A 56,239-nucleotide genomic window follows, 5' to 3' on the forward strand; every position below is an offset into this window, starting at 1 on the left:
TGTTCGCAATTTTTGTTAATGGCGAATATGAGCCGTTTTTATAAAATCCTAGGTTTCACATTGGCGGGATTTGGAGAAAATCAATAGTAGTGAATTATTGCATCTACGACAAAATTTCAGTATAATCAAAGTCAAATATAGTCAAAGTCAGAGGATGGGGGTGGAAAGATGAGAAACATCTCCGATATTATTGAAAAATATTTAAAACAAGTATTGGAAATGAGTGAAAAGGATCTCGTTGAAATTAAACGAAGTGAAATGGCCGACAAATTCCAATGTGTTCCATCACAAATCAATTATGTAATTAATACGCGTTTTACAATTGAAAGAGGGTATATTGTAGAAAGTAAACGAGGCGGCGGTGGATATATCCGAATTATTAAGGTCCAATCGCATAATATGGCCCACTTAATTGACCAATTGTTGTCACTCATCCAAAACCAAATTAGTCAAACAAGTGCAGAGGATGTCATCGTCAGACTTGTACAAGAGGAGATTATTACAAAGCGGGAAGCAAAAATTATGTTAAGTGTTATTGATCGCTCCGTTCTTTATATTGATCTCCCATACCGTGATGAATTAAGAGCAAGAATGCTTAAAGCCATGATAACATCTTTAAAATACAAATAAATTTTTCTGCTTGAGAGGTGAAAGTATGATTTGCCAGGAATGTAATCAAAAGCCTGCAGCACTTCATTTTACAAAAATCATTAATGGTGAAAAAACAGAAGTGCATCTTTGTGAGAAATGTGCTCAGGAAAAGGGTGAAATGTTTATTTTTAACGGAGAATCGGGTTTTGCCTTTAATAATCTGTTAGCAGGCTTATTAAACATTGATCCTACTTTTCAAAAGCCGAGCCAAAGCCCATTTCACCAGGAGGAAATCCTCCAATGCGAGAACTGTTCAATGACATTTCCACAGTTTTTAAAGATAGGACGCTTTGGGTGTGCCCATTGTTATGAAACCTTTAAAGAACAGCTAAAACCAGTGTTAAGACGGCTTCATAGTGGAAATTGGACACATAATGGGAAAATACCGAAGAGAATTGGTGGCGGTATCCATCTTCGTAAACAAATTGAGGAATTGAAAAGCGAGCTAAGTGAGTCCATCACCCGTGAAGAGTTTGAAAAAGCGGCAGAGATTCGCGATGAAATACGTGCATTAGAGAATAAATTAGCGAATAGTCAAGAGGGAGGGGAATAATGTGTCGCTCGAGCGGTTTCTAAATCAAGCTGTAAGCTCCTGGATGAGCGAGGAAGGACCTGATTCAGATATTGTCCTCAGTTCCCGCATCCGATTGGCTCGAAACTTTGAATCCTATAAGTTTCCAACGCTTTTTTCACATGATGAAGCAAAAATGATTATTGCGAATATGGAAGAAGTAATAGCTAAATCTGATCTTCAAAGATTCGGGCAGATGGAATTGTTGAAAATCGAAGAAATGCAGCCGCTTCAGAAAAGAGTATTAGTGGAAAAGCATTTAATTAGCCCGCATTTAGCTGAAGATTCACCATATGGTGCGGTTCTATTAACAGAAAACGAAGAAGTTAGTATTATGATTAATGAAGAGGATCATATCCGGATTCAATGCTTGTTCCCGGGTTTACAATTATCTGAGGCATTGGATGCAGCGAATGAAATAGATGATTGGCTTGAAGATAAAATTCATTTCGCTTTTGATGAAAAACACGGCTATCTAACAAGCTGTCCAACCAACGTTGGAACAGGTCTCCGTGCTTCTGTCATGATGCACCTGCCAGGATTAATCTTAACACAGCAAATTAATCGAATTATTCCCGCCATTAACCAGTTAGGTCTTGTTGTAAGAGGGATTTATGGCGAAGGCAGTGAAGCGTTAGGGAATATTTTCCAAATTTCCAATCAAATCACACTTGGGAAATCAGAAGAAGATATTGGCCGTGATCTAAAGGGGGTTGTGAGCCAGCTAATTTCGCAAGAAAGGTCTGCGCGAGAAGCATTACGGAAAACTTCGAACATACAATTAGAAGACAGAGTGTTCCGCTCATTGGGCGTGTTATCTAATAGCCGAATTATTGAATCAAAAGAAGCAGCAAGGTGCTTATCTGATGTTCGGCTTGGAATAGATATGGGATATATCGAAAAAATCTCGAAAACGATTTTAAATGAATTAATGATCTTGACCCAGCCAGGTTTCTTGCAACAGTATGCTGGCGGTTCCTTAAGACCACACGAAAGGGATATAAGAAGGGCAGCGTTAATTAGAGAACGACTACAAATGGAGCAGCAAAAATAGGCGAGGAGGAAGAGAATATGATGTTTGGCCGTTTTACTGAAAGGGCGCAAAAGGTCCTAGCTTTAGCACAAGAGGAAGCGATCCGCCTTGGACATAATAACATTGGAACAGAGCATATTTTATTAGGGTTGGTTCGTGAGGGTGAAGGAATTGCCGCAAAGGCGCTGAATGGTCTTGGCTTAGGTTCTGATAAGATTCAGAAAGAAGTAGAAAATTTAATTGGCAAAGGGCAGGAAGCCTCTCAAACCATTCACTATACTCCAAGAGCCAAAAAAGTTATTGAACTGTCGATGGATGAGGCCCGTAAATTGGGACATTCCTATGTTGGCACAGAGCATATTCTCCTTGGTTTAATTCGTGAAGGAGAAGGGGTTGCTGCCCGAGTACTTAATAACCTTGGTGTAAGCCTTAATAAGGCACGTCAGCAGGTGCTGCAATTATTAGGCAGTAATGAATCAAGTGGACATCAAGGAGGGGCGTCAGCGAGTGCCAACACCCCGACACTCGATAGTCTTGCGAGAGATTTAACTTCCATTGCTCGGGAAGGCAGCCTTGACCCTGTCATTGGCCGCGGTAAAGAAATTCAGCGTGTCATCGAAGTGTTAAGCCGCCGGACCAAAAATAATCCGGTCTTAATCGGCGAGCCTGGTGTTGGAAAAACGGCAATAGCTGAAGGGCTTGCCCAGCAAATTGTCAACAATGAAGTACCTGAAATCCTCCGCGATAAAAGGGTGATGACCCTTGATATGGGTACTGTGGTAGCTGGGACCAAATATCGAGGCGAATTTGAAGATCGTTTGAAAAAAGTGATGGATGAAATTCGGCAGGCTGGAAATATTATTTTATTCATTGATGAGCTGCACACCTTAATTGGAGCTGGCGGTGCAGAAGGGGCTATTGATGCCTCCAATATCTTAAAACCATCACTGGCAAGAGGAGAACTCCAATGTATTGGGGCAACCACTCTTGATGAATATCGGAAATATATTGAAAAAGATGCTGCACTTGAAAGGCGCTTCCAACCGATTCGAGTCGAGGAACCAACGGCTGAGGAATCGGTACAAATTTTAGAAGGTTTGCGTGACCGCTATGAGGCCCATCACCGTGTTTCAATTACCGATGAAGCGATTAAGGCAGCTGTAAAACTATCTGACCGCTATATCTCTGACCGCTTCCTGCCTGATAAGGCGATTGACCTAATTGATGAAGCAGGCTCAAAGGTTCGACTGCGCTCCTTTACCACGCCGCCTAATTTAAAAGAATTAGAAGTTAAGCTTGAGGATGTTAGGAAAGAGAAGGATTCTGCCGTCCAAAGCCAGGAATTTGAAAAAGCAGCCTCATTAAGGGATACCGAACAGCGTCTTCGTGAACAGCTGGAAGAAACCAAGAAGACCTGGAAGGAAAAACAAGGAAAAGAAAACAATGAAGTAACGGTTGAGGACATCGCAAGTGTCGTTTCAAGCTGGACTGGAATCCCTGTATCCAGGCTTGCCCAAACAGAGATGGCGAAGTTACTTAATTTAGAGGATACCATCCATTCTCGAGTGATTGGTCAGGAAGAAGCAGTTAAAGCAGTTTCAAAGGCCGTCCGCCGGGCGAGAGCTGGATTAAAAGACCCAAAACGCCCAATAGGTTCCTTTGTTTTCCTCGGACCTACCGGTGTCGGAAAGACAGAATTAGCGCGTGCCTTAGCAGAAGCGATGTTTGGTGATGAGGATTCAATGATTCGGATTGATATGTCCGAGTATATGGAGAAGCACTCTACCTCCCGACTTGTTGGTTCACCTCCAGGATATGTCGGCTATGAGGAAGGCGGACAATTAACAGAAAAGGTTCGCAGAAAGCCATACTCTGTTATTTTGCTGGATGAAATTGAAAAAGCACACCCAGATGTATTTAATATCCTTTTGCAGGTGCTTGAAGATGGCCGCCTTACTGATTCAAAAGGAAGAACGGTCGATTTCCGCAATACTGTTTTAATTATGACGTCCAATGTAGGTGCTGAGGCATTAAAACGGAACAAGTATGTTGGATTTAATATTCAGGATGGCGAGCAGGACTATAAAGACATGAAGGGTAAAGTGATGGAAGAGCTGAAGAAGGCATTTCGCCCTGAATTCTTGAATCGAATTGATGAAATCATTGTTTTCCATTCGTTAGAGAGAAAGCATCTTAATGAAATTGTGACCCTATTGTCTGATCAGTTAGTCAAACGGTTAAAAGAGCAAAATATTTCCTTAGAGTTAACGGATGCAGCGAAGGGGAAAATTTCCCAGGAAGGTTATGATCCAGAATATGGTGCCAGACCATTACGACGCGCCATTCAAAAACATATAGAAGACCGACTATCAGAGGAACTGCTCAAAGGAACCTTGTTAAAAGGGCAGCATGTAATCATTGATGTTGATAACGGTGAATTTTTCGTAAAAATGGCAGAGAAAGTGGGCTTAGCAAAGTAGAATCATCAACAAATAATTTAGTTGCAAGACAAAACAAGCAGGGGTACACGTGAATAGAGTCGAATCGTGTACCTCTTTTTTTATTTTTAGGTTTGTAAGAGAGGTAGAAGTCAGATGGCAAAACGAAAAACAAAGTTTATTTGTCAGGAATGCGGGTATGAATCTGCAAAGTGGATGGGTAAATGCCCAGGCTGCGGGCAGTGGAATAAGATGGTTGAGGAAGTGGAGGTAACAGGTGTAACTAGAAGGGGAGCATTTGCCCATTCTCAAAATGATTCAGGGCTTTTATCAAAACCGATGCCAATCACTTCGATTGAAATGGAAAATGAACCAAGAATTCTAACTGAATTTAATGAATTGAACCGGGTGCTTGGCGGCGGTGTGGTAAAGGGTTCATTAGTGCTGATTGGCGGGGACCCTGGAATTGGTAAATCAACCCTTCTCCTGCAGGTATCTTCACAGCTTGCGAATAAAGGCAGTAAGGTGTTATACATATCCGGTGAGGAGTCGTTACGGCAAACAAAGCTCCGTGCCGAGCGATTAGGAGTATCATCCGGAAATCTTCTCGTTTACTCAGAGACGAACCTTGAGGAAATCAACCGAACCATTGATAGTACAAATCCTGATTTTGTTATCATTGATTCCATCCAAACGGTTTTCCACCCGGATGTTACTTCCGCACCAGGGAGCGTTTCACAGGTGCGTGAATGTACCTCAGAATTGATGAGAATAGGTAAAACAAAAGGAATTGCCATTTTTATTGTTGGGCATGTAACAAAGGAAGGTTCAATTGCGGGCCCAAGGCTGTTAGAGCATATGGTGGATACCGTTCTATATTTTGAAGGGGAAAGGCACCATACGTACCGGATTGTAAGGGCCGTAAAAAACCGCTTTGGGTCAACAAATGAAATGGGTATATTTGAAATGAAAGAGCTGGGTCTTGAAGAGGTAGAAAATCCATCGGAAATTTTCCTCGAAGAGCGCTCACGGGGGGCAGCTGGCTCAACAGTGGTAGCCTCAATGGAAGGGACCCGGCCGGTCCTTGTTGAAATTCAGGCGTTAATCTCACCGACAAGCTTTGGGAACCCAAGAAGAATGGCAACGGGCATCGATCATAACCGTGTACCGCTGTTAATGGCTGTATTGGAAAAGCGGGTCGGGATGTTACTGCAAAATCAGGATGCGTATTTAAAAGTCGCCGGCGGTGTAAAATTGGATGAACCAGCGATTGACTTAGCTGTTGCGGTGAGTATTGCTTCCAGTTTTAGAGATAAGCCGACAAGACCGACCGATTGCATTATCGGCGAAGTCGGGTTAACAGGTGAAGTAAGAAGGGTTTCAAGAATTGAACAGCGTGTCCAAGAAGCGGCAAAACTAGGTTTCGAGCGAGTAATTTTGCCTAAAAATAATTTAAGCGGCTGGAAAGGACCAACGGGAGTTCAACTAATTGGTGTTTCGTCTGTCAGTGAAGCACTAAAAGCAGCGCTGGGGGAGTAGCGGATGGAAAATAAAAAGCTTGGTGGGTATACTGTCAGTGAAATCTTGCAGTTTCTTGCCCCTGGTACACCTATTCGCGAGGGAATCGACAATGTCCTTCGTGCCAATACAGGAGGCCTGATTGTTGTTGGGTTTAATGATAAGGTAAAAAGTATTGTTGACGGCGGCTTTGAGATTAACTGCCCTTTTTCGCCAAGCTTTTTATATGAATTGGCAAAAATGGACGGTGCAATAATTTTAAATGAATTAGGAAACAAAATCCTGTTTGCAAATGCCCAGCTGGCGCCAAACGCCGATATTCCATCGACAGAAACAGGGATGCGCCACCGGACAGCTGAAAGGGCAGCTAAACAAACAAAAGCCCTTGTGATTGCCATTTCCCAAAGAAGAAATGTTATTACCTTGTATCAAGGAAATTTCCGCTATGCGTTAAAAGACATTGCGGTTATTTTGACGAAAGCCAATCAAGCGATTCAGACGCTTGAAAAGTATAAAGCTGTGTTAGAACAAAGTATTGTTAATTTAAGTATTTTAGAGTTTGAGGAGTCGGTTACATATAACGACTTTTTGTTAGTGCTCCATCGTTTTGAGATGGTTTTAAAGATAAAAAACGAATTGTTAACCTTTCTGCATGAACTAGGGACAGAGGGCCGGCTGATCCGCTTACAAATGAATGAAATCTTAACCGATCTAGAAGATGAGACGATGATGATTATTAAAGATTACGCCTTTGAACGTGACATTTTGGCTAAGGACGTCCTTGGAAGGATGCAGGCCATGGCTAATAACGGAACGATTGAGGATATGGTTTTATTAAAATTAATGGGCTACCATGGTTATGTTCATCTTGATGAAAGTAAAAGTCCACGCGGCTATCGTATTCTCAATAAAATTCCACGACTTCCATCGATAATCATTGAAAATCTAATCAGCAGTTTTGGTGAACTTTCTAAAATTATTTATGCCTCGGTTGAAGATCTGGACGATGTCGAGGGAATCGGGGAAGTCCGGGCAAAGAAGATCAAAGAAGGTTTTAAATTAATTAAAGAACGCCTTTACACCGATCGTCATCTATAAAAAGTATCGAAAAAGCAATTATTCCATGCTAGAATGATAAATTTCTATTTGTTTGACACTGATTTTTTCCAATGCTACCATATGGGAATAAGTTGGAAGATAACAAATACATTTCAAATTGTTTACAATTTAGAAAAATAATCAGCAAATCAAGGTTTCATTTTTGCGAATATGTTTATAATGAGTAGAGGAGGTGAAGGAATGTTAAAACGTATTGTTCAAGCTTGCTTCCTTATCATGGGTGGTACGCTTGGGATATTGTTATTACCGGAATTGTTCAAACTACTTCATATTAATGACATTCCAATCATTAATAACTCGTATGTCACTGCTATTTTAGGTGCTATTATTTTTTATCTTATTACCTTTTGGGCAGTAGATTATGTCTTTAATTTTATTAAATGGGCGGAAGATTCCTTAGTGAAAATCCCTGTAACAGATGTGCTCTTTGGCAGTGTCGGCTTAATTTTTGGCTTGATTGTGGCCTTTTTAATTGGCTTTGCCCTTAATGCTGTCCAGGTGCAATTTCTAAATGCTGTTGCCCCAATATTGCTGACCTTATTATTTGGTTATCTCGGTTTTCAGGTAGGCTTTAAGAAACGGGATGAGCTGTTAGGTCTGTTTGGTAACCGTGCAAACAAGAAAAAAACCGGTGACGAGGAGAACGATCAGGAAGTGAATCATCCTTTAAAAATATTAGATACAAGCGTCATTATTGATGGACGTGTGGCTGATATTTGTCAGACAGGATTTTTAGAGGGGACCATTGTTATTCCGCAGTTTGTCCTTGAGGAACTGCAGCATATTGCTGATTCTTCTGATGTTTTGAAACGAAATCGCGGTCGCAGGGGCTTGGATATTTTAAACCGAATTCAAAAGGAACTCGCCATAAAGGTAGAAATTTATGAGGGTGACTTTGAAGAGATTAGCGAAGTAGATTCAAAGCTGGTGAAACTGGCAAAGATTACAAACGGGATTCTTGTAACCAATGACTTTAATCTGAATAAAGTCTGTGAATTGCAGAATGTCTCCGTGTTAAACATTAATGATTTAGCGAATGCCGTCAAGCCAGTTGTCCTTCCGGGTGAGGAATTGACAGTTCAAGTGATCAAGGATGGAAAAGAGTATCACCAGGGTGTGGCTTATTTAGATGATGGAACAATGATTGTCGTTGAAGAAGGAAGAGAATATATCGGCAAAAGGATTCAGGTTCTTGTGACAAGTGTTCTTCAGACTTCTGCCGGTCGAATGATTTTTGCAAAACCGAAATTATTAGAAAAGGCACTTTAGAACAAAATGACTCGAGCCCCTAGGAGCTGGAGCTAGAATAGATAGAGTGGGGTAATACTATGACTTACCAAGTCATTCTCCCGGCAGCTGGCCAGGGAAAAAGAATGGGAGCGGGGAAAAATAAGCTTTTACTAGAGCTTAATGGAGTGCCTGTGCTAATCCATACATTAAGGGTATTTGCCGGTGATAAAGCCTGCAGCGGCATAATCTTGGCGATTCACCCTCAGGATGAAATGGAATTTATAGCACTGCTAAAGAGGTACAACATTACGAAGGTAATCAGCTTAGTACCAGGCGGAAAAGAACGTCAGGATAGCATCTATCAGGCACTTAAAACAGTGAAAACCGATGGAGTTATTCTTGTTCATGATGCAGCACGTCCTTTTATCCGTAAAGAGCATATCCACCGGTTAGCGGAAACAGCGGTGAAAACAGGGGCGGCCATTATTGGCGTGCCGGCAAAGGATACTATGAAAAAGGTACAAGATAGTGTGGTAATGGAAACTGTCGAACGTTCAAGCTTGTGGGCTGTTCAAACCCCACAAGCTTTTCGTATTTCAATCCTTAGGGAAGCTTATGAAAAAGCAGAGCGGGATAAATTTCTTGGAACAGATGATTCCAGCTTAGTGGAGCGCCTCGATCATCCTGTGACAATCGTAGAAGGTGATTATGATAATATTAAATTAACAACACCGGAGGATTTATATTTCGCAGAGGCGATAATGAAAAAGAGAGAAAAGGGGTTTTACTGATGTTTCGAATTGGTCAGGGCTTTGATGTTCATCAATTAGCAGAAGGGCGTCCGCTGATTATAGGCGGAATCACCATTCCTTACGAATTGGGTTTATTAGGTCATTCGGATGCAGATGTGTTATTACATACGGTTTCAGACGCATGTCTTGGTGCAATTGGGGAAGGTGATATTGGCAGGCATTTTCCCGATACCGATCCGAATTTTAAGGATGCGGACTCCGCGAAACTAATGGAGCATGTTTGGCAATTGGTTAAAGATAAGGGGTACGAACTTGTCAATGCCGATTGTACAATTATTGCCCAAAAGCCGAAAATGGCACCTTATATTGAGCAAATGCGTGTTCGGATTGCTGAATTGCTAGAGGCAGCGCCTGAACAAATCAATGTAAAGGCGACAACGACGGAAAAGCTTGGCTTTACCGGAAGAGGAGAGGGCATTGCCTCTCAAGTAGTAGTTTTATTGAAAAAGAAATGATACAATAATCAGTTGAAAACATACTAATTATTCATGGAGGCATTATAATTATGTCAAACAATGTTCGTGTAAGATATGCGCCAAGTCCAACGGGACATTTACATATCGGAAACGCCCGCACAGCGTTATTCAATTATTTGTTTGCACGCAATCACGGTGGCAAATTCATTATTCGGATAGAAGATACCGATAAAAAGCGGAATATTGAAGGCGGAGAAGAAAGCCAGTTAAAATATTTAAAATGGCTCGGCATCGATTGGGACGAGGGTGTCGATGTCGGCGGCGAATACGGCCCCTATCGTCAATCCGAACGAAATGAAATTTATGAAACCTATTATAATCAATTATTAAAGAATGGTCATGCCTATAAATGCTATTGTACAGAGGAAGAGATAGCAGCAGAGCGGGAAGCGCAATCTGAACGGGGTGAGACTCCTCATTATTCCGGCAAATGCCGACATTTAACTGAGGAAGAGCGCGGGCAGCTAGAAAGTGAAGGTCGGGAGCCAAGCATCCGTATCATCGTACCGGAAGGGAAAACCTATACATTTGATGATATGGTAAAAAGCAGCGTTTCCTTCGAATCCGAGGGGATGGGCGATTGGGTAATCATTAAAAAGGACGGCACCCCAACCTATAATTTTGCCGTAGCGATTGATGATCATTTAATGAAGATCTCCCATGTGCTCCGCGGGGATGACCATATTTCTAATACGCCTAAGCAATTGATGGTCTATGAAGCCTTGGACTGGGAACCGCCCATTTTTGGCCATATGACATTGATCGTCAATGAAAGCCGCAAAAAGTTAAGTAAGCGTGATGAGTCGATTATCCAATTCATTGAACAATATGAAGAATTGGGTTATCTCCCAGAAGCGTTGTTTAACTTTATTACCTTGCTTGGCTGGTCGCCGGGCGGTGAAGAGGAAATTCACTCTAAGCAGGAGTTTATTGACCTATTTGATGCGGACCGCCTCTCAAAATCACCGGCGTTATTTGATAAACAAAAGCTTATGTGGATGAACAACCAATACATGAAAATGATTGAGATTGACCGTCTGGTTGGGATTTCTTTACCGCACTTAATAAAGGCAGGACGTATAACGGAAAGTATGACCGATGAACAGCACCAATGGGTAAAGGGCTTAGTATCTCTTTTACAGGAAAAAATGAGCTTTGGGGCGGAAATTGTTGACCTTTCAGATATGTTCTTTAAAGACGAGGCAGATTATGAAGAAGATACAAAGGAAATTTTAGCAGGTGAAACGGTTCCGGAAGTGTTAAAGGCATTTTCACAAGAGCTTGACCAACTCGAAATCTTCCGTGCCGATGGAATAAAGGCAGCGATGAAAGCTGTGCAGAAGTCGACCGGACAAAAAGGGAAAAACCTATTTATGCCGATTCGTGCAGCGGTAACAGGTCAAACACATGGTCCAGATCTTCCTCAGACAATTGAACTTTTAGGAAAAGAAAAGGTTCAAAAGAGAATTAATAAAATTATTAGTTAACATTAATGGTGAAATGTAATATAGTAAGAGAAAGTAAGAAAAGCGGAAGCGACCTTTTAGCGAAGTACACTAGCCGCTGGACGCTGGAGCTGGACAGTATCTAAGTTCAAAGTTTATAAATTCTTATATCGCTAAAGCGTAGAAGAGGAAAAGTAAAAAAGGATGCTTAAAAGAGAAAACCATCATCGGCTGAAAGTGGTTTAGGCCTCTCCTGATTTGAAATGCACCTCTGAGCCCTATTCCGAAAAGAGTCAACTTCAAGTAGGTATGGGCGGAACCTATCCGTTAACAGGTAGAGTGAGACCAGTGTTTAGCTTCAGTTTTTTGGAGTTTTTGGTCTAATCAGAGTGGAACCACGCACAAGCGTCTCTGTCGATTTGACAGAGGCGTTTTTATTTTTTCGGAAAAAGGGGGAAAATGGTAATGTTCAAGAAGTTGAGGGAGGACGTTGAGGTTGTTTTTGAACAAGATCCAGCAGCTAGAAGTCATTTGGAAGTAATTTTGACGTATTCAGGCTTGCATGCCATTTGGTCACATCGACTCGCGCATGCACTCTTTAATCGGAAATACTTTTTCCTTGCCAGGGTTATTTCGCAAGTAAGCCGATTTTTTACCGGAATTGAAATCCATCCTGGGGCAAAAATAGGCAGAAGATTTTTTATTGACCATGGTATGGGCGTTGTTATAGGGGAAACGTGTGAAATTGGGGATAATGTAACTATATATCAAGGGGTAACACTTGGGGGAACGGGTAAAGAAAAAGGAAAGCGGCATCCGACGATAAAGGATAATGTTCTGATTGCCACGGGTGCAAAGGTGCTTGGTTCAATAACTGTTGGAGAAAACTCCAAAGTTGGAGGCGGCTCGGTTGTTTTGAAAGAAGTACCCCCTAACTCAACGGTAGTTGGGATACCAGGGAGAGTCGTCATCCAGGATGGAAGAAGAATTACAAGGGACTTGAACCACTGTGACATGCCAGACCCTGTAGCCGACCGCTTTAAAGAAATGCAAAATGATCTGGATAAGTTAATGCATGAACTTGAAGAATTAAAAGGAGAAAGGATACAAGTCAATGACCATTCAACTTTATAATACACTTACGCGCAAAAAGGAAGCCTTCGTCCCGCTTGAAGAAGGAAAAGTAAAAATGTATGTTTGCGGTCCGACGGTCTATAATTATATTCATATTGGAAATGCCAGACCAGCCATTGTCTTTGATACGGTCAGGCGCTATCTTCAATATCGGGGCTATGAGGTGCAGTACGTCTCCAATTTTACCGATGTTGATGACAAGTTGATACGGGCGGCCAATCAGTTAGGCGAAGAAGTTCCGGCGATTGCCGACCGGTTTATCAATGCCTATTTTGAGGATGTTTCCGCATTAGGCTGCCAAAAAGCTGATGTTCATCCACGTGTCATGGAAAATATGGATATTATTATTGATTTTATTAATCAATTAGTCGAAAAAGGCTACGCCTATGAATCTGCTGGTGATGTTTATTTCCGGACAAGAAAATTTGATGGGTACGGGAAGCTTTCCCACCAATCCATTGATGACCTGCAAATCGGGGCAAGGATTGAAGTCGGTGCTAAGAAACAAGATGACCTAGATTTTGCCCTATGGAAAGCGGCAAAGGAAGGGGAAATCTACTGGGAGAGCCCGTGGGGACTTGGCAGACCAGGCTGGCATATTGAATGCTCAGCGATGGCGAAAAAGTATCTGGGCGACACGATTGATATTCATGCCGGGGGTCAAGATTTAACGTTCCCGCATCATGAAAATGAAATTGCCCAATCGGAGGCACTATCCGGAAAACTATTTTCCCGCTACTGGATGCATAATGGTTACATTAATATTGATAATGAAAAAATGTCAAAATCACTTGGAAACTTTGTCCTTGTCCATGACATTATCAAAAAACATAATCCGCAAGTATTACGATTTTTTATGTTATCGGTTCATTACCGTAATCCTATTAATTACAATGAAGAATTATTGGAAAGCACAAAGGCCGCTTTTGAACGCTTAACAACCTCTTATCAAAATTTAAAACATCGGAAAGAAGCGAGCGTGGGTTTAACCAATAATAATCAGGAGTGGCTCGATAAAATATCTGCCTTACAGAATCAGTTTATCGAGGCGATGGATGATGATTTTAACACGGCTAAAGCAATTTCCGTTTTATTTGACCTTTCCAAGCTGGCTAATTATTATCTTTTAGAAAAAAATACAGCTGTAGAAGTTATTGATGCCTTCACCAAAGAATTTGAAGAATTATTCCATGTCTTAGGGCTGACACTTGGTAAAGAGGAAATGCTTGACGAAGAAATTGATGCGCTGATTGAGAAGCGGATCCAGGCACGGAAAGACCGTAATTTTCAATTATCTGATCAAATTAGGGATCAGCTAAAGGAAATGAATATTATCTTAGAAGACACACCGCAGGGTACCAGGTGGAAAAGAGGCTAATTTATGCTTAATTATCAACAGACAATCGATGCCCGGCAATTGAATAGCCTCGCTCTTGCCTATATGGGGGATGCCGTCTATGAAACCTATGTAAGACGGCACCTTTTGTATAGCGGAAAAGTAAGGCCGAACCAATTACATCGTACGGGAACAAAATACGTATCGGCAAAAGCACAATGCCGGATTCTTTTTCAACTGATGGATGATAACCTACTTGATGACGCAGAAATGGCAGTAGTCATGCGCGGCAGAAATGCAAAGTCTGGCACTGTTCCAAAAAATACAGATGTACAAACTTATCATTACAGTACAGCGTTTGAAGCATTGATGGGTCATTTATATTTAACAGGTAATATTGAACGATTAGAAGAGCTTATTCAAATAGCGTTTTCATATGTGGATGAAAGAAAGGAGGAAAGCTAAATGGACCAGGAATACATTGTTGGTAAAAATCCCGTTATTGAGGCACTTAAATCGGAACGGGATATTAATAAAATTCTGATTGCGGAAGGGTCGCAGCGCGGCCAGATGCAGCAAATTACCCAGTTGGCAAAAGAAGCAAATGTGATTGTTCAGTTTGTCCCAAAGAAAAAAATTGACCAAATTGCTGATGAAAATCATCAAGGGGTCTTGGCCTACATTGCTGCCTATCAATATGCGGAAATCGATGATTTGTTTGCAGCAGCAGCAAAGAAAAACGAACCACCTTTCTTTTTATTATTGGATGAAATTGAGGACCCGCATAACCTTGGCTCGATAATGAGGACAGCAGATTCAGTAGGGGCACATGGGATTATTATTCCCAAGCGCAGGGCTGTGGGTCTAACAGCGACAGTCGCTAAAGCCTCGACGGGCGCGATTGAATATATTCCAGTTGCTCGTGTAACAAACATGGCACGGACTATTGATGAACTAAAAGAACGGGGCGTGTGGATTGCCGGAACGGATGCAAAAGGAAAGCAGGATTACCGTCAAATAGATGGCACACTTCCGCTTGGCTTAGTAATCGGCAGTGAAGGAAAAGGAATGGGGCGGCTAATCGGGGAAAAATGCGACTTCCTTATCCATTTGCCGATGGCAGGAAAGGTGACATCTTTAAATGCTTCCGTTGCTGCGGCCTTGCTTATGTATGAGGTCTATCGAAAGCGGCATCCTCTTCGGGGGTAGCTTATGGATATCCTGCTTGTTGACGGATATAACATCATTGGAGCCTGGCCGGAGCTAAGAACGCTAAGGGACCGTGATTTACCTGCTGCAAGGGACCGACTAGTGGAAAGAATGGCAGAATACCAAGCCTATTCGGGTTACCGAGTGATTGTTGTATTTGATGCCTATTATGTGCAAGGGACAGAAAAAAAATATAAAAATCATAAAGTAGAAGTAATATTCACGAAAGAAAATGAAACAGCTGATGAGCGAATTGAAAAAATGGCGATCAGTCTAAGTAACCGCAAAACGCAAATCCATGTGGCTACCTCTGATTTTACGGAACAATGGGCAATTTTTGGACAAGGGGCATTAAGAAAATCTGCTCGGGAACTGCTTGTCGAAATGTCTTCGATTGAAAAAGGCATCGAAAAGAAAGTGAAGTTAATCCAAGAAAAGAGGCCGGTTTCCAAAATACCAATTAGTGATGAAATGACGGAAATTTTTGAAAAGTGGCGCAGAGGGCAGAAATGAACGTGGACTTCAAAATATTTCTAATGTATACTATTACTATCTATGCTTGTTCGGTGGAGGGGATCTACGTTGAGTACGGATTTCGGGACAAAGATGAATCAACAATTCTTCATTATGGATGATGAGGGAATAGTTGATTTGGTGCACCAAGGTGATAGTGAAGCATTGGATTATTTAATCCACAAGTATCGTAACTTTGTACGTGCTAAAGCAAGATCCTATTTTTTAATTGGGGCAGATAAAGAAGATATTGTCCAAGAGGGTATGATTGGGCTTTATAAGGCAATTCGTGACTTTAGGGAGGATAAACTAACCTCTTTCAAAGCATTTGCAGAGCTCTGCATCACCCGTCAAATCATTACAGCGATTAAAACCGCGACACGCCAGAAGCATATCCCGTTAAATTCCTATGTTTCTTTGGACAAGCCTATCTATGATGAAGAATCGGACAGGACCTTAATGGATGTTTTGTCGGGCGCCAAAGTACTTGATCCCGAAGAACTATTTATTAATCAAGAAGAGTTTGATCATATAGAATTCAAAATGACTGAATTGTTAAGTGATTTAGAAAGGAAGGTATTGGCCCTCTACTTAGATGGACAATCATACCAAGAAATTTCTGAAGAGCTTAATCGTCATGTGAAGTCCATTGATAATGCCCTGCAGCGGGTGAAAAGAAAACTCGAGCGCTACTTGGAAATTCGTGAATTCTCGCTTTAAACTTTTCATAAAGGAATCATATCGTTTGTATGAAACCCTTGTCGGCGGTTATTGACATTAACTAGGACTCATGTTACATTTTTAGGGATAATTAGAAAAGCGGAAGGGCCCGAAAAGGTGTCAAATATGAGTAAAAAGGTCATTCTTACATGTGTAGATTGCGGCTCACGAAATTATTCGACAGTCAGCAAAGAGACACAAACGGAACGATTAGAATTGAAAAAATTCTGTAAAACTTGCTCAACCCATACAATTCATAGAGAAACAAAGTAATGATTATAGATTTTTTATTTATAGATTTTGGGGGTTAAAGAAATGCAGCGCATAAAGAAGTTCTTCAGTGATGTCTTCCGTGAAATGAGAAAAGTTAGCTGGCCAAAACGCGGTGAACTAACACGTTCTACAATTACTGTTTTATCGACCGTTGTTTTTTTTGCAGCATTCTTTGCGGTACTAGATTTAGGAATTTCAAAATTGATTCGTTTAATTCTTGAATAACAAGTAATCATTCATGGTATAATGGTAATTAATAGAGGAAATTTTATCTAAAGCCCGTTCAAACGGGTTTTTTCATTTGTTTAAAAAGATTTAGGGGATTTCCGATAAAAAACACAGGGAGGGACGGACACTAGTCCTCTTAAATGGAAAAAAATTGGTATGTGTTACATACTTATTCTGGGTATGAAAATAAAGTAAAAGCGAATTTAGAAAAACGTGTCGAATCGATGGGCATGACAGATAAAATTTTTCGGGTGATTGTCCCCGAAGAAGAAGAAACGGAAATAAAGAATGGCAAGAAAAAGGTAGTAAAACGCAAAGTTTTTCCAGGTTATGTTTTGGTTGAACTTGTGATGACGGATGACTCTTGGTATGTAGTCCGAAATACCCCTGGTGTAACTGGATTTGTCGGTTCGTCTGGATCAGGTTCAAAACCGACTGCCTTACTTCCTGAAGAAGTGGTCGTCATCCTAAAAAGAATGGGTGTTACTGAGGCACGTGTCGATGCTAATTATGAGATTGGCGAAACCGTTCGAGTGAAAGAAGGCCCATTTGCAAACTTTACTGGATCTATTGAAGAGATGGATAAAGACAGATCAAAACTCAAAGTTCTGGTTAATATGTTCGGTCGTGACACCCCGGTTGAACTGGATTTTACTCAGATTGATAAATTATAATGTAAAAAAACTTGAAATAATTTTTAAAAAGTGGTAATATTTCATAGGTCAGTATGTCTTCACTGTGAGACATGACTATTGTTAAGTTCTTTATGATAATTAGATAAAGACATATGCCTGAGTGGGAGGGAACCCCAAGGTTTCCTATTACCACATCACGGACTTTAAGGAGGTGTGTCTCGTGGCTAAAAAAGTAATTAAAGTCGTTAAATTACAAATTCCTGCTGGTAAAGCAAACCCAGCGCCGCCAGTTGGTCCTGCACTAGGTCAAGCCGGTGTTAATATCATGGGATTCTGTAAAGAATTTAACGCTCGTACAGCAGATCAAGCTGGTTTGATCATTCCTGTTGAAATCACGGTATTTGAAGACCGTTCATTTACATTTATTACGAAAACTCCTCCTGCTGCCGTTCTATTGAAAGTAGCAGCTGGAATTCAGTCTGGTTCAGGTGAACCAAACCGTAATAAAGTAGCAACAGTAAAGCGTGATACAGTACGCGAGATTGCGGAACAAAAAATGCCTGACCTAAACGCAGCAAGCGTTGAAGCAGCAATGCGCATGGTTGAAGGTACTGCACGCAGCATGGGTATTGTTATCGAAGACTAATCCGTGCCGAACTGTTTGGTGTAAGGAGGAGGTTGCGACGCTGATTTATTTCACTCGCAACCTTTATTCGTGGGAGGTTTAACCGTTAAAACCACAATCTAGGAGGAAATTTAAATGGCTAAAAAAGGTAAGAAGTATTTAGAAGCTTCAAAGCTTGTAGATCGTTTGAAAGCATACCCAATTGTTGAAGCAATTGAACTTGCAAAGCAAACAAATTACACAAAGTTCGACGCAACTCTTGAGGTTGCTTTCCGTTTAGGCGTTGACCCTAAGAAAGCAGACCAACAAATTCGTGGTGCAGTAGTACTTCCTAACGGAACTGGTAAAACTCAACGCGTTCTAGTTTTCGCGAAGGGTGAGAAAGTGAAGGAAGCAGAAGCAGCTGGAGCTGATTATGTAGGCGATTCCGAGTACATCAATAAAATCCAACAAGGCTGGTTTGACTTTGATGTCATCGTAGCAACTCCTGACATGATGGGTGAAGTTGGTAAACTAGGACGTGTATTAGGACCTAAAGGCTTAATGCCAAACCCTAAAACAGGCACTGTTACATTTGATGTAACAAAAGCTATCAATGAAATCAAAGCTGGTAAAGTTGAATACCGTGTTGATAAGTCTGGGAATGTCCATGTACCAATCGGTAAAGCATCTTTCGAAAGCCAAAAGCTTGTAGAAAACTTCAACACAATCTTTGAAACAATGGTGAAAGTTAAACCTGCAGCTGCAAAAGGTACTTACATGAAGAACGTAACTGTTGCTTCAACAATGGGACCTGGAGTTAAAGTAGATCCTTCATCTGTTTCAGTTAAGTAATTTTACCAATTGACAATCCAAACAACATTTAATATAATTTATTTTGTTGTTAAAAATAATAAACATTTGTACTGTAGACAGCAGGTGCCTGTATTGGCTTAATTACCTGCCGAGGTAAGCGATATAGAATTGGCTGATCCATTCAGCTGTTGTATGCTGCCTCCATGTCAAGTAATGATATGGAGGTATTTATTTGGCCAATAGGAAAGTAAAACTTTCCCATCAGGCATAAGTGCAACTTCGCCTCTGTCTTCGCCCTAACGGGCTAGCCAGTCGGCGAGTTTTCTATACCTGGTATAAATGTAGATAATCTACAGGAGGTGTAAAGATGAGCAGTGCAATCGAATTAAAGCAACAAATCGTTGATGAAATCGCTGGGAAATTAAAGGCTAGTGTTTCAACTGTTGTTGTTGATTACCGTGGTCTTTCAGTTGCCGAATTAACTGAACTTCGTAAACAGCTTCGTGAAGCAGGTGTTGAATTTAAAGTTTACAAAAACTCAATGACACGCCGTGCTGCTGAAGCAGTTGAGCTTGCTGGTTTAAATGATGCATTAACAGGTCCGAACGCCATCGCGTTCAGTACTGAAGATGTTGTAGCACCAGCTAAAATCTTGAATGACTTTGCGAAAAAACATGAAGCACTTGAATTAAAAGCAGGTGTGATTGAAGGAAATGTTGCAACAGCTGAAGAAATTACAGCACTTGCAGCCCTACCATCACGCGAAGGTTTACTTTCAATGCTACTCAGCGTACTACAAGCACCAATTCGCAATCTTGCTCTTGTTACAAAAGCAGTTGCAGAACAAAAAGAAGAACAAGGCGCGTAAGTTAATAGAAAGGCGGAAGCGCCCTGGGCGCAGAAGCTGGACAATCTTAATCGCAAACTAATAAATTTGAACGAAAACTAAGGAGGAAAATTAATCATGACTAAAGAACAAATCATTGAAGCAGTTAAATCTATGACTGTTTTAGAACTTAACGATCTAGTAAAAGCAATCGAAGAAGAATTCGGCGTAACTGCAGCAGCTCCTGTAGCAGCTGGCGGCGCAGCTGTTGCAGCTGTTGAAGAGCAAACTGAATTTGATGTTATCCTAGCTAGCGCTGGCGACCAAAAAATCAAAGTTATCAAGGTAGTACGTGAAATCACTGGCCTTGGACTTAAAGAAGCAAAAGACCTTGTTGACAATGCACCTAAGACTATTAAAGAAGGCGTTGCTAAAGACGAAGCTGAAGCAGTTAAAGCTAAGCTTGCTGAAGTTGGAGCAAACGTTGAAGTTAAGTAATTATATTATAAAAAGGCTCGCTGCATAAGCGGGCTTTTTTTTCCTTACTATCATTTTGTTGATCAGTGTAAGTCCTCGTATTTCTTCAAATATCTACTCTCCGGAGGTGAGTCTAATGTCCGAACACTACTATTCTCGAACCCAAGAGGTTGAAAGTAGCCCTAAATATTGGGAATACACCCTAAGAAATAATCTTTTTCGCTTTAAAACCGATAACGGTGTTTTTTCGAAAAGAGAAGTAGATTTTGGCTCACGTTTACTAATTGAGTCTTTTGAAATACCAGAGGTGGAAGGACCAGTTCTTGATGTTGGGTGCGGCTATGGCCCAATTGGTTTGTCTATTGCGAAGGACAATAACGATCGACTGGTTCACATGGTGGATGTTAATGAACGGGCGATAGAGCTTGCGAAGGAAAATGCAGCACTAAACAGAACTGAAAATGTTGATATATATGAAAGCGATCGCTTGTTAAATGTAAAAGGAAGTAATTTTGCAGCAATCGTAACGAACCCGCCGATTAGGGCAGGGAAAAAGACGGTCCATGATATTTTTGAACAAAGCTCTATGCATCTTGCAGCTGAAGGTGAGCTCTGGGTGGTAATCCAGAAAAAGCAAGGGGCACCATCTACGATAGAAAAATTAAAAGAATTATTTTTTTCCGTTGAGACTATTGACAAATCAAAAGGTTATTTTGTTATTAAGGCGAAAAAAAGTTGACTTGAAAATGCCGCTATGATAGCATTATAAAATGCCATCATAATAAATTCCCAATTATTCCTTAAAATACTTGTTTTTTTAGTATAAAAAGGGAATTAGAAGGAAACGATGACAAAATAATAGTCAAAATGTGAAAATGTGGTTTTTGAGTAAAAAACCCTTTTTCTTTTTGTTTAATGGAAAGAGCCTAAACTCTTTCTTGAAAACATAAATAGATTTTAATAAATAACGCTTGATTTGAGGGGTGAATCAGTTGTCAGGTCAACTAGTTCAGTATGGACGACACCGAAAGCGGAGAAGTTACGCACGAATCAGTGAAGTTTTAGAATTACCAAATCTCATTGAAATTCAAACCGCTTCCTATCAATGGTTTCTTGATGAGGGTTTGCGTGAAATGTTCCAGGATATTTCACCGATTGAAGATTTTACTGGTAACCTATCACTCGAATTTATTGATTACAGCCTTGGCGATCCAAAGTATTCTGTTGAAGAATCAAAAGAACGGGACGTTACATATTCTGCTCCATTGCGTGTAAAGGTCCGACTTGTTAACAAAGAAACAGGTGAAGTAAAAGATCAAGATGTATTTATGGGTGATTTTCCACTTATGACGGAAACAGGTACGTTTGTCATTAACGGGGCTGAACGTGTTATTGTTTCACAATTAGTGCGTTCTCCGAGCGTTTACTATAGTGGAAAGCTTGATAAGAATGGAAAACGAGGCTTTTCAGCTACTGTCATTCCGAACCGCGGCGCTTGGCTGGAATATGAAACAGATGCCAAAGATGTCGTATATGTGAGAATAGATCGTACTCGGAAACTGCCCGTTACGGTTCTTTTGCGTGCACTTGGCTTTGGCTCTGATCAAGAAATCATTGAATTGATTGGAGATAACGAGTATATTCGTAACACTTTGGAGAAGGACAATACGGAGGGTGTCGATAAGGCACTTCTAGAAATCTATGAGCGGCTTCGTCCCGGTGAACCTCCTACCGTTGAAAACGCAAAGAGTTTATTGGTGTCCCGCTTTTTTGATCCAAAGCGCTATGATCTAGCTAATGTAGGCCGCTATAAAATTAATAAGAAGCTTCATATTAAAAATCGCTTATTCAACCAACGGTTAGCGGAATCCCTAGCGGACCCCGAAACTGGCGAAATTATTGCTGAAAAAGGAACGGTTCTAGATAGGAGAAACCTGGATAGAGTCTTGCCGGCCCTTGAAAAGAACATCAACTTTAAAGGCTTTAGCCCTTATGGCGGCGTAGTTAGTGAAGAAATCATCCTTCAGGACATTAAAATTTATGCTCCTGGTGATGAAAATGAAAAAGTAATTAACGTCTTAGGTAATGCCTATGTGGCTGAACCGATTAAAAATATTACGCCTGCAGATATCATTGCATCGATTAGCTACTTCTTCAATTTGCTGCATGGAGTAGGCGATACAGACGATATTGACCATTTAGGCAACAGACGTCTTCGTTCTGTTGGAGAGCTCTTACAAAACCAGTTCCGCATCGGTTTATCCCGGATGGAGCGGGTTGTTCGTGAAAGAATGTCGATCCAAGATACAGCAACCATTACACCGCAGCAATTAATCAATATTCGTCCGGTTATTGCTTCAATCAAAGAGTTCTTTGGAAGCTCACAGTTATCACAGTTCATGGACCAAACCAACCCGCTTGCTGAATTAACGCACAAGCGTCGTTTATCTGCACTAGGACCAGGTGGTTTAACACGTGAGCGCGCAGGTTTTGAAGTGCGTGACGTTCACTATTCTCACTATGGCCGTATGTGCCCTATTGAAACACCAGAGGGCCCGAACATTGGACTGATTAACTCGTTATCATCTTATGCTAAGGTGAACCGCTTTGGATTTATTGAAACACCATACCGTCGTGTTGACCCTGATACTGGCAAAGTAACAAGCCGGATTGATTATCAAACGGCGGATGAAGAAGATAACTATGTAGTTGCGCAAGCAAACGCCCGTCTAGATGAGGATGGTTCGTTCCTAGATGAAGATGTTGTAGCACGTTTCCGTGGAGAAAACACGGTTGTAAAACGCGACCGCATTGATTATATGGATGTATCTCCTAAGCAGGTTGTTTCTGCAGCAACAGCATGTATCCCGTTCCTTGAAAATGATGACTCCAACCGAGCTCTAATGGGAGCGAACATGCAGCGTCAAGCAGTACCTCTTATGCAGCCAGAAGCCCCAAGGGTTGGTACAGGTATGGAATACGTATCTGGTAAAGACTCTGGTGCGGCAGTTATTTGTAAACATGAAGGTATTGTTGAGCATGTGGAAGCACGTGAAGTATGGGTCCGCCGCATTAACGTAGTCGACGGGCAAGAAGTAAGAGGAAATCTTGATAAATATCGCATGTTGAAATTCATTCGTTCCAACCAAGGAACATGCTATAACCAACGTCCAATTGTCGCCGTTGGCAACCATGTAACAAAAGGTGAAATACTCGCTGACGGTCCTTCGATGGAATTAGGTGAATTAGCACTTGGTCGCAACGTGCTTGTAGCATTCATGACATGGGATGGCTATAACTATGAAGATGCGATTATTATGAGTGAACGTCTGGTTAAAGACGATGTATATACGTCGATTCATATTGAAGAATACGAATCAGAGTCCCGTGATACAAAGCTCGGACCAGAAGAAATCACTCGTGATATTCCAAACGTCGGTGAAGACGCACTACGCAATTTAGATGAGCGTGGGATTATCCGGACTGGCGCTGAAGTAAAAGACGGAGACCTGCTTGTTGGAAAGGTTACACCAAAAGGGGTAACCGAGTTAACAGCGGAAGAACGACTTCTACATGCTATTTTCGGTGAAAAGGCTCGTGAAGTACGTGATACATCGCTTCGTGTTCCACACGGCGGCGGCGGTATCGTCCTTGATGTTAAAGTCTTTAATCGTGAAGATGGCGATGAACTTCCACCGGGTGTAAATCAGCTTGTCCGTGCCTATATCGTTCAGAAACGTAAAATTTCTGAAGGAGATAAAATGGCAGGACGCCACGGTAACAAAGGGGTAATTTCAAGAATATTACCAGAAGAAGATATGCCGTATTTACCAGATGGCACACCAGTAGATATCATGTTAAATCCACTAGGGGTTCCATCGCGGATGAATATCGGACAGGTGCTTGAGCTCCATCTAGGAATGGCGGCACGCTATCTGGGCATTCACGTCGCTTCTCCAGTATTTGACGGAGCCACTGAAGATGATGTTTGGAGTACGATTGAAGAAGCGGGTATGGCTCGCGATGCGAAAACCGTCCTTTATGATGGCCGTTCCGGCGAACCATTTGATAACCGTGTCTCTGTTGGTGTCATGTATATGATTAAACTGGCACACATGGTTGATGATAAACTCCATGCCCGTTCAACTGGACCTTACTCACTTGTTACGCAGCAGCCACTTGGCGGTAAAGCACAATTTGGCGGACAGCGTTTTGGTGAGATGGAAGTTTGGGCACTTGAGGCATACGGGGCAGCATATACGCTTCAAGAAATTCTTACGGTTAAATCAGATGACGTTGTTGGTCGTGTGAAAACCTATGAAGCCATCGTCAAAGGCGAAAACGTTCCGGAACCTGGCGTACCGGAGTCATTCAAAGTTTTAATTAAAGAACTTCAGAGCCTTGGTTTGGATGTTAAGATCCTTTCCGGTGATGAAAAAGAAATAGAAATGCGCGATACGGAAGATGACGATGATTTACAGCAAGTTGATACATTAAACATTGTTCCTGAGGCGCAACATGCTGTATCCGAAAAGGTCGGTTCAAAAGAATAATTTTTGCTGTTAGCGTGCAAAGCGCGCTAACAGCTTTATTGGGCAATAAGGGTAAAACCTGGAGATATCAAAAGGGAGGTAGGCCCCTTGCTGGATGTTAATAATTTTGAGTATATGAAAATTGGTCTTGCTTCACCGGATAAAATCCGTTCATGGTCATTCGGAGAGGTCAAAAAGCCGGAAACGATTAACTATCGTACTTTAAAGCCTGAAAAGGACGGTTTATTCTGTGAAAGAATCTTCGGTCCGACAAAGGACTGGGAATGTCATTGTGGAAAGTACAAGCGTGTCCGCTATAAAGGTGTCGTTTGTGACCGATGTGGTGTTGAAGTAACACGTGCTAAAGTTCGTCGCGAACGAATGGGTCATATCGAGCTTGCAGCACCTGTATCACATATTTGGTACTTTAAAGGTATTCCGAGCCGAATGGGACTTGTCTTAGACATGTCACCAAGAGCCTTGGAGGAAATCATTTACTTTGCCTCCTATGTAGTAACAGAATCAGGGGATACGGCCCTTGATAAGAAGCAGCTTTTATCTGAAAAGGAATATCGTGCATACCGCGAAAAGTACGGAAACAAATTCCAAGCTGCCATGGGTGCAGAAGCAATTAAAAAGCTTCTATTCGATATCGATTTAAATAAAGAAGTAGACGGCTTAAAAGAAGAGTTGAAAACAGCACAAGGCCAGCGTCGTACCCGTGCGATTAAGCGCCTAGAAGTGTTAGAAGCATTCCGTGGTTCTGGAAACGAGCCTTCTTGGATGATTCTTGATGTTCTTCCTGTTATTCCGCCTGAACTTCGTCCGATGGTTCAACTCGATGGAGGAAGATTTGCAACATCTGACTTAAACGATCTTTACCGTCGTGTGATTAACCGTAACAACCGCTTAAAGCGTTTGTTAGACCTTGGTGCTCCGAGCATCATTGTTCAGAACGAAAAACGGATGCTTCAAGAAGCTGTCGATGCCTTGATTGATAACGGCCGCCGCGGCCGCCCGGTCACAGGTCCTGGTAACCGTCCATTGAAGTCACTTTCCCATATGTTAAAAGGGAAGCAAGGCCGTTTCCGTCAAAACTTGCTCGGAAAACGTGTTGACTACTCCGGACGTTCCGTAATCGTAGTAGGTCCAAACTTAAAAATGTATCAGTGCGGCCTTCCGAAAGAAATGGCGCTTGAGCTCTTTAAGCCATTTGTTATGAAGGAACTTGTTGAAAAGGGCTTAGCACACAATATTAAATCAGCAAAACGAAAAATAGAACGAGTATCCCCGGATGTTTGGGACGTTCTTGAAGATGTGATTAGAGAGCATCCAGTCTTGTTAAACCGTGCTCCTACACTGCATAGATTAGGAATTCAGGCCTTTGAACCCACCCTTGTCGAAGGTAGAGCTATCCGCCTTCATCCGCTTGTTTGTACGGCATATAATGCGGATTTCGACGGTGACCAAATGGCTGTTCACGTACCACTTTCATCAGAGGCGCAAGCAGAAGCACGATTATTAATGCTTGCAGCGCAAAATATCTTAAACCCTAAAGATGGTAAACCGGTTGTTACCCCTTCTCAGGATATGGTACTAGGTAACTATTACCTGACATTAGAAAGAGAAGGCGCAGTCGGTGAAGGGATGATTGTTAAAGATACGAACGAAGCAGTCCTAGCCTATCAAAACGGCTATGCCCACTTGCATACACGTGTCGCAGTTCATGCTGGTTCATTAGGAAATGAGACATTCACAGAAGAACAAAACAATAAGTTGCTAATTACAACAGTTGGTAAGCTTATATTCAATGAAATTCTGCCGAAATCATTCCCATACATCAATGAACCGACAAGGAATAATTTAGAGGTCGAAACACCTAAAAAATATTTTGTTGAAAAAGGGGAAGACGTCAGGGCGAAAATTAATGAAATGCCTTTGATTGATCCATTTAAAAAGAAAATCCTTGGAAATATCATTGCTGAAGTATTTAAACGTTTTAAAATTACCGAAACGTCAAAAATGCTCGACCGCATGAAGGACTTAGGCTTTAAACATTCAACAAAAGCAGGTCTTACAGTTGGGGTAGCTGACATTGTCGTACTTCCTGAAAAACAGGAAATACTTCATGAAGCGCAACATAAAGTTGATAACGTAATGAAGCAATTCCGCCGCGGTTTAATTACCGAAGATGAGCGTTATGACCGAGTAATTGCCATCTGGAGTGCTGCAAAAGACACGATTCAAGGGAAGCTAATGAAATCCTTGAATAAAACGAATCCAATCTTTATGATGAGTGATTCCGGTGCCCGTGGTAACGCGTCTAACTTTACCCAGCTTGCTGGTATGCGTGGTCTAATGGCCAACCCGGCTGGACGGATCATTGAATTACCGATCAAATCAAGTTTCCGTGAAGGATTAACCGTATTAGAGTACTTTATCTCCACTCATGGTGCGCGTAAAGGTCTTGCTGATACGGCCCTTAAAACGGCTGACTCCGGTTATTTAACTCGTCGACTTGTCGACGTTGCACAAGATGTCATTGTACGTGAAGACGATTGTGGTACTGATCGCGGCTTTTTAATCAGTGCCTTAAAAGATGGGACAGAAACAATCGAAGGCTTGGACGAACGCCTCATTGGCCGTTATGCCCGCACTCCGATCAGGCATCCTGAAACAAAAGAAGTCCTTGTTCCTGAAAATGGCTTGATTACTGAGGATATGGCAGAAGTCATTGTTGGAGCGGGTATTGAACAGGTTAAAATCCGTTCTGCGTTTACATGTAATACCCGTCATGGTGTATGTAAGAAGTGTTATGGCCGTAACTTGGCAACAGGCCAAGAGGTTGAAGTGGGTGAAGCGGTTGGTATTATTGCTGCCCAATCAATCGGCGAGCCAGGTACACAGTTAACCATGCGTACGTTCCATACGGGCGGGGTTGCCGGAGATGATATTACCCAAGGTTTACCGCGTATCCAGGAAATCTTTGAAGCGCGTAATCCTAAAGGGGTTGCTGTTATTACAGAAATCGAAGGTGTCGTTGTAGGCATTAACGAGGGACGTGACCGTCAGCATGAAATCGTCGTTCAAGGCGAAGTGGAGTCGCGTACCTATAATGCTCCATATACAGCCCGCTTGAAAGTGGCTGTCAATGATCACGTAGAACGCGGTGAAGAATTAACAGAAGGATCGATTGATCCGAAAGAGTTAATTAAAGTTAAAGATGTGACATCTGTTCAAGAATACCTATTGCGTGAAGTACAAAAAGTTTACCGCATGCAAGGGGTAGAAATTGGCGATAAGCACGTTGAGGTAATGGTCCGTCAAATGTTACGTAAAGTTCGTGTTGGTGATGCAGGGGAAACAGATGTACTTCCAGGTACACTTCTTGATATTCACCAGTTCACTGATGCGAATGAGAAGGCATTGTTAGCTGGCAAATTGCCTGCAACAGGACGTCCGGTATTACTCGGTATTACAAAAGCGTCGCTTGAGACTGATTCCTTCTTGTCGGCAGCATCGTTCCAAGAAACCACAAGAGTTCTTACAGACGCAGCGATCAAAGGCAAGCGTGATGAATTACTCGGCTTAAAAGAAAATGTTATCATTGGTAAGCTTGTACCAGCAGGAACAGGAATGCAGCGTTACCGTAAAGCAGAACCTGTACTCCGCGATACAACTTCCGAAGAAACCGTAACAATTGATTAATTTCTGTGCGGTACTTGCTGACAAAAGCAAGTACCGCATTTTAAAGGGAATTCATTTAAGGACGGCTTTCATAAAAATGTAAAAGTATAGTTGACATCCTTTTGGGAAGATGATATTATATCAAAGGTGCTTCTATTCACCTGATACTTTGGAGGATATGATTTATGTCTTATGAAAAAGTATTGCAGGCACAAAGAGTTATCATAGGAACCAAACAAACAGTAAAGGCATTAAGGGAAGGTAAAGTTCAGGAGTTAATCGTCGCAGGCGATGCTGAAGCGAAAGTAACAGCAAAGGTTGTTGATGTGGCAAAAGAATTTAATGTTCCCATCCTAAAAGTCGACTCAATGAAAAAGTTGGGGAAAGCATGCGGGATCGAAGTTGGTGCTTCCACTGTTGCAATTATCCGTTAAAAGCTGTTTTTGTAGATAGATTAGTCTGCAAAAACTTTGTTTTTGCAAAAAAATGAACCACCTGGATGTGTGGGCTTACAAATAATGAAGGGAGGAAAAAATCATGCCTACTATTAACCAACTGGTGCGCAAGCCTCGTCAATCAAAAGAGGAAAAGTCAAAATCACCTGCGCTAAATAAAGGTTATAATAGCTTTAAAAAGTCACAAACAAATGTTTCATCACCACAAAAACGTGGAGTTTGTACTCGTGTTGGTACAATGACTCCAAAGAAACCAAACTCAGCGTTACGTAAATATGCACGTGTACGTTTGACAAATGGTATCGAGGTGACTGCATACATTCCTGGTATTGGACACAATCTTCAAGAGCACAGTGTTGTTCTTATCCGTGGAGGACGTGTAAAAGACTTACCAGGGGTACGTTATCATATCGTTCGTGGAGCACTTGATACTGCGGGTGTAAATAACCGTATGCAAAGCCGTTCTAAATATGGTACAAAGAGACCGAAAGCACCGAAAAAATAATCTCAATAAATAGAAGCTTTATTGAAAGGAGGAAAATACATGCCACGTAAAGGTCCTGTAGCAAAAAGAGACGTATTACCAGATCCGTTATATAATTCAAAACTAGTTACTCGTCTAATCAACAAAATGATGGTTGACGGTAAAAGAGGTAAATCACAAGCTATTCTTTATTCAGCGTTTGAAACAATTCGCGAACGTACTGGTAAAGAGCCGATGGAAGTATTCGATGCAGCGCTTAAAAATATTATGCCTGTACTAGAAGTTAGAGCCCGCCGTGTAGGTGGAGCTAACTACCAAGTTCCAGTTGAGGTGCGTCCAGACCGCCGTTCAACTCTAGGTCTTCGTTGGTTGGTGAATTATTCACGTAACCGCGGTGAAAAAACGATGGAAGAGCGTTTAGCTCATGAAATCATGGATGCAGCAAACAACACTGGTGCAGCTGTTAAGAAACGTGAAGATACACACAAAATGGCAGAAGCAAACAAAGCGTTTGCTCACTATCGTTGGTAATCTAACCTTCAATATAAAAACTTTCATACTAGGAAGGAGAAAGACCCAATGGCAAGAGAGTTCTCCTTAGCAAATACTCGTAATATCGGTATCATGGCACACATCGATGCCGGTAAAACGACGACCACTGAGCGTGTACTTTACTACACTGGTAAAATTCATAAAATCGGTGAAACACATGAAGGCGCTTCTCAGATGGACTGGATGGAGCAGGAACAAGAACGCGGAATCACGATTACTTCCGCAGCAACAACTGCATCATGGCATGGTCATCGCGTAAACATCATTGACACACCAGGACACGTAGACTTCACGGTTGAAGTTGAACGTTCACTCCGTGTCCTTGATGGCGCTGTAGCTGTTCTAGATGCGCAATCAGGTGTTGAACCGCAAACTGAAACAGTTTGGCGTCAAGCAACAACATATGGTGTACCGCGTGTTGTATACGTTAATAAGATGGATAAAATTGGAGCAGACTTCTTATATTCTATAGGAACAATCCATGACCGTCTGCAAGCAAATGCGCATGCAATCCAGTTGCCAATCGGCGCTGAAGATCAGTTTAACGGAATCATTGACCTTGTAGAAATGAATGCAGTATTCTACGGAAATGACTTGGGCACAGATATTGAAGTGCGCGAAATTCCAGAAGAATACATGGCTCAAGCTGAAGAATATCGCGAAAAGCTAGTAGAAGCAGTAGCAGAACTGGATGAAGAGTTAATGGAGAAATACCTTGGTGGTGAAGAAATCACTAAAGAAGAGCTTAAAGCTGGCATTCGTAAAGGTACCGTTAATGTTGAATTCTACCCTGTAATCTGTGGATCAGCATTCAAAAACAAAGGTGTTCAATTAATGCTGGATGCAGTTATTGATTATCTTCCATCTCCATTAGATGTACCTGCAATCAAAGGTCATGCACCTGATGAAGAGGATGTAGTCATAGAACGTCATTCTAGTGATGAAGAGCCATTCTCGGCTCTAGCATTCAAAGTTATGACTGACCCTTATGTTGGTAAATTAACGTTCTTCCGTGTTTATTCTGGAACATTAGAGTCTGGCTCGTATGTGCAGAACTCTACTAAAGGAAAACGCGAACGTGTTGGACGTATTCTGCAAATGCATGCAAACAGCCGTCAAGAAATCTCTAAGGTATACGCTGGCGATATCGCTGCAGCTGTAGGACTGAAGGATACAACTACTGGTGATACACTTTGTGATGACAAAAATCTTGTAATCCTTGAGTCTATGCAATTCCCTGAGCCAGTAATTCAACTTTCAGTTGAGCCAAAATCAAAAGCAGACCAAGACAAGATGACTACGGCACTGCAAAAACTTCAAGAAGAAGATCCGACATTCCGTGCACATACTGATCAGGAAACTGGACAGGTTATCATTGCCGGTATGGGTGAACTTCATCTTGATATCTTAGTTGACCGTATGCGTCGTGAGTTCAAGGTTGAAGCTAACGTAGGTGCACCACAGGTTGCCTATCGTGAAACATTCCGTGGTTCAGCACAAGTTGAAGGTAAATTTGCCCGTCAATCTGGTGGTCGTGGACAATATGGACATGTTTGGATTGAATTTGGACCAAACGAAGAAGGAAAAGGCTTTGAGTTTGTTAACGGTATTGTCGGTGGTGTTGTTCCTCGTGAATACATCCCTGCAGTTCAAGCTGGTCTTGTAGATGCCTTAGATCGTGGTGTTCTTGCTGGATATCCATTGGTTGATATTAAAGCGAGATTGTTTGATGGATCATACCATGATGTTGACTCCTCGGAAATGGCGTTTAAGATTGCTGCATCTATGGCACTTAAGAATGCTGCGTCCAAGTGTAACCCTGTTATCCTTGAACCAACGATGAGGGTTGAAGTTACAATTCCTGAAGAATATTTAGGAGATATCATGGGCCAAATTACTGCTCGTCGTGGACGTGTTGAAGGTATGGAAGCTCGTGGTAACGCACAGGTGGTACGTTCAATGGTTCCACTATCAGAAATGTTTGGATACGCTACATCGCTTCGTTCTAGTACACAAGGTCGCGGAGTATTCTCTATGCACTTTGATCACTACGAGGAAGTTCCGAAATCAATTTCTGAAGAAATCATCAAAAAAAATAAAGGTGAATAATTGATTTTCACCTTTCTATAAAGTATAACTACTATTGTAAGCATTGAAGCTGAGAAAATGGGACAACCATTTCACAGCTTCAATAATAAAAATACTTAACTTTTATAATTTAGAGGAGGATTTCCAAATGGGTAAAGCTAAATTTGACCGTTCAAAGCCACACGTTAACATTGGTACAATTGGACACGTTGACCATGGTAAAACAACTTTAACAGCTGCAATCACTTCTGTACTTGCTAAATCTGGTAAAGCAGAAGCACGCGGATATGATCAAATCGACGGAGCACCTGAAGAAAAAGAGCGTGGTATCACAATTTCTACATCACACGTTGAGTACGAAACTGATGCTCGTCACTATGCACACGTTGACTGCCCAGGACACGCTGACTATGTTAAAAACATGATCACTGGTGCTGCGCAAATGGACGGCGGTATCCTAGTTGTATCTGCAACTGATGGCCCAATGCCACAAACTCGTGAGCACATCCTTCTTTCTCGTCAAGTAGGTGTACCATACCTTGTAGTATTCATGAACAAGTGTGACATGGTTGACGACGAAGAACTTCTTGAGTTAGTAGAAATGGAAATTCGTGATCTATTATCAGAATACGACTTCCCTGGCGATGACACTCCAGTTATCAAAGGTTCTGCTCTTAAAGCATTAGAAGGCGAAGCTGCATGGGAAGAAAAAATTATCGAACTTATGACTGCTGTTGACGAGTTCATTCCAACACCAACTCGTGACACTGACAAACCATTCATGATGCCTGTTGAGGATGTATTCTCAATCACTGGCCGTGGAACTGTTGCTACTGGACGTGTTGAGCGTGGAGTAGTTAAAGTTGGTGACGTAGTTGAAATCGTAGGTTTCACAGAAGAGCCAAAATCTACTACTGTAACTGGTGTAGAAATGTTCCGTAAGCTTCTTGACTTTGCTGAAGCTGGCGACAACATCGGTGCTTTACTTCGTGGTGTAGCACGTGAAGAAATTGAGCGTGGTCAAGTATTGGCTAAGCCAAAATCAATCACTCCACACACAAAGTTCAAAGCACAAGTTTACGTTTTGTCAAAAGAAGAAGGTGGACGTCATACTCCATTCTTTACAAACTATCGCCCACAATTCTATTTCCGTACTTCTGATATTACTGGTATTTGTAATCTTCCAGAAGGCGTAGAAATGGTTATGCCTGGCGACCATATCGAAATGATTGTTGAACTAATTGCACCAATCGCAATCGAAGAAGGAACTAAGTTCTCAATTCGTGAAGGTGGACGTACAGTTGGTTCAGGTTCAATCACAACTATTACTGAGTAATTTTTAAATAGAAAAAGCAGATGGGTGACGATCCATCTGCTTTTTTGTGTTTAACAAGATAAAATCCGAGTTTCTTCTATAAATACTAATCAATTGCTTTACTTTGAAAATTATCTAGCTCTAGCTCCCAGCGGCTAGTGGACTTCGCTCTTTTCCCTACGATAAGTCAACATCGAATCGCTGCGCTCTCTCCGTGTTTCCATTACTCACTCAAAGCGCTCCAGTCCAAACGCCGCATAACGGTCGCCTCCGCTCTTCTAATTAGGAGATTACTGGAGAATTACATTAGCTGTTGAATTTATGAATATCAGCCTTTATAATAGTAAAAGTGCTCGAAAGAGAAACATAAAAAATATTGTAATAGTAGTTGCGTTTACTTTATCTTTTATGTATAATAGACAATGTTGGTCTTTGACTGCGATGATGTGAAAGGTTGCTGACACACCCGGCCGCTTTGCCATGGCGAGTGTGTGGGAAATTTTCACTGAGAATGTCTATTTTTAAAATAGGCGAATAAAGGAGGGAAAATAATGGCAAAACAAAAAATTCGTATCCGTTTAAAAGCGTATGATCACAGAATTCTTGATCAATCTGCAGAAAAAATCGTAGAAACAGCAAAACGTTCAGGTGCGGCAGTTTCAGGTCCAATTCCGCTTCCAACAGAGAAAAATGTATATACGATTCTTCGTGCGGTCCATAAGTACAAAGATTCACGTGAGCAATTCGAACAACGGACACATAAGCGTCTAATCGATATCGTGAACCCTACACCACAAACTGTTGACGCATTAATGCGTTTAGACTTACCATCTGGTGTTGATATTGAAATTAAGCTTTAATCAAAATAAATAAACAAATCCACAGGAGGTGTGACTTAAATGACCAAAGGAATCTTAGGAAGAAAGATTGGTATGACTCAAGTATTCGCAGAAAACGGCAACTTAATCCCTGTAACTGTAGTTGAGGTAGCTCAAAACGTAGTTCTTCAAAAGAAATCAGTTGAAAGCGATGGATATACAGCTGTTCAAGTCGGTTTTGAAGATAAACGTGAAAAGTTAGCTAACAAACCAGAAAAAGGCCATGTTGCAAAGGCAAATACTGCTCCTAAGCGCTTCATTCGCGAATTCCGCGGAGACGACTTAGAAGGCTATGAAGTTGGTCAAGAAGTCAAAGTTGATATGTTCGCTGCAGGCGAAATCGTAGATGTAACAGGAATCTCAAAGGGTAAAGGTTTCCAAGGTGTAATCAAACGCCACGGACAATCACGCGGCCCAATGGCTCACGGTTCACGTTATCATCGTCGTCCTGGTTCAATGGGACCTGTTGCTCCAAACCGTGTATTCAAAGGTAAACTATTACCAGGCCGCATGGGTGGAGATCAAGTTACTGTACAGAACCTTGAAATCGTTAAGGTCGACACGGAACGCAACTTACTTTTAATCAAAGGTAATGTTCCAGGACCTAAAAAAGCACTATTAAAAATCAAAGGTGCAATTAAGAAATAGTCACTTTTTAAGAAAGGAGGAACAAAGGAATGCCTAAAGTAGCGTTATTAAACCAAACAGGATCACAAGTTGGTGATATCGAACTTAATGATTCAATTTTTGGTATTGAGCCTAACCAACACGTATTATTCGAAGCGATTATCATGCAAAGAGCTTCTTTACGTCAAGGAACTCATAAAGTTAAAGTTCGTTCTGAAGTACGCGGCGGTGGTCGTAAACCATGGCGTCAAAAAGGAACTGGCCGTGCTCGTCAAGGGTCAATTCGTTCCCCACAATGGCGCGGAGGTGGGATTGTTTTCGGTCCAACACCACGCAGCTACAGCTATAAATTACCGAAAAAGGTACGTCGTTTAGCAATTAAATCTGCACTATCTTCTAAAGTGTTAGAAGAGAATATTTTAGTGTTAGACATCTTAGCTATTGACACTCCAAAAACAAAAGATTTTAAAACAGTATTAAGCGGTCTTTCTGTTGATAAAAAGGCACTAATTGTTACTGCGGACTTGGATGAAAATGTAGCACTATCAGCTCGCAACATTCCTGGTGTAACAGTAGTAACAGCTAATGGAATTAACGTATTAGATGTTGTTAATCATGAGAAATTAATCATGACAAAAGCAGCGGTTGAAAAAGTAGAGGAGGTGCTTGCATAATGGATGCACGCGATATCATTAAGCGCCCCGTTATCACTGAACGTTCTACCGACCTAATGGCTGAAAAGAAATATACGTTCGAAGTAGATGTTAGAGCTAACAAAACACAAGTTAAAGATGCAGTTGTAGAAATCTTTGGCGTTGAAGTTGATAAGGTTAACATCATGAACTATAAAGGTAAATTCAAGCGTATGGGTAAATTTGGCGGATATACAAATAAACGCCGTAAAGCAATTGTAAAATTAACTGCTGATAGCAAAGAAATTGAATTCTTTGAGGCATAAGAACCTATCAAGAAGAGGAGGGAAAAAATATGGCGATTAAAAAGTACAAACCTACCTCCAACGGTCGTCGCGGAATGACTACTTCTGATTTTGCTGAAATCACAACTAGCACTCCAGAAAAATCTCTTTTAGCACCAATAAAGAGAAAAGGCGGCCGTAACAACCAAGGTAAGTTAACTGTTCGTCATCAAGGTGGCGGCCATAAACGTCAATATCGTTTAATTGATTTTAAACGTACCAAAGATGGCATTCCAGGACGCGTTGCTACTATCGAGTACGATCCAAACCGTTCTGCAAATATTGCATTAATTAATTATGTTGATGGAGAAAAGCGTTATATCTTAGCTCCTAAAAACCTTCAAGTTGGAATGGAAGTAATGTCAGGCCCTGAGGCTGATATTAAAGTTGGTAACGCACTTCCACTAGCTAATATCCCAGTTGGTACTGTTGTACACAATATTGAGTTAAAGCCTGGTAAAGGTGGACAATTGGTTCGTTCTGCTGGAACAAGCGCACAAGTGCTTGGTAAAGAAGGTAAATACGTACTAGTTCGTTTAACTTCAGGTGAAGTTCGTATGATTCTAGCTGAATGCCGTGCTTCAATCGGTCAAGTAGGTAACGAACAACACGAACTAATTAAAATTGGTAAAGCAGGTCGTTCTCGTTGGTTAGGTATTCGCCCAACTGTTCGTGGATCTGTAATGAACCCTAACGATCACCCACACGGTGGTGGTGAAGGACGTTCACCAATTGGACGTAAATCACCAATGTCTCCATGGGGTAAACCAACTCTTGGTTACAAAACTCGTAAGAAAAAGAATAAATCAGATAAGTTTATTGTACGTCGTCGTAAAAAATAACGGGACTTTGCTACGGTTCAAAGAGAGAGCCGTAGAACAGTCACGAAGGGAGGTTCCTTCATGGGTCGCAGCTTAAAAAAAGGACCATTTGTCGATGATCATTTATTGGTTAAGGTTGAAAAGTTAAATGAAACTGATGGCAAACAAGTTATTAAGACATGGTCACGCCGTTCTACAATCTTCCCACAATTTATCGGACACACAATTGCTGTTTATGACGGTCGCAAACATGTGCCTGTATATGTTACTGAAGATATGGTAGGCCACAAGCTTGGAGAATTCGCTCCAACACGTGCTTACAAAGGCCATGGAAATGATGACAAGAAAACAAGACGTTAAGAGAGGAGGGCATCCAAATGCAAGCTAAAGCTGTTGCAAGAACAGTTCGTATTGCTCCTCGTAAGGCACGTCTAGTAGTAGATTTAATTCGAGGAAAGCAAGTTGGTGAAGCGGTGGCAATTTTAAATCTTACGCCTAAGTTTGCTTCTCCAATCGTAGAAAAAGTATTAAAATCGGCTATGGCAAATGCTGAACACAATTACGAGATGGACATAAATAATCTAGTTGTTGCTCAAGCATTCGTTGATGAAGGACCAACACTTAAACGTTTCCGTCCTCGTGCAATGGGCCGTGCAAGCCAAATTAATAAACGCACAAGCCACATCACAATCGTATTATCAGAAAAGAAGGAGGGATAAGCTGTGGGTCAAAAAGTAAATCCTGTCGGTTTGCGTATCGGAATCATTCGTGATTGGGAATCTAAATGGTACGCAGGTAAAGACTTTGCTACTCTTTTACACGAAGACCTTAAAATTCGTGAATATATCACGAAGCGTTTAAAAGATGCTTCTGTTTCTAAAGTAGAAATCGAACGTGCTGCAAACCGCGTGAATGTAACAGTCCATACAGCTAAGCCTGGTATGGTTATCGGTAAAGGCGGTACGGAAGTGGAAGCACTTCGTAAAGCATTAAATCAACTTACTGGCAAACGTGTCCACATCAACATTCTTGAAATTAAGAGAGCTGACATGGATGCTAAACTAGTTGCTGAAAATATTGCTCGTCAATTAGAAAACCGTGTATCTTTCCGTCGTGCCCAAAAGCAAACCATTCAACGTGCAATGCGTTCTGGTGCGAAAGGTATTAAAACACAAGTATCTGGTCGTCTTGGCGGAGCTGATATCGCTCGTGCTGAACATTACAGCGAAGGAACTGTTCCACTTCATACACTTCGCGCTGATATTGACTATGCTACAGCTGAAGCTGATACTACTTATGGTAAGCTAGGCGTTAAAGTATGGATCTATAAGGGAGAAGTCCTTCCTACTAAGAAGAAAAATGCGGAAGGAGGCAAATAATCATGTTATTGCCAAAACGCGTAAAATATCGCCGTCAACACCGCGGAAAAATGCGTGGCCTAGCTAAAGGCGGCACTGAAGTTACATTCGGTGAATTCGGCCTACAAGCTATGGAAGCTTCTTGGATCACTAATCGTCAAATTGAAGCTGCCCGTATTGCGATGACACGTTACATGAAACGTGGCGGTAAAGTTTGGATTAAAATATTCCCACATAAGCCTTACACTGCAAAACCTCTAGAGGTGCGGATGGGTTCTGGTAAAGGGGCACCTGAAGGCTGGGTTGCTGTCGTTAAACCAGGGAAGATTATGTTTGAAATTGCAGGCGTTTCTGAAGAAGTTGCACGTGAAGCACTTCGTCTTGCAATGCACAAACTTCCTCTTAAATGTAAGTTTGTAAAACGAGAAGAAATTGGTGGTGAATCAAGTGAAAGCTAATGAACTACGTGACCTAACCACTGCTGAAATTGAACAAAAAGTAAAATCTCTAAAAGAAGAGCTTTTCAACCTTCGCTTTCAATTGGCGACAGGACAACTTGAAAATACTGCGCGCATCCGTGAGGTACGTAAAGCAATTGCCCGTATGAAAACAGTTGTTCGTGAGAGAGAAATCAGCGTTAACAAGTAATTACCTGAGAGGAGGTTCACATAATGAGTGAACGCAACCAACGCAAAGTTTACACTGGACGCGTTGTTTCTGACAAAATGGAAAAAACCGTTACCGTTCTTGTTGAAACGCACAAAAAGCATCCTTTATATGGTAAACGCGTTAAGTACTCTAAAAAGTTTAAAGCTCATGATGAGCAAAACGAGGCAAAAATTGGCGATGTAGTACGTATCATGGAAACTCGTCCGTTATCAGCTACTAAACGCTTCCGTTTAGTTGAAGTAGTAGAAAAAGCTGTTATTATTTAATTGTTCGGATTAAGCAGCATTTCCGAAGGGAGGTTACACACATGATTCAACAAGAATCACGTTTAAAAGTTGCTGACAACTCTGGTGCTCGTGAAGTACTTACCATTAAAGTTCTAGGTGGTTCAGGCCGCAAATTTGCTGGTATTGGTGACGTTATCGTCTGTACAGTGAAACAGGCAACACCAGGTGGCGTTGTCAAAAAAGGTGACGTTGTTAAAGCTGTTATAGTACGTACAAAGAGCGGCGCTCGTCGTCAAGATGGTACTTACATTCGTTTCGATGAAAACGCATGTGTAATTATCAAAGATGATAAGAGTCCGCGTGGAACACGTATCTTTGGCCCAGTTGCCCGTGAACTTCGCGATAGCAACTTTATGAAAATCGTATCTTTAGCTCCAGAAGTATTATAATTTAAATTCAAATGCCTTTAAGGAGGTGCTTAATGATGCATGTGAAAAAAGGTGACAAAGTAAGAGTCATCTCTGGAAAGGATAAAGGCAAAACAGGTGTAATCCTTGCAGCCTATCCTAAAGAAAGCCGTGTACTAGTAGAAGGCGTAAATATAGTGAAAAAACACTCAAAACCTTCTCAAGTGAATCCACAAGGCGGAATCATCAGCTTTGAGGCTCCAATTCATGTATCGAACGTAATGCCTATCGATCCTAAGTCTGGTAACCCGACTCGTGTAGGTTCCACAACGGTAGATGGCAAAAAAGTACGCGTAGCAAAATCCGGTGAGATTTTAGATAAATAGTTAAAATTTAGAAGGGAGGTACAATAAGTGAGCCGCCTAAAAGAAAAATTTATTAAAGAAGTGACTCCTGCTCTTATGAGCAAGTTCAACTATAAATCAGTAATGGAAGTTCCTAAACTTAACAAAATCGTTGTGAATATGGGTGTTGGTGACGCTGTTGCCAATGCAAAAGCACTTGATAATGCAGTGGAAGAACTTGCAACAATTACAGGTCAAAAACCTGTCGTAACACGCGCGAAAAAGTCAATCGCTGGCTTCCGTCTACGTGAAGGTATGCCAATCGGTGCAAAAGTTACACTTCGCGGTGCACGCATGTACGAATTCTTGGATAAATTAGTTTCCGTTTCTTTACCTCGTGTACGTGACTTCCGTGGTATTTCTAAAAAAGCATTCGACGGTCGCGGTAACTATACTTTGGGTATTAAAGAACAATTAATCTTCCCTGAAATTGATTACGATAAAGTAAGCAAAGTTCGTGGTATGGATATCGTTATCGTAACGACTGCTAACACTGATGAAGAATCTCGTGAACTTTTAACTCAATTTGGAATGCCATTCCAAAAGTAATCGTAATAAGGGAGGCGAAAACGTGGCTAAAAAGTCAATGATTGCGAAACAAAAACGCACGCCTAAATTCAAAGTACAAGAGTACACACGCTGCGAACGTTGTGGTCGTCCACACTCTGTATATCGTAAATTTAAGCTTTGCCGTATTTGTTTCCGTGAATTAGCATACAAAGGACAAATTCCTGGTATCAAAAAAGCTAGCTGGTAAAACTAATAGTCTGGGAAGGAGGTAAAAATAATGGTCATGACAGATCCAATTGCTGATATGCTTACTCGCATTCGTAATGCGAACATGGTGCGTCACGAAAAGTTAGAAGTGCCTGCTTCTAATATCAAAAAAGAAATTGCTGAGATTTTAAAGCGCGAAGGTTTCGTACGTGACGTCGAATTTATCGAAGATAATAAACAAGGTATCATCCGTATCTTCTTAAAATACGGTGCAAGTAACGAACGTGTTATTACTGGTCTTAAGCGCATAAGCAAGCCTGGACTTCGAGTTTACGCAAAATCAACGGAGGTACCACGTGTTCTTAACGGTCTTGGTATCGCATTAGTATCAACATCTACAGGTGTTATTACAGATAAAGAAGCTCGTGCAAAACAAATTGGCGGCGAAGTATTAGCTTACGTTTGGTAAGATGAGTTTCTGAATGAATGGAGGTGCACTGAATGTCTCGCATAGGAAAAAAACCAATTGAAATTCCAGCAGGAGTTACAGTTACTTTAAATAAAAATACTGCAATTGTAAAAGGACCTAAAGGTGAGCTTACACGTTTTTTCAATCCTGAAATTACTATTAATGTTGAAGAGAATGTTGTAACAATCACTCGTCCGTCTGACGTAAAAGAACACCGCGCATTGCACGGAACAACTCGTGCGGTACTTGCAAATATGATCGAAGGTGTTTCTACTGGCTTTACAAGAAACCTAGAATTAATCGGGGTTGGGTACCGTGCGCAAAAGCAAGGTAACAAACTTGTATTAAACGTAGGCTACTCTCATCCAGTTGAGATCGAACCTGAAGAGGGCCTTGAAATCGAGGTTCCTGCCAATACAAAAGTTATTATCAAAGGTACTGATAAAGAACGTGTTGGTGCATTAGCAGCTAATATTCGCGGAGTTCGTCCTCCAGAGCCTTATAAAGGTAAAGGAATTCGTTACGAAGGTGAATTTGTTCGTCGTAAAGAAGGTAAAACAGGTAAGTAATGCTGCAAAAAGGTAAACGAAAGGAGTGACGTAAATGATTACGAAGCTTGATAAAAACGCTACTCGCAAGAAAAGACATGCTCGTGTTCGTGCGAAACTTAGCGGAACTTCAGCTCGTCCACGTCTAAATGTGTTTCGTTCTAACAAACATATTTATGCTCAAGTAATTGATGACATAAACGGAGTAACTTTAGCGAGTGCTTCAACTTTAGATAAAGAATTCACTTTGGAAACTTCAAGTAATTTTGAAGCTGCACAAAAGGTCGGAGAATTAGTGGCGAAACGTGCAGTTGAAAAAGGTATCACTTCTATTGTCTTTGATCGTGGCGGATACCTATACCATGGACGTATTCAAGCATTAGCTGATGCTGCCCGTGAAAACGGCCTACAATTTTAATAGACAAAGGAGGGACACATAAAGATGCGTCGTATTGATCCAAACAAACTTGAACTAGAAGAACGCGTAGTCACGGTTAACCGTGTTGCGAAAGTTGTTAAAGGTGGACGTCGTTTCCGTTTTACTGCTCTTGTAGTAGTTGGCGATAAGAACGGCCATGTCGGTTTCGGTACTGGTAAGGCTCAAGAAGTACCAGATGCGATTCGTAAAGCCATCGAAGATGCAAAGAAAAACTTAGTCGAAGTGCCAATGGTTGGAACAACAATTCCTCACCAAGTAATTGGACGTTTTGGTGCTGGTGAAATCCTTCTAAAACCTGCTTCTGAAGGTACAGGAGTTATCGCTGGTGGTCCAGTCCGTGCTGTTCTTGAGTTAGGCGGGGTAGCTGATATCCTTTCTAAGTCATTAGGAACAAACACTCCAATTAATATGGTTCGTGCTACAGTTGACGGTTTAACACAATTAAAACGTGCCGAAGACGTAGCAAAACTTCGTGGGAAATCAGTAGAAGAACTGTTAGGATACGGGGGGAAATAAAATGGCGAATAAACTATTAGTTACCCTCAACCGCAGTGTGATTGGCCGCCCTGGTGACCAACGTGAAACAGTTAAAGCACTAGGATTACGTAAATTAAACCAAACAGTTGAGCACCAAGATAACGCTGCTATTCGCGGTATGATTACCAAAGTTGCTCACCTTGTAACGGTTAAAGAACAATAATTGATTCTTTTCTTTCCATAAGGAGGTGCCAATATGAAACTTCATGAATTAAAACCTACCGAAGGCTCACGCAAAGAACGCAAACGTTTAGGACGTGGTATCGGTTCTGGTCAAGGGAAAACAGCAGGTAAAGGTCATAAAGGACAAAATGCTCGTTCTGGGGGCGGTGTACGCCTTGGTTTTGAAGGTGGACAAACACCATTATTCCGTCGCTTACCAAAACGTGGATTTACAAACTTCGCCCGTAAAGAATTTGCCATTGTAAACCTTGATACTTTAAATCGCTTTGAAGAAGGTACAGAAGTTACTCCAGAACTTCTTATCGAATCAGGCGTTGTTAGTAACGAAAAGGCAGGAATCAAGATTCTTGCTAAAGGGAACGTTGAGAAAAAGTTGACTGTAAAAGCTCACAAATTCTCCTCTGCTGCTAAGGAAGCGATCGAAGCTGCTGGTGGAAACACTGAGGTGATCTAATGTTCCAGACAATCTCCAATTTTATGCGCGTGGGTGAGATAAGACGTAAGATCATATTCACCCTACTAATGTTAATTGTATTTCGACTCGGTACATTTATTCCTGTACCGAATGTAAATGCTGATGTTCTTGCAAATCAAGATAAGCTTAGTGTTTTCGGTATCTTAAATACTTTTGGCGGTGGAGCATTAAAGCAGTTCTCCATCTTTGCAATGGGTATCATGCCGTACATTACTGCATCGATTATCATTCAGCTTTTACAAATGGACGTTGTTCCAAAGTTTACAGAATGGTCTAAGCAAGGTGAATCAGGTCGTCGTAAGATTGCTCAATTCACACGTTATTTCACCATTGTGCTTGGATTTATCCAAGCATTAGGTATGTCCTATGGCTTTAACAATTTAGCCGGCGGCCAATTAATTCAAAACCCTGGAATTGGTACGTATCTATTGATTGCCGTGGTTTTAACTGCTGGAACAGCATTTTTGATGTGGTTAGGAGAGCAGATAACAGAAAAAGGTGTAGGGAATGGAATTTCCATAATCATCTTTGCTGGTATTGTTGCTGGTATGCCTAGTACCATTAATCAAATCTATGTACAGCAATTTGAAAACGCGGGAGATGCTTTATTCTTACGTATTGTAACAGTTGTGCTCATAGCTCTTGCAGTTATTGCCATTGTTGTTGGTGTAATTTTCATCCAGCAAGCCAATCGTAAGATTCCAATTCAATATGCAAAACGTGTTGTTGCAGGCCGTAATCCAGTAGGAGGACAATCCACTCATATGCCGTTGAAAGTTAACGCAGCGGGTGTTATTCCTGTAATCTTCGCGGTTTCATTTATTGTGACCCCAAGAACCATTGCATCATTCTTTTCACAAAATGATGTAACACTTTGGATTACAAAGATATTTGATTATTCTCATCCAATTGGGATGACTTTATATGCAGCTTTAATTATCGCGTTCACTTATTTCTATGCTTTTATCCAGGTTAATCCTGAACAAGCTGCGGAAAACTTGCAAAAGCAAAGCGGCTATATTCCGGGAATTCGACCGGGTAAGAGTACACAGGAATACTTAACACGTGTTTTATATCGTTTAACTTTTGTTGGTGCCATTTTCCTTTCTGTTATTGCCGTACTGCCAATGCTATTTATTAATTTAGCTAACTTGCCGCAATCGGCTCAAATTGGGGGAACAAGCCTGCTAATCGTTGTCGGTGTTGCACTTGATACGATGAAGCAGCTTGAAGCACAATTAGTTAAACGTCATTATAAAGGTTTTATTAAGTAAAAGTTTTGGGGGCCCTTGCTCCCAAAAACCTATTTATAGCACGAGGGGGGAACACGTGTGAATTTAGTATTAATGGGTCTTCCGGGTGCCGGTAAAGGCACGCAGGCTGAAAGAATCGTCGACCATTACGGCATCCCTCATATCTCGACTGGAGATATGTTCCGTGCAGCGATGAAAGAAGGAACTGACCTAGGAATGAAAGCAAAATCATTCATGGATAAGGGCGAACTTGTTCCTGATGAAGTAACAATCGGTATTGTCCGTGAACGGTTGAGTAAAGAAGACTGCCAAAAGGGATTCTTACTTGATGGCTTTCCTAGAACAGTACCTCAAGCAGAAGCGTTAGAAAAGCTACTAGTTGATTTAAATAAAAAAATTAACTATGTAATTAATATTAACGTTGATAAGGGTATTCTAATGGATCGTTTGACAGGACGTCGTATTTGCAAGGACTGTGGGTCTACGTATCATTTAGTTTTTAATCCCCCTGCAAAAGAGGGAGTGTGCGACCGTTGCGGCGGTGAGCTATACCAACGAGCAGATGATAATGCCGAAACAGTTCAAAACAGGTTAGACGTAAATATCAAACAACAAGAACCATTACTTACCTTTTATGAATCAAAAGGTTATCTGCGCACGATTGACGGGCAGCAGGATATTCATAAAGTATTCGCTGTTATCGAACAATTACTTGAGGGCTTACATTAATGGTCATTAGGGTTACTGTGCGAGCGACTCTCGAACATCTCTTCAAAAGAAATCAAAAGTATGTGGAAGCGAATGACTTTTCTATTGTACTGAGTATGTAGGACCGAGAGTTGGGCAAGACTTACATGGGAATTGCTATTCCTGATTAAGTTGAAATTACTTGCGGACAGAAGACGAGCAATATGTTAGAATTAAAAGGTTGCTATTAATTGTACGAATGAGAAGAGTTGCAGTAATTTTCGAACACTATTTTTGATTAGGAGAAGGGAGACGAGACTGATGGCCAAAGATGATGTTATTGAAATTGAGGGTAAGGTTATTGAAACTTTGCCAAATGCAATGTTTAAGGTAGAATTAGAAAATGGTCATAGTGTGCTAGCTCATGTTTCTGGTAAAATTCGAATGCACTTCATTCGTATCCTTCCGGGTGACAAGGTGACTGTTGAGCTTTCTCCATATGACTTAACACGCGGAAGAATTACTTACCGCTTTAAATAATTGCTTGCACTCCGTACTACTAAGGAGGTTAGGATAATGAAAGTAAGACCATCTGTCAAACCGATCTGCGAAAAGTGCAAAGTTATCCGTAGACGCGGAAAAGTTATGGTTATCTGTGAAAACCCTAAACATAAACAAAAACAAGGTTAATTCTGAAGGAGGTGCGCTCATTTATGGCACGTATTGCTGGTGTAGATATTCCACGTGAAAAGCGTGTAATTATCTCTTTAACATACATTTATGGTATTGGCAAAAATACTGCACAAAAAGTATTAGCAGAAGCTGGTGTTTCTGAAAATACTCGTGTGCGTGATTTAACTGAAGACGAATTAAACAAAATCCGTGAGATCATCGACAAATTAAAAGTTGAAGGTGACCTTCGCCGTGAAATTTCTCTTAACATTAAGCGTTTAATGGAAATCGGCTGCTACCGCGGATTACGTCATCGTCGTGGTTTACCGGTTCGTGGACAAAATACGAAAAACAACGCTCGTACACGCAAAGGTCCTCGTAAGACTGTAGCGAACAAGAAGAAGTAATCGGCAAAGGAGGTTATTTAAATGGCACGTAAAACTAATACACGTAAACGTCGTGTTAAAAAGAATATTGAACAAGGTATCGCGCATATCCGTTCAACTTTTAACAACACAATCGTAACTATTACTGATGTTCACGGTAATGCAATTTCTTGGTCAAGTGCTGGTGCGCTTGGATTTAGAGGTTCTCGTAAATCGACTCCATTTGCAGCGCAAATGGCAGCTGAAACTGCAGCTAAAACATCAATCGAACATGGCATGAAAACTTTAGAAGTAACAGTTAAAGGACCTGGTGCAGGTCGTGAAGCTGCTATTCGTGCTCTTCAGGCTGCTGGTCTTGAAGTAACAGCAATTAAAGACGTTACACCTGTTCCTCATAATGGATGCCGTCCACCAAAACGCCGTCGTGTTTAATTTTCTTGTATAGAACTTGTATCATGCGTCTATAATGGATATGATACTAAATTTTTGAGTTCATACAGGTAATTTATTCATTCCAGTTGTTGTGCACAATCGGGAAAGTATACATGGGGGAATTTCGATTAGCTTGACTGCTAACTCGAGATTTCGACGTTTTGAAGGAGGGTTATTGGATGATTGAAATAGAAAAACCAAAAATCGAAACGATTGAGATCAACGATGATGCCAAGTTCGGTAAGTTCGTCGTAGAGCCACTTGAGCGTGGATATGGTACCACTTTGGGTAACTCCTTACGTCGTATCCTATTATCTTCACTCCCAGGTGCCGCTGTTACATCGATTCAGGTCGATGGGGTACTTCATGAGTTCTCAACAATTGAAGGCGTCGTAGAGGATGTAACATCTATCATTTTAAACATTAAGAAGTTAGCGTTAAAGATCTATTCTGACGAAGAAAAAACACTTGAATTTGATGTGCAAGGCGAAGGACCTGTTAAGGCAAGTAATATTACCCATGACAGTGATGTTGAGATTTTAAATCCAAACCTTCATATTGCTACATTAGCTACAAATGGACATCTTCGCATGCGTTTAACAGCTAAACGTGGACGTGGGTATACACCGGCTGTTCAAAACAAAAGAGAAGATCAACCGATTGGTGTTATTCCGATTGATTCTATTTTTACGCCAGTTTCTCGTGTGTCCTTTCAGGTAGAAAATACACGCGTGGGTCAAATGTCCAATTATGATAAGCTAACGCTTGATGTATGGACAGATGGCAGCACGGGTCCAAAAGAAGCAATCGCGCTTGGTTCAAAAATTTTAACTGAGCATTTGAATATATTCGTTGGGTTAACTGATGAAGCTCAAAATGCTGAAATCATGATTGAAAAAGAAGAAGATCAAAAGGAAAAAGTTCTGGAAATGACAATTGAAGAACTCGATCTTTCTGTTCGTTCTTACAACTGCTTAAAGCGTGCTGGAATCAATACTGTTCAGGAATTAGCTAATAAGACTGAAGAAGATATGATGAAGGTTCGTAACTTAGGCCGCAAATCACTTGAAGAAGTGAAGGCGAAACTAGAAGAGCTTGGATTGGGCCTGCGTAAAGACGACTGATTCGTTCAACGTTAAATACAAAAGCTTATTAATCCTGTTTAATGACTTCAACAAAGGAGGGAACCCTTCATGGCATACAGAAAGTTAGGACGCACAAGTGCACAGCGTAAAGCTATGCTTCGTGATTTAACTACAGATTTAATTATCAATGAGCGCATTGAAACAACAGAAACTCGTGCGAAGGAAATTCGTGTGACTGTTGAGAAAATGATCACTTTAGGTAAACGTGGTGATTTGCATGCTCGCCGTCAAGCTGCTTCATATGTTCGTAATGAAGTTGCTGATGCTGAAAATAATACAAGTGCATTACAAAAACTTTTCGCTGATATCGCTCCACGTTATCAAGAGCGTCAAGGTGGATACACTCGAATTATGAAACTTGGACAACGCCGCGGTGACGGTGCACCAATGGTTATTATCGAGTTAGTTTAATACCTTTTAACAGACAACAAGGGCGCTGGACAGTTTACAATCAAACTTGTTCTTTGCCCTTTTTCTGTAAGTGAAATTCAATAATATTGTTCGCCCCAAGCCAAAAAGAGCGTTATGATCAGCGTGACTTCGATATATTGGAGCGAATGGAAAGAGTTTTTTCTATTCTTTGATCACGTCTCGTCTAGCTCATGCACCTCCTCCCATTTCTTTTATAGAAATCCCTTTTTTCGCAGCGTAAACGCGTGCTGCCCAGGGACGAGGTGCAGGCTTTTTTTTATATGGAAAAGGGGCATAGCTTCGCAAATAGTATAAAAAAACATGAGCTGAGTACAGGTTAGCCGAGGGGAGGAATTAGACAATGAAAGAGTCAATTGTAACGCTCAAGGAAGTTTCCTTTCAGTACGATTTGCAGGAACGGTATGCACTAAATAATGTAAGCTTTAATATTTATGAAGGGGAATGGCTGGCAATTGTCGGGCATAATGGCTCCGGTAAATCTACGATGGCAAAGCTTTTGAATGGCTTGCAATTTCCACAGGAAGGCGAAATAACTGTGTGTGGTACATTGCTGAGCGAAGAGTCTATCTGGGATATCCGCAGAAAAATCGGAATGGTTTTTCAAAATCCTGATAACCAGTTTGTTGGCACAACGGTACAGGATGATGTGGCTTTTGGTTTAGAAAATAATGGCATACCTAGAGAAGAAATGGTTCAAAGGGTCGAGGATTCATTAAGAAAAGTAAAGATGGATAAATTTCTACATCAAGAGCCCCACCATCTTTCAGGTGGACAGAAGCAGCGGGTAGCGATTGCTGGTGTCCTGGCTTTACGACCGTCAATCATTATCCTTGATGAAGCAACATCGATGCTTGATCCAAGAGGCCGTGAGGAAGTAGTTGAAACTGTTAGACTTTTAAAAGAAGAGAAGTCTTTAACGGTCATCTCGATTACACATGACCTTGAAGAGGCGGCAAAAGCAGACCGCATAATTGTTATGAACAAAGGGGAAGTTTTTCGCGAAGGAACTCCAGAAGAGATTTTCTCGATGGATGAACAATTGATTCAGTTAGGATTGGATATTCCCTTCTCGGTAAAAATGAGTAAAGCGTTTCGCCAAAAAGGAATTGAACTTTCTAAGCATTATTTATCGGAAGAAGAGTTGGTGACAGAGCTATGGACATCTCGCTGCAACATGTAGAGTACCGTTATCAAGCAAACACTCCTTTTGAAAGTCTGGCGATTGAGGATGTATCGATTGAAATTCCGACAGGCATATATATGGCCATTATCGGCCATACCGGTTCGGGTAAATCAACAGTCCTGCAGCATTTAAATGCCCTGTTGCAGCCATCAAAAGGAACCGTAAAGATTGGCGAACATGAAATTAAAGGCGGGCAGAAAAATAAGAACTTAAAGAAAGTCCGTCAAAGGGTCGGGATTGTCTTTCAATTTCCTGAACATCAATTATTTGAAGAAACAGTTGAAAAGGATATTATTTTTGGTCCGCTAAATTTTGGCGTTTCTGAAATAGAAGCAAAGAAAAGGGCACGAATTGCTCTGAAACAGGTTGGTCTGGGCGAAGAGATCTTAGAAAAATCACCATTTGACCTCTCAGGGGGACAAATGCGACGTGTCGCGATTGCTGGGGTACTTGCCATGGAGCCCGATGTCCTCGTCTTGGACGAGCCTACAGCAGGACTCGATCCGCGTGGTCGTAAAGAAGTTATGGATATGTTCTACGCTCTTCATAAGGATAGAAACCTTTCTACCATCCTCGTCACACACAGTATGGAGGATGCAGCAAGATATGCTGATCAAATTGTGATTATGCAGCAGGGCAAGGTGGTCAAAAAGGGTACACCGGAGGAAATTTTCTCTGCCCCGACAGAATTGGTTCAAATGGGATTGGATGTCCCTGAGGTTGTTCGTTTTCAGCTCAAGCTTGAGGAGAAAATGGGTATGAAATTAGAGAAAATCCACCTAACGATTGATGAGTTATCTTCTGCCGTAACAGACCAATTAAGCAGAGGTGTCCGCTCATGATGGAGAAAATGATTTTTGGCCGCTACGTACCGGCGGATTCCATTATTCATAAGATGGACCCGCGCTCAAAATTAATGATCATATTCCTATTTGTTTGTATCATTTTTTTAGCGAACAATGTAGTAACCTATGCACTTATCGGTATTTATACCTTTTTCATGCTTGGACTCTCAAAGGTCCCGGTTCGCTTTCTTTATGGCGGACTGAAACCGGTTTTATGGCTTGTTTTGTTTACCTTAGTGCTTCAGTTGTTTTTCACAAAGGAAGGTGCCCTGTTGTTTGAATGGGGTCCGGTCAAGATTTATGAAGAAGGAGTAAGGATGGGGATTTTTATCTCGCTGAGATTCTTCTTTCTCATTTTAATGACATCATTATTGACGCTAACAACTACTCCAATCGAGATAACTGATGGACTTGAAACACTATTACATCCGTTAAAAAAGGTTCGTTTTCCCGTCCATGAAATGGCCTTAATGATGTCAATATCTTTGCGATTTATTCCAACGCTAATGCAGGAAACAGACAAGATTATGAAAGCCCAGATTGCCAGGGGTGTTGAATTTGCGAGTGGTCCCTTTAAGGAGCGAATTAAGGCGGTCATACCGCTGCTCATTCCTTTGTTTGTCAGCTCCTTTAAAAGGGCCGAAGAGCTGGCAATTGCTATGGAAGCAAGAGGCTATCGCGGCGGCGAAGGTAGAACGAAATACCGGCAATTATCCTGGCAGAGGGCAGATTCTTTCCAGATTGGGCTGTTGATTCTTTTAACTATATTATTATATTTATTACGTTCATAAATGGAGCAAAACTATGCAAAGGTATAAATGCATTATATCCTATGATGGCTCGGGCTTTTCCGGTTATCAAGTGCAGCCAAATAAACGGACCGTGCAAATCGAACTGGAAGCTGTTTTATCAAAAATGCATAAGGGTGGTACGATTAAAGTGTCTGCCTCTGGCCGTACGGATGCGGGTGTCCATGCGAAGGGGCAGGTTATCCACTTTGATTCACCGCTTTTAATTCCTGAACAAAGGTGGAAGTATGCCTTGAATTCAATGCTGCCTGAAGATATTTCTGTGCTTTCAGTTGAAAAGGCGGCTAAATCCTTTCATGCCCGTTTTGATGCCGTAGGGAAGGAATACCGTTATGTACTTCGGTTATCCTCTGAAAGGGATCCTTTTCAAAGGAAATTTGCCTATCAGTACCCTTACCCTTTAAATATCGGTGCAATGCGGGAGGCAAGTCGCTATTTCTTAGGCGGGCCCCATGACTTTACGAGTTTTTGTTCAGCAAAGACGGATGTTTTAGATAAGGTTCGAACAATTGAAACGATAGATATTATTATCGAGGATGATCTCCTTACTTTTCGTTTTGTAGGGAATGGCTTTTTGTATAATATGGTCCGCATTCTGGTAGGAACTTTATTAGAGGTTGGGTCAGGAGAACGCAGGCCTGAAGAAATCCCTGCTATTTTAGAAAAGAAAGACAGGCGCTTTGCCGGGAAGACAGTTCCTGGTCATGGATTGTACCTTTGGGAAGTCTTTTATTAAAACAACCTAACCTGGTGTAACATTTTCTTGACATATGGACGTGAAGGATTTATTATATTATATGTGTGTATTTTATCCCCACGATAAAGCCCCGGAAAGTCTTCATCGTGATTAAAAATATATGAACTGAAACTTAAGCGCACAAGGGCATAGACACTCATTCCCGGAACAGAATGGATCCGTCAACTGCTTATATATTCGTGCGAAGACAATAATCTTTAATGGATTTAATTAGGAGGGAAACTCATGCGTACAACGTTTATGGCAAATGCCAACAATATCGAGCGTAAATGGTACGTGATTGATGCAGAAGGCAAAACTCTTGGTCGTCTTGCTTCTGAAGTAGCATCAATCCTACGTGGTAAAAACAAACCAACTTTTACACCACATGTTGACACTGGTGATAATGTAATCATTCTTAACGCATCTAAAGTAGAACTAACTGGTAAAAAATTGACTGACAAGATTTACTATCGTCACACAATGCACCCAGGTGGTTTAAAACAAAGAACAGCTCTTGAAATGCGTACTAACTATCCTGAGAAGATGATTGAGCTTGCTGTTAAAGGCATGCTTCCAAAGAATTCTCTTGGTCGTCAAATATTTAAAAAATTACATGTATATGCTGGCGCTGAACATGCGCACCAAGCACAAAAACCAGAAGTTTACGAACTTCGCGGATAATATAAAGGGAGGGAATTAACTTGGCACAAGTTCAATATATTGGTACTGGTCGCCGTAAGAGCTCTGTCGCACGTGTGCGCATGGTTCCAGGCACAGGTAAAATTGTAGTTAATGGTCGTGACATCGAAGATTATATCCCATTTGAAGCGTTACGTGTTGTTGTAAGACAACCATTAGTAGCAACTGAAACAGTTGGCAGCTATGATGTTCTTGTAAACGTAACTGGCGGTGGATACACTGGTCAAGCTGGCGCAATCCGCCACGGTATTGCTCGCGCATTACTTCAAGCTAATCCAGAATATCGTCCTACATTAAAGAGTGCTGGATTATTAACTCGTGATGCACGTATGAAAGAACGTAAAAAATACGGTCTTAAAGGTGCTCGTCGTGCGCCTCAGTTCTCAAAACGTTAATCTTTGGCTTTTTGGAGACTCTCAAACCCTTTGGTTTGGGGGTCTTTTTTATATCCTGAAAAAAAGGCTTGGCTTCTAGTGAACTAGAACCAAGCCCTTTTATTAATAATTTTCTGTAACCTCAGACCTTTCTCTTTTCCCTTTACCTGCCCATGCAATTAATATGGCAATGATTAAGGCAAACCCCAAATATCCCATAGTGGAGTATACCTTACCAACTAATGTTGTGAATCCTACCAGGCTTGCACCGAGTCCAAGCAGGCCAATTATAACAACAGCTGGTTTAAATGATTTACTTTCTGGTTTAATGAAACGAACGGTAAACGCGTAGAACATACCAACCGCAGTGTTGTACATCATACCAAGAAGTGCAATAGCCATTAGGATGCCGACTACTGGGTGAATTTGCGCAGCAAGTTTAAGCGTTGGCATATCAGCTCCGCCCACAACATCGATTTTTACAAACATGGCGATATTAATTAAAATAATTAGCGCCCCAAGCATAATGCCACCAAGAATACCGCCCATACCCGCAACTTTACGATCTTTAATTGTTCCGCCCATAACAATTAATAATGCTGCACCTGCAGCGAGATTATAGGATACATATAACAACACGCCTAAAACCCAGTTTGATGCTGCAGGACTTTGTTCTTTTGCTAACGTATTTGCCTCAGACAATGATATATCCATTGTGAAGATAGAATAAATTAATATAATGAAAATGATAACCATTAAATAAGGCGTCACCATTGCAATTAAATTAATAATATTTTTTACGTTTAATAATAAAGTGAAGAGGGTGGCAGCTACCATAATCAAGCTGCCAATCAATGGATTGATACCGAACATTTGATGGAAAGTCGAACCTGAACCGGCGAACATGACTACGGCGACACCGAATAAAAAGAAAGTAATTAATACGTCTAAAATAAATCCGACATAACGGCCACCGATATAATAAATAACCTCCTTATGTGAGGATGTTTGTAGATCTGAGCCCAACTGTGCCAATGTGTAGCCTAAAAAGGCGAATGCTATAGCAGCAATCACTCCTCCAACAGTTCCCCAAACCCCAAAGTTTGTAAAATACTGCATAATTTCCTGCCCTGAAGCGAAGCCAGCCCCAACAATCAGTCCGACAAAAGCACTACCGATTTGTAAACTTTTCTTCATTCATTTCCCTCCTTTATTTGTAATGTTTCTTAGCTGCTGTAAATGATTTCACTGCTTCCCTATCGACTGCATAACCAATTCCCGCCGTTTGAGGCACTTTAATAAATCCATTTTCTACAATAACCTCAGGCTCGATAATATCTTTTTCCCAGTAACGGCTTGAGCCGGCAGTATCCCCGGGTAAAATAAAGTTTGATAAGGTTGTTAATGCTACATTATGTGCCCGGCCGATACCCGATTCCAGCATGCCGCCGCACCATACCGGAATGCCATTTGCTTCACAGTAATCATGGATTTTTTTCGCTTCTGTTAATCCACCGACCCGGCCAATTTTAATATTAATGATCTTTGTACTGCCGAGTTCTACCGCTTTACGGGCATCCTCCACAGAATGGATACTTTCGTCTAGGCAAATTGGCGTTTTTAGCATTTTTTGCAGCTGTGCATGATCAATTATGTCATCTGATGCTAAAGGCTGTTCAATCATTGTCAGGTCAAAAGCATCAAGCTGTTTTAAAGTTTCTGCATCCTCTAAACGATATGCCGAATTTGCATCCGCCATTATGGCAACGTCCAGGAATTTCTCCCGTAATGTACGCATTACATCTACATCCCAACCCGGCTTAATTTTCACTTTAATTCGTTTGTAGCCTTCCTTCACATATTCATCAACTAATAATACTAAGTCATCAATTGATTTTTGAATGCCGATACTAATCCCAACCTCAATTTTGTTCTTGTGACCGCCAAGTGCTGAAGCAAGGGTTTGATTGGTTTGTTGGGCATAAATATCCCAAACGGCGCCTTCAATTGTAGACTTTGCCATATTATTTTTGCGAATTGGGGCAAACAGTTCACTTACTTCATCAGGATGTTTTAAATCTTTATTTAATATGATCGGAATTAAAAAATCTTCTAGCATATGCCAATTCGTTTGTAATGTTTCTTCGTTATACCAAGGTGAATGGAATGCAACTGATTCACCCCAGCCAATTGTGCCGTCTTCATCTTTTGCTTCCAGTAATAGAAAGTCTTTATCAGTAAATGTCCCAAAGCTGGTGGTGAATGGTGCATTTAATTTCATTTTTAAATGACGGATTGTTATTTCTGTAATTTTCATTGTGGTTCTCCTCCAAGTGATAACATTTCTTTTTTTACCATAATATACTCATTGTAGGTTTCATCCGGCTGTAATCGAACAACGGCGTACCCTGCATTAAATAAGCGTTGGAACTGTATGCGTGTCTGCAAACGCCAATCCATGGCAAGTTCTTGGTTCGTGGCTTTTAAGGATTGAAAGTCTTTAGGTACCGCCACTGAATAAGCAGGTTGATCTAGTTTTTGGTCCTTGCCTGCAACGAAGATGGGAAAGCCAGCTTTGTTAAGTGTAAGAGTACTTAAGGTAGCTGTCCGTTCAATTTTTGGTACATGTTTTTTAACAACATAAGGACTCGTCAAATGCCAATGTAGTTCGAAACGATCAGAGGGTAATCCTTGATTGAAGACGTTTTGCATTTCTCCGTAGCAATTTTCTATATAGGTGTCACAAATACCATTAAGTTTGGTTAAGTTTAAATAACCGTTTCGAGTTTCGAGTGGATCGAATGTCCATTTCATTAAGTCAAAGCCTTTTACAATCGCAATTTCACGCTGCGTGAGTTTTAGTTTTTCACCAATGCCTTGTGAGCGGTATGCCTCGTCAATACCAAGCATATGTGAGCATAAATAGCTTTTTCCATCACGGAAGCCTGCAAAACCATAGCTAAAACCGATTAAACACTCTCTGGTAAAGGCACCTACCATAATGCCTCCGTTTTTTACTGCTGTTAATGTCTGATGTGTCGGAATCGCTTGTGTTCCCCATACCTTGAATTCTAGCTCTTGAATTTGCTCCATTTCATTAATTGTTTTCAGTTCTCGAATTTCAATCATTGATATTCGCTTCTTTCTACTTGTTGTAATGCCAGCATTAATGCTTTAGTAATAATTTGCGCACCAATTGGCAATTGTTTTTGGTTAAATGTCATCTGTGGATGATGTAATCCTGGTGTCACACCGCAGCCAAGCCCAAGCATCGTTGTTTGCAGGTGTGGTCTTGTATAGGCGTAAAAGTGAAAATCCTCTCCTCCAGGTGTGACAATTTCCGGTGCTAAGTTTTCTTTACCTGCCACATCAATAATCGCTTGCTGCATAATCCCTTTTGCCCTATCATCAACTTGAGCCGCTGCAATGTGAGCATCCACCTGATAATCGATTGATATGCCGTACATTGTACTTACTGCTGCAACAACCTTTTCAAATCCTTTTGTTAAAGCCTCCATTGTTTCATTATTTTGGGCCCGTGCATCAATACTAAAGGTTGCTTTACCTGGAATAACATTCGTTGCTGTCCCGCCGGCATGAAGCTGCGTCATTTTAATAGAAGCTGACTGAGCAGGGCTAATCCATATTCGTTTTAATCCGTCACATAATGT

The 56,239-nt window shown here is 41.2% G+C and carries 70 protein-coding genes and 2 other annotated features (1 of these 72 cut by a window edge); of the genes, 66 read left to right on the forward strand and 4 right to left on the reverse strand.

Features of this window, described 5'->3' with window-relative positions; translation table 11 throughout:
* The first annotated feature begins 168 nt into the window (after positions 1 to 168).
* The 66 genes from BSO02S_RS20900 to rpsI all read left to right on the forward strand — a co-directional run bounded on the left by BSO02S_RS20900 (position 169) and on the right by rpsI (position 52,589).
* The gene (locus BSO02S_RS20900) at positions 169 to 630 is read left to right on the forward strand and encodes a CtsR family transcriptional regulator (RefSeq protein ID WP_066072216.1); all 462 of its coding nucleotides are present in this window, start codon (positions 169 to 171) and stop codon (positions 628 to 630) included.
* Between the two features lie 25 nt (positions 631 to 655).
* A complete protein-coding gene (gene mcsA, locus BSO02S_RS20905) occupies positions 656 to 1,204 on the forward strand; it encodes a protein-arginine kinase activator protein McsA (protein WP_066072219.1) in 549 nt (182 codons plus the stop codon).
* 1 nt (position 1,205) lies between these two features.
* A complete protein-coding gene (mcsB, locus tag BSO02S_RS20910) occupies positions 1,206 to 2,276 on the forward strand; it encodes a protein-arginine kinase McsB (protein ID WP_066072222.1) in 1,071 nt (356 codons plus the stop codon).
* 17 nt (positions 2,277 to 2,293) lie between these two features.
* Positions 2,294 to 4,735, forward strand: a complete 2,442-nt coding sequence (gene clpC / locus BSO02S_RS20915; RefSeq protein WP_066072225.1) for an ATP-dependent protease ATP-binding subunit ClpC — start codon at positions 2,294 to 2,296, stop codon at positions 4,733 to 4,735.
* Positions 4,736 to 4,849: 114 nt separating this feature from the next.
* A complete protein-coding gene (gene radA, locus BSO02S_RS20920; protein ID WP_066072228.1) occupies positions 4,850 to 6,232 on the forward strand; it encodes a DNA repair protein RadA in 1,383 nt (460 codons plus the stop codon).
* A 3-nt stretch (positions 6,233 to 6,235) separates the two neighbouring features.
* A complete protein-coding gene (disA, locus tag BSO02S_RS20925) occupies positions 6,236 to 7,309 on the forward strand; it encodes a DNA integrity scanning diadenylate cyclase DisA (RefSeq protein WP_066072231.1) in 1,074 nt (357 codons plus the stop codon).
* A 201-nt stretch (positions 7,310 to 7,510) separates the two neighbouring features.
* A complete protein-coding gene (locus BSO02S_RS20930; protein WP_066072234.1) occupies positions 7,511 to 8,599 on the forward strand; it encodes a PIN/TRAM domain-containing protein in 1,089 nt (362 codons plus the stop codon).
* Positions 8,600 to 8,658: 59 nt separating this feature from the next.
* Positions 8,659 to 9,351, forward strand: coding sequence for a 2-C-methyl-D-erythritol 4-phosphate cytidylyltransferase (gene ispD, locus BSO02S_RS20935; RefSeq protein ID WP_066072237.1), 693 nt, complete (start codon positions 8,659 to 8,661; stop codon positions 9,349 to 9,351).
* Positions 9,351 to 9,827: a 2-C-methyl-D-erythritol 2,4-cyclodiphosphate synthase gene (gene ispF / locus BSO02S_RS20940; RefSeq protein ID WP_066072239.1), complete on the forward strand. Its 477-nt coding sequence runs from the start codon at positions 9,351 to 9,353 to the stop codon at positions 9,825 to 9,827. Before ispD ends, ispF begins: the two co-directional genes overlap by 1 nt.
* A 50-nt stretch (positions 9,828 to 9,877) precedes the next feature.
* A complete protein-coding gene (gene gltX, locus BSO02S_RS20945; RefSeq protein ID WP_066072242.1) occupies positions 9,878 to 11,335 on the forward strand; it encodes a glutamate--tRNA ligase in 1,458 nt (485 codons plus the stop codon).
* 130 nt (positions 11,336 to 11,465) lie between these two features.
* Positions 11,466 to 11,709 (forward strand) — a binding site (T-box leader).
* A 49-nt stretch (positions 11,710 to 11,758) separates the two neighbouring features.
* On the forward strand, positions 11,759 to 12,427 hold the full coding sequence (gene cysE, locus BSO02S_RS20950) for a serine O-acetyltransferase (RefSeq protein WP_066072245.1): 669 nt from the start codon (positions 11,759 to 11,761) through the stop codon (positions 12,425 to 12,427).
* Entirely contained in the window at positions 12,408 to 13,805 is a 1,398-nt protein-coding gene (gene cysS / locus BSO02S_RS20955; RefSeq protein WP_066072248.1) for a cysteine--tRNA ligase, read from the forward strand. Before cysE ends, cysS begins: the two co-directional genes overlap by 20 nt.
* Before the next feature lie 3 nt (positions 13,806 to 13,808).
* Entirely contained in the window at positions 13,809 to 14,228 is a 420-nt protein-coding gene (locus BSO02S_RS20960) for a Mini-ribonuclease 3 (protein WP_066072250.1), read from the forward strand.
* Entirely contained in the window at positions 14,229 to 14,972 is a 744-nt protein-coding gene (gene rlmB / locus BSO02S_RS20965) for a 23S rRNA (guanosine(2251)-2'-O)-methyltransferase RlmB (protein WP_066072253.1), read from the forward strand.
* 3 nt (positions 14,973 to 14,975) lie between these two features.
* Positions 14,976 to 15,485, forward strand: coding sequence for an NYN domain-containing protein (locus tag BSO02S_RS20970; RefSeq protein ID WP_066072256.1), 510 nt, complete (start codon positions 14,976 to 14,978; stop codon positions 15,483 to 15,485).
* Positions 15,486 to 15,554: 69 nt separating this feature from the next.
* The gene (sigH, locus tag BSO02S_RS20975; protein WP_066072259.1) at positions 15,555 to 16,205 is read left to right on the forward strand and encodes an RNA polymerase sporulation sigma factor SigH; all 651 of its coding nucleotides are present in this window, start codon (positions 15,555 to 15,557) and stop codon (positions 16,203 to 16,205) included.
* A 126-nt stretch (positions 16,206 to 16,331) separates the two neighbouring features.
* A complete protein-coding gene (rpmG, locus tag BSO02S_RS26605) occupies positions 16,332 to 16,478 on the forward strand; it encodes a 50S ribosomal protein L33 (protein WP_084375123.1) in 147 nt (48 codons plus the stop codon).
* 42 nt (positions 16,479 to 16,520) lie between these two features.
* On the forward strand, positions 16,521 to 16,703 hold the full coding sequence (secE, locus tag BSO02S_RS20980; protein ID WP_066072263.1) for a preprotein translocase subunit SecE: 183 nt from the start codon (positions 16,521 to 16,523) through the stop codon (positions 16,701 to 16,703).
* A 143-nt stretch (positions 16,704 to 16,846) separates the two neighbouring features.
* Positions 16,847 to 17,380: a transcription termination/antitermination protein NusG gene (gene nusG, locus BSO02S_RS20985; RefSeq protein ID WP_066072265.1), complete on the forward strand. Its 534-nt coding sequence runs from the start codon at positions 16,847 to 16,849 to the stop codon at positions 17,378 to 17,380.
* A 181-nt stretch (positions 17,381 to 17,561) separates the two neighbouring features.
* A complete protein-coding gene (gene rplK / locus BSO02S_RS20990; protein ID WP_007085303.1) occupies positions 17,562 to 17,987 on the forward strand; it encodes a 50S ribosomal protein L11 in 426 nt (141 codons plus the stop codon).
* A 114-nt stretch (positions 17,988 to 18,101) separates the two neighbouring features.
* Positions 18,102 to 18,800 (forward strand): 50S ribosomal protein L1, encoded by a 699-nt coding sequence (gene rplA / locus BSO02S_RS20995; RefSeq protein ID WP_066072268.1) that lies wholly within the window; start codon positions 18,102 to 18,104, stop codon positions 18,798 to 18,800.
* A 53-nt stretch (positions 18,801 to 18,853) separates the two neighbouring features.
* Positions 18,854 to 19,001 (forward strand) — a sequence feature (ribosomal protein L10 leader region).
* Between the two features lie 127 nt (positions 19,002 to 19,128).
* Positions 19,129 to 19,629: a 50S ribosomal protein L10 gene (rplJ, locus tag BSO02S_RS21000; protein ID WP_066072272.1), complete on the forward strand. Its 501-nt coding sequence runs from the start codon at positions 19,129 to 19,131 to the stop codon at positions 19,627 to 19,629.
* Between the two features lie 96 nt (positions 19,630 to 19,725).
* On the forward strand, positions 19,726 to 20,085 hold the full coding sequence (gene rplL, locus BSO02S_RS21005; RefSeq protein WP_066072275.1) for a 50S ribosomal protein L7/L12: 360 nt from the start codon (positions 19,726 to 19,728) through the stop codon (positions 20,083 to 20,085).
* Between the two features lie 115 nt (positions 20,086 to 20,200).
* Positions 20,201 to 20,803: a class I SAM-dependent methyltransferase gene (locus tag BSO02S_RS21010; RefSeq protein WP_066072277.1), complete on the forward strand. Its 603-nt coding sequence runs from the start codon at positions 20,201 to 20,203 to the stop codon at positions 20,801 to 20,803.
* A gap of 253 nt (positions 20,804 to 21,056) precedes the next feature.
* Positions 21,057 to 24,617 (forward strand): DNA-directed RNA polymerase subunit beta, encoded by a 3,561-nt coding sequence (rpoB, locus tag BSO02S_RS21015; RefSeq protein WP_066072280.1) that lies wholly within the window; start codon positions 21,057 to 21,059, stop codon positions 24,615 to 24,617.
* Between the two features lie 87 nt (positions 24,618 to 24,704).
* The gene (gene rpoC / locus BSO02S_RS21020) at positions 24,705 to 28,304 is read left to right on the forward strand and encodes a DNA-directed RNA polymerase subunit beta' (protein ID WP_066072283.1); all 3,600 of its coding nucleotides are present in this window, start codon (positions 24,705 to 24,707) and stop codon (positions 28,302 to 28,304) included.
* A 164-nt stretch (positions 28,305 to 28,468) separates the two neighbouring features.
* Positions 28,469 to 28,717 carry a 50S ribosomal protein L7ae-like protein gene (locus BSO02S_RS21025; protein WP_066072286.1) on the forward strand — a complete coding sequence of 83 codons (249 nt, stop codon included), beginning with the start codon at positions 28,469 to 28,471 and terminating at the stop codon, positions 28,715 to 28,717.
* Between the two features lie 103 nt (positions 28,718 to 28,820).
* Positions 28,821 to 29,243, forward strand: a complete 423-nt coding sequence (gene rpsL / locus BSO02S_RS21030) for a 30S ribosomal protein S12 (RefSeq protein ID WP_066072289.1) — start codon at positions 28,821 to 28,823, stop codon at positions 29,241 to 29,243.
* Positions 29,244 to 29,282: 39 nt separating this feature from the next.
* Positions 29,283 to 29,753, forward strand: a complete 471-nt coding sequence (gene rpsG, locus BSO02S_RS21035) for a 30S ribosomal protein S7 (protein ID WP_066072292.1) — start codon at positions 29,283 to 29,285, stop codon at positions 29,751 to 29,753.
* A gap of 48 nt (positions 29,754 to 29,801) precedes the next feature.
* Entirely contained in the window at positions 29,802 to 31,883 is a 2,082-nt protein-coding gene (gene fusA / locus BSO02S_RS21040; RefSeq protein ID WP_066072295.1) for an elongation factor G, read from the forward strand.
* Between the two features lie 127 nt (positions 31,884 to 32,010).
* A complete protein-coding gene (gene tuf, locus BSO02S_RS21045; protein WP_066072298.1) occupies positions 32,011 to 33,198 on the forward strand; it encodes an elongation factor Tu in 1,188 nt (395 codons plus the stop codon).
* Between the two features lie 530 nt (positions 33,199 to 33,728).
* The gene (gene rpsJ, locus BSO02S_RS21050) at positions 33,729 to 34,037 is read left to right on the forward strand and encodes a 30S ribosomal protein S10 (RefSeq protein ID WP_066072301.1); all 309 of its coding nucleotides are present in this window, start codon (positions 33,729 to 33,731) and stop codon (positions 34,035 to 34,037) included.
* A 39-nt stretch (positions 34,038 to 34,076) separates the two neighbouring features.
* Entirely contained in the window at positions 34,077 to 34,703 is a 627-nt protein-coding gene (gene rplC, locus BSO02S_RS21055) for a 50S ribosomal protein L3 (protein ID WP_066072304.1), read from the forward strand.
* 29 nt (positions 34,704 to 34,732) lie between these two features.
* Complete coding sequence (rplD, locus tag BSO02S_RS21060) at positions 34,733 to 35,356, forward strand: 50S ribosomal protein L4 (protein WP_066072307.1); 624 nt, start codon at positions 34,733 to 34,735, stop codon at positions 35,354 to 35,356.
* Positions 35,356 to 35,640 (forward strand): 50S ribosomal protein L23, encoded by a 285-nt coding sequence (gene rplW, locus BSO02S_RS21065; protein ID WP_066072310.1) that lies wholly within the window; start codon positions 35,356 to 35,358, stop codon positions 35,638 to 35,640. Before rplD ends, rplW begins: the two co-directional genes overlap by 1 nt.
* A gap of 29 nt (positions 35,641 to 35,669) precedes the next feature.
* Positions 35,670 to 36,500 (forward strand): 50S ribosomal protein L2, encoded by an 831-nt coding sequence (gene rplB, locus BSO02S_RS21070; protein ID WP_066072312.1) that lies wholly within the window; start codon positions 35,670 to 35,672, stop codon positions 36,498 to 36,500.
* A gap of 60 nt (positions 36,501 to 36,560) precedes the next feature.
* Positions 36,561 to 36,839, forward strand: coding sequence for a 30S ribosomal protein S19 (gene rpsS, locus BSO02S_RS21075; protein ID WP_066072315.1), 279 nt, complete (start codon positions 36,561 to 36,563; stop codon positions 36,837 to 36,839).
* Positions 36,840 to 36,856: 17 nt separating this feature from the next.
* Complete coding sequence (rplV, locus tag BSO02S_RS21080; RefSeq protein ID WP_066072318.1) at positions 36,857 to 37,198, forward strand: 50S ribosomal protein L22; 342 nt, start codon at positions 36,857 to 36,859, stop codon at positions 37,196 to 37,198.
* A 3-nt stretch (positions 37,199 to 37,201) separates the two neighbouring features.
* Complete coding sequence (rpsC, locus tag BSO02S_RS21085) at positions 37,202 to 37,858, forward strand: 30S ribosomal protein S3 (protein ID WP_066072322.1); 657 nt, start codon at positions 37,202 to 37,204, stop codon at positions 37,856 to 37,858.
* 2 nt (positions 37,859 to 37,860) lie between these two features.
* Complete coding sequence (gene rplP, locus BSO02S_RS21090) at positions 37,861 to 38,295, forward strand: 50S ribosomal protein L16 (RefSeq protein WP_066072325.1); 435 nt, start codon at positions 37,861 to 37,863, stop codon at positions 38,293 to 38,295.
* Complete coding sequence (rpmC, locus tag BSO02S_RS21095; protein WP_007085282.1) at positions 38,285 to 38,485, forward strand: 50S ribosomal protein L29; 201 nt, start codon at positions 38,285 to 38,287, stop codon at positions 38,483 to 38,485. Before rplP ends, rpmC begins: the two co-directional genes overlap by 11 nt.
* Positions 38,486 to 38,508: 23 nt before the next feature.
* Positions 38,509 to 38,772 (forward strand): 30S ribosomal protein S17, encoded by a 264-nt coding sequence (gene rpsQ, locus BSO02S_RS21100; RefSeq protein ID WP_066072328.1) that lies wholly within the window; start codon positions 38,509 to 38,511, stop codon positions 38,770 to 38,772.
* A 41-nt stretch (positions 38,773 to 38,813) separates the two neighbouring features.
* Entirely contained in the window at positions 38,814 to 39,182 is a 369-nt protein-coding gene (gene rplN / locus BSO02S_RS21105; RefSeq protein WP_066072331.1) for a 50S ribosomal protein L14, read from the forward strand.
* A gap of 35 nt (positions 39,183 to 39,217) precedes the next feature.
* Entirely contained in the window at positions 39,218 to 39,526 is a 309-nt protein-coding gene (gene rplX, locus BSO02S_RS21110) for a 50S ribosomal protein L24 (RefSeq protein ID WP_066072434.1), read from the forward strand.
* Between the two features lie 27 nt (positions 39,527 to 39,553).
* On the forward strand, positions 39,554 to 40,093 hold the full coding sequence (rplE, locus tag BSO02S_RS21115) for a 50S ribosomal protein L5 (protein WP_066072334.1): 540 nt from the start codon (positions 39,554 to 39,556) through the stop codon (positions 40,091 to 40,093).
* A gap of 22 nt (positions 40,094 to 40,115) precedes the next feature.
* Positions 40,116 to 40,301, forward strand: a complete 186-nt coding sequence (rpsN, locus tag BSO02S_RS21120) for a 30S ribosomal protein S14 (RefSeq protein ID WP_066072337.1) — start codon at positions 40,116 to 40,118, stop codon at positions 40,299 to 40,301.
* Between the two features lie 30 nt (positions 40,302 to 40,331).
* Positions 40,332 to 40,730 (forward strand): 30S ribosomal protein S8, encoded by a 399-nt coding sequence (gene rpsH, locus BSO02S_RS21125; RefSeq protein WP_066072340.1) that lies wholly within the window; start codon positions 40,332 to 40,334, stop codon positions 40,728 to 40,730.
* A gap of 32 nt (positions 40,731 to 40,762) precedes the next feature.
* On the forward strand, positions 40,763 to 41,299 hold the full coding sequence (rplF, locus tag BSO02S_RS21130; protein ID WP_066072343.1) for a 50S ribosomal protein L6: 537 nt from the start codon (positions 40,763 to 40,765) through the stop codon (positions 41,297 to 41,299).
* Between the two features lie 34 nt (positions 41,300 to 41,333).
* Complete coding sequence (gene rplR / locus BSO02S_RS21135) at positions 41,334 to 41,696, forward strand: 50S ribosomal protein L18 (protein ID WP_066072346.1); 363 nt, start codon at positions 41,334 to 41,336, stop codon at positions 41,694 to 41,696.
* A gap of 24 nt (positions 41,697 to 41,720) precedes the next feature.
* On the forward strand, positions 41,721 to 42,233 hold the full coding sequence (rpsE, locus tag BSO02S_RS21140; protein ID WP_066072349.1) for a 30S ribosomal protein S5: 513 nt from the start codon (positions 41,721 to 41,723) through the stop codon (positions 42,231 to 42,233).
* Position 42,234: 1 nt separating this feature from the next.
* Positions 42,235 to 42,417: a 50S ribosomal protein L30 gene (rpmD, locus tag BSO02S_RS21145; protein WP_066072352.1), complete on the forward strand. Its 183-nt coding sequence runs from the start codon at positions 42,235 to 42,237 to the stop codon at positions 42,415 to 42,417.
* Positions 42,418 to 42,450: 33 nt separating this feature from the next.
* Positions 42,451 to 42,891 carry a 50S ribosomal protein L15 gene (gene rplO, locus BSO02S_RS21150; RefSeq protein WP_066072355.1) on the forward strand — a complete coding sequence of 147 codons (441 nt, stop codon included), beginning with the start codon at positions 42,451 to 42,453 and terminating at the stop codon, positions 42,889 to 42,891.
* A complete protein-coding gene (secY, locus tag BSO02S_RS21155) occupies positions 42,891 to 44,186 on the forward strand; it encodes a preprotein translocase subunit SecY (protein WP_066072358.1) in 1,296 nt (431 codons plus the stop codon). Before rplO ends, secY begins: the two co-directional genes overlap by 1 nt.
* Before the next feature lie 57 nt (positions 44,187 to 44,243).
* Complete coding sequence (locus tag BSO02S_RS21160; protein ID WP_066072361.1) at positions 44,244 to 44,894, forward strand: adenylate kinase; 651 nt, start codon at positions 44,244 to 44,246, stop codon at positions 44,892 to 44,894.
* Between the two features lie 279 nt (positions 44,895 to 45,173).
* Positions 45,174 to 45,392 (forward strand): translation initiation factor IF-1, encoded by a 219-nt coding sequence (infA, locus tag BSO02S_RS21165; RefSeq protein WP_027322634.1) that lies wholly within the window; start codon positions 45,174 to 45,176, stop codon positions 45,390 to 45,392.
* 36 nt (positions 45,393 to 45,428) lie between these two features.
* The gene (gene rpmJ, locus BSO02S_RS21170; RefSeq protein ID WP_000868344.1) at positions 45,429 to 45,542 is read left to right on the forward strand and encodes a 50S ribosomal protein L36; all 114 of its coding nucleotides are present in this window, start codon (positions 45,429 to 45,431) and stop codon (positions 45,540 to 45,542) included.
* 23 nt (positions 45,543 to 45,565) lie between these two features.
* The gene (rpsM, locus tag BSO02S_RS21175) at positions 45,566 to 45,931 is read left to right on the forward strand and encodes a 30S ribosomal protein S13 (RefSeq protein WP_066072363.1); all 366 of its coding nucleotides are present in this window, start codon (positions 45,566 to 45,568) and stop codon (positions 45,929 to 45,931) included.
* A gap of 21 nt (positions 45,932 to 45,952) precedes the next feature.
* A complete protein-coding gene (rpsK, locus tag BSO02S_RS21180; protein ID WP_066072366.1) occupies positions 45,953 to 46,342 on the forward strand; it encodes a 30S ribosomal protein S11 in 390 nt (129 codons plus the stop codon).
* 179 nt (positions 46,343 to 46,521) lie between these two features.
* Positions 46,522 to 47,466 carry a DNA-directed RNA polymerase subunit alpha gene (locus BSO02S_RS21185; RefSeq protein WP_066072369.1) on the forward strand — a complete coding sequence of 315 codons (945 nt, stop codon included), beginning with the start codon at positions 46,522 to 46,524 and terminating at the stop codon, positions 47,464 to 47,466.
* 69 nt (positions 47,467 to 47,535) lie between these two features.
* Complete coding sequence (gene rplQ, locus BSO02S_RS21190) at positions 47,536 to 47,898, forward strand: 50S ribosomal protein L17 (RefSeq protein WP_066072372.1); 363 nt, start codon at positions 47,536 to 47,538, stop codon at positions 47,896 to 47,898.
* Between the two features lie 361 nt (positions 47,899 to 48,259).
* Positions 48,260 to 49,099, forward strand: a complete 840-nt coding sequence (locus tag BSO02S_RS21195; protein WP_066072377.1) for an energy-coupling factor ABC transporter ATP-binding protein — start codon at positions 48,260 to 48,262, stop codon at positions 49,097 to 49,099.
* The gene (locus BSO02S_RS21200) at positions 49,075 to 49,944 is read left to right on the forward strand and encodes an energy-coupling factor ABC transporter ATP-binding protein (RefSeq protein ID WP_066072380.1); all 870 of its coding nucleotides are present in this window, start codon (positions 49,075 to 49,077) and stop codon (positions 49,942 to 49,944) included. Before BSO02S_RS21195 ends, BSO02S_RS21200 begins: the two co-directional genes overlap by 25 nt.
* Entirely contained in the window at positions 49,941 to 50,738 is a 798-nt protein-coding gene (locus tag BSO02S_RS21205; protein ID WP_066072385.1) for an energy-coupling factor transporter transmembrane component T family protein, read from the forward strand. The genes BSO02S_RS21200 and BSO02S_RS21205 overlap by 4 nt, the downstream gene beginning before the upstream one ends.
* Before the next feature lie 13 nt (positions 50,739 to 50,751).
* Positions 50,752 to 51,492, forward strand: a complete 741-nt coding sequence (gene truA / locus BSO02S_RS21210) for a tRNA pseudouridine(38-40) synthase TruA (RefSeq protein ID WP_066072388.1) — start codon at positions 50,752 to 50,754, stop codon at positions 51,490 to 51,492.
* Positions 51,493 to 51,738: 246 nt separating this feature from the next.
* Complete coding sequence (gene rplM, locus BSO02S_RS21215; protein ID WP_066072391.1) at positions 51,739 to 52,176, forward strand: 50S ribosomal protein L13; 438 nt, start codon at positions 51,739 to 51,741, stop codon at positions 52,174 to 52,176.
* 20 nt (positions 52,177 to 52,196) lie between these two features.
* Complete coding sequence (gene rpsI, locus BSO02S_RS21220; protein WP_066072396.1) at positions 52,197 to 52,589, forward strand: 30S ribosomal protein S9; 393 nt, start codon at positions 52,197 to 52,199, stop codon at positions 52,587 to 52,589.
* A gap of 102 nt (positions 52,590 to 52,691) precedes the next feature.
* On the opposite strand, the gene BSO02S_RS21225 is transcribed toward rpsI, so the two are convergent.
* The 4 genes in view from BSO02S_RS21225 to BSO02S_RS21240 are tightly spaced (at most 13 nt apart) and all read right to left on the reverse strand, a layout consistent with a single transcriptional unit that may run on beyond the window.
* The gene (locus BSO02S_RS21225; RefSeq protein WP_066072399.1) at positions 52,692 to 53,765 is read right to left on the reverse strand and encodes a YkvI family membrane protein; all 1,074 of its coding nucleotides are present in this window, start codon (positions 53,763 to 53,765) and stop codon (positions 52,692 to 52,694) included.
* A gap of 13 nt (positions 53,766 to 53,778) precedes the next feature.
* A complete protein-coding gene (menC, locus tag BSO02S_RS21230) occupies positions 53,779 to 54,885 on the reverse strand; it encodes an o-succinylbenzoate synthase (protein WP_066072401.1) in 1,107 nt (368 codons plus the stop codon).
* Complete coding sequence (locus BSO02S_RS21235) at positions 54,882 to 55,697, reverse strand: GCN5 family acetyltransferase (RefSeq protein ID WP_066072404.1); 816 nt, start codon at positions 55,695 to 55,697, stop codon at positions 54,882 to 54,884. Before BSO02S_RS21235 ends, menC begins: the two co-directional genes overlap by 4 nt.
* Positions 55,694 to 56,239: the final stretch of an amidohydrolase gene (locus BSO02S_RS21240; protein ID WP_066072409.1), read on the reverse strand. It continues 591 nt past the right edge of the window; 546 of the gene's 1,137 nt are visible here — the last part of the coding sequence; the start codon falls outside the window, past its right edge — the gene reads right to left on this strand; it ends in the stop codon at positions 55,694 to 55,696. The genes BSO02S_RS21235 and BSO02S_RS21240 overlap by 4 nt, the downstream gene beginning before the upstream one ends.

This window comes from Neobacillus soli NBRC 102451 (assembly GCF_001591665.1).
GTDB classification, from domain to species: domain Bacteria; phylum Bacillota; class Bacilli; order Bacillales; family Cytobacillaceae; genus Neobacillus; species Neobacillus soli.

Coding starts and splice junctions, on each gene's coding strand:
- rlmB (WP_066072253.1), top strand. CDS start 14,229: ATGGACCAGGAATACATTGTTGGTAAAAATCCCGTTATTGAGGCACTT.
- rpmG (WP_084375123.1), top strand. CDS start 16,332: ATGAGTAAAAAGGTCATTCTTACATGTGTAGATTGCGGCTCACGAAAT.
- gltX (WP_066072242.1), top strand. CDS start 9,878: ATGTCAAACAATGTTCGTGTAAGATATGCGCCAAGTCCAACGGGACAT.
- BSO02S_RS21010 (WP_066072277.1), top strand. CDS start 20,201: ATGTCCGAACACTACTATTCTCGAACCCAAGAGGTTGAAAGTAGCCCT.
- BSO02S_RS21200 (WP_066072380.1), top strand. CDS start 49,075: ATGGACATCTCGCTGCAACATGTAGAGTACCGTTATCAAGCAAACACT.
- BSO02S_RS21205 (WP_066072385.1), top strand. CDS start 49,941: ATGATGGAGAAAATGATTTTTGGCCGCTACGTACCGGCGGATTCCATT.
- BSO02S_RS20970 (WP_066072256.1), top strand. CDS start 14,976: ATGGATATCCTGCTTGTTGACGGATATAACATCATTGGAGCCTGGCCG.
- rplJ (WP_066072272.1), top strand. CDS start 19,129: ATGAGCAGTGCAATCGAATTAAAGCAACAAATCGTTGATGAAATCGCT.
- tuf (WP_066072298.1), top strand. CDS start 32,011: ATGGGTAAAGCTAAATTTGACCGTTCAAAGCCACACGTTAACATTGGT.
- rpsM (WP_066072363.1), top strand. CDS start 45,566: ATGGCACGTATTGCTGGTGTAGATATTCCACGTGAAAAGCGTGTAATT.
- BSO02S_RS20960 (WP_066072250.1), top strand. CDS start 13,809: ATGCTTAATTATCAACAGACAATCGATGCCCGGCAATTGAATAGCCTC.
- rpsS (WP_066072315.1), top strand. CDS start 36,561: ATGGGTCGCAGCTTAAAAAAAGGACCATTTGTCGATGATCATTTATTG.
- rplR (WP_066072346.1), top strand. CDS start 41,334: ATGATTACGAAGCTTGATAAAAACGCTACTCGCAAGAAAAGACATGCT.
- cysE (WP_066072245.1), top strand. CDS start 11,759: ATGTTCAAGAAGTTGAGGGAGGACGTTGAGGTTGTTTTTGAACAAGAT.
- truA (WP_066072388.1), top strand. CDS start 50,752: ATGCAAAGGTATAAATGCATTATATCCTATGATGGCTCGGGCTTTTCC.
- rpsL (WP_066072289.1), top strand. CDS start 28,821: ATGCCTACTATTAACCAACTGGTGCGCAAGCCTCGTCAATCAAAAGAG.
- ispD (WP_066072237.1), top strand. CDS start 8,659: ATGACTTACCAAGTCATTCTCCCGGCAGCTGGCCAGGGAAAAAGAATG.
- BSO02S_RS21025 (WP_066072286.1), top strand. CDS start 28,469: ATGTCTTATGAAAAAGTATTGCAGGCACAAAGAGTTATCATAGGAACC.
- rplL (WP_066072275.1), top strand. CDS start 19,726: ATGACTAAAGAACAAATCATTGAAGCAGTTAAATCTATGACTGTTTTA.
- rpsK (WP_066072366.1), top strand. CDS start 45,953: ATGGCACGTAAAACTAATACACGTAAACGTCGTGTTAAAAAGAATATT.
- rpsQ (WP_066072328.1), top strand. CDS start 38,509: ATGAGTGAACGCAACCAACGCAAAGTTTACACTGGACGCGTTGTTTCT.
- rpsE (WP_066072349.1), top strand. CDS start 41,721: ATGCGTCGTATTGATCCAAACAAACTTGAACTAGAAGAACGCGTAGTC.
- rpmD (WP_066072352.1), top strand. CDS start 42,235: ATGGCGAATAAACTATTAGTTACCCTCAACCGCAGTGTGATTGGCCGC.
- rplO (WP_066072355.1), top strand. CDS start 42,451: ATGAAACTTCATGAATTAAAACCTACCGAAGGCTCACGCAAAGAACGC.
- BSO02S_RS21235 (WP_066072404.1), bottom strand. CDS start 55,697: ATGATTGAAATTCGAGAACTGAAAACAATTAATGAAATGGAGCAAATT.
- secY (WP_066072358.1), top strand. CDS start 42,891: ATGTTCCAGACAATCTCCAATTTTATGCGCGTGGGTGAGATAAGACGT.
- BSO02S_RS20900 (WP_066072216.1), top strand. CDS start 169: ATGAGAAACATCTCCGATATTATTGAAAAATATTTAAAACAAGTATTG.
- rplN (WP_066072331.1), top strand. CDS start 38,814: ATGATTCAACAAGAATCACGTTTAAAAGTTGCTGACAACTCTGGTGCT.
- BSO02S_RS21195 (WP_066072377.1), top strand. CDS start 48,260: ATGAAAGAGTCAATTGTAACGCTCAAGGAAGTTTCCTTTCAGTACGAT.
- mcsA (WP_066072219.1), top strand. CDS start 656: ATGATTTGCCAGGAATGTAATCAAAAGCCTGCAGCACTTCATTTTACA.
- rpsG (WP_066072292.1), top strand. CDS start 29,283: ATGCCACGTAAAGGTCCTGTAGCAAAAAGAGACGTATTACCAGATCCG.
- rplW (WP_066072310.1), top strand. CDS start 35,356: ATGGATGCACGCGATATCATTAAGCGCCCCGTTATCACTGAACGTTCT.
- rplM (WP_066072391.1), top strand. CDS start 51,739: ATGCGTACAACGTTTATGGCAAATGCCAACAATATCGAGCGTAAATGG.
- rplV (WP_066072318.1), top strand. CDS start 36,857: ATGCAAGCTAAAGCTGTTGCAAGAACAGTTCGTATTGCTCCTCGTAAG.
- disA (WP_066072231.1), top strand. CDS start 6,236: ATGGAAAATAAAAAGCTTGGTGGGTATACTGTCAGTGAAATCTTGCAG.
- fusA (WP_066072295.1), top strand. CDS start 29,802: ATGGCAAGAGAGTTCTCCTTAGCAAATACTCGTAATATCGGTATCATG.
- nusG (WP_066072265.1), top strand. CDS start 16,847: ATGGAAAAAAATTGGTATGTGTTACATACTTATTCTGGGTATGAAAAT.
- infA (WP_027322634.1), top strand. CDS start 45,174: ATGGCCAAAGATGATGTTATTGAAATTGAGGGTAAGGTTATTGAAACT.
- BSO02S_RS21185 (WP_066072369.1), top strand. CDS start 46,522: ATGATTGAAATAGAAAAACCAAAAATCGAAACGATTGAGATCAACGAT.
- rplB (WP_066072312.1), top strand. CDS start 35,670: ATGGCGATTAAAAAGTACAAACCTACCTCCAACGGTCGTCGCGGAATG.
- rpsH (WP_066072340.1), top strand. CDS start 40,332: ATGGTCATGACAGATCCAATTGCTGATATGCTTACTCGCATTCGTAAT.
- ispF (WP_066072239.1), top strand. CDS start 9,351: ATGTTTCGAATTGGTCAGGGCTTTGATGTTCATCAATTAGCAGAAGGG.
- BSO02S_RS21225 (WP_066072399.1), bottom strand. CDS start 53,765: ATGAAGAAAAGTTTACAAATCGGTAGTGCTTTTGTCGGACTGATTGTT.
- radA (WP_066072228.1), top strand. CDS start 4,850: ATGGCAAAACGAAAAACAAAGTTTATTTGTCAGGAATGCGGGTATGAA.
- BSO02S_RS20930 (WP_066072234.1), top strand. CDS start 7,511: ATGTTAAAACGTATTGTTCAAGCTTGCTTCCTTATCATGGGTGGTACG.
- rplD (WP_066072307.1), top strand. CDS start 34,733: ATGCCTAAAGTAGCGTTATTAAACCAAACAGGATCACAAGTTGGTGAT.
- menC (WP_066072401.1), bottom strand. CDS start 54,885: ATGAAAATTACAGAAATAACAATCCGTCATTTAAAAATGAAATTAAAT.
- secE (WP_066072263.1), top strand. CDS start 16,521: ATGCAGCGCATAAAGAAGTTCTTCAGTGATGTCTTCCGTGAAATGAGA.
- rpsJ (WP_066072301.1), top strand. CDS start 33,729: ATGGCAAAACAAAAAATTCGTATCCGTTTAAAAGCGTATGATCACAGA.
- rplX (WP_066072434.1), top strand. CDS start 39,218: ATGCATGTGAAAAAAGGTGACAAAGTAAGAGTCATCTCTGGAAAGGAT.
- rplQ (WP_066072372.1), top strand. CDS start 47,536: ATGGCATACAGAAAGTTAGGACGCACAAGTGCACAGCGTAAAGCTATG.
- rplF (WP_066072343.1), top strand. CDS start 40,763: ATGTCTCGCATAGGAAAAAAACCAATTGAAATTCCAGCAGGAGTTACA.
- rplA (WP_066072268.1), top strand. CDS start 18,102: ATGGCTAAAAAAGGTAAGAAGTATTTAGAAGCTTCAAAGCTTGTAGAT.
- clpC (WP_066072225.1), top strand. CDS start 2,294: ATGATGTTTGGCCGTTTTACTGAAAGGGCGCAAAAGGTCCTAGCTTTA.
- rpmJ (WP_000868344.1), top strand. CDS start 45,429: ATGAAAGTAAGACCATCTGTCAAACCGATCTGCGAAAAGTGCAAAGTT.
- cysS (WP_066072248.1), top strand. CDS start 12,408: ATGACCATTCAACTTTATAATACACTTACGCGCAAAAAGGAAGCCTTC.
- rplP (WP_066072325.1), top strand. CDS start 37,861: ATGTTATTGCCAAAACGCGTAAAATATCGCCGTCAACACCGCGGAAAA.
- rplC (WP_066072304.1), top strand. CDS start 34,077: ATGACCAAAGGAATCTTAGGAAGAAAGATTGGTATGACTCAAGTATTC.